The organism is Microbacterium sp. nov. GSS16, from assembly GCF_028198145.1.
Classification (GTDB): domain Bacteria; phylum Actinomycetota; class Actinomycetes; order Actinomycetales; family Microbacteriaceae; genus Microbacterium.
This window is the reverse complement of the sequence record NZ_CP116338.1, coordinates 1,423,395-1,480,147: the sequence shown is the minus strand read 5'-3', so window position 1 is coordinate 1,480,147 and position 56,753 is coordinate 1,423,395. Positions and strand designations below refer to the sequence as shown.

The 56,753-nt window shown below is 68.9% G+C and carries 53 protein-coding genes, 3 tRNA genes and 1 other RNA gene (1 of these 57 only partly in view); 21 read left to right on the top strand and 36 right to left on the bottom strand.

Annotated elements, in window-relative coordinates; all coding sequences use genetic code 11:
- The first annotated feature begins 317 nt into the window (after window positions 1-317).
- Together PGB26_RS06970 and PGB26_RS06965 are read left to right on the top strand one after the other, a co-directional pair.
- Complete coding sequence (locus PGB26_RS06970; protein WP_271636953.1) at window positions 318-452, top strand: hypothetical protein; 135 nt, start codon at window positions 318-320, stop codon at window positions 450-452.
- A gap of 129 nt (window positions 453-581) precedes the next feature.
- Window positions 582-848: a hypothetical protein gene (locus tag PGB26_RS06965; RefSeq protein ID WP_271636952.1), complete on the top strand. Its 267-nt coding sequence runs from the start codon at window positions 582-584 to the stop codon at window positions 846-848.
- Between the two features lie 189 nt (window positions 849-1,037).
- On the opposite strand, the gene PGB26_RS06960 is transcribed toward PGB26_RS06965, so the two are convergent.
- From PGB26_RS06960 to PGB26_RS06945, 4 genes are read right to left on the bottom strand one after another with little or no spacing between them, the layout of a single operon-like run.
- Complete coding sequence (locus PGB26_RS06960) at window positions 1,038-2,525, bottom strand: recombinase family protein (RefSeq protein ID WP_271636951.1); 1,488 nt, start codon at window positions 2,523-2,525, stop codon at window positions 1,038-1,040.
- 4 nt (window positions 2,526-2,529) lie between these two features.
- On the bottom strand, window positions 2,530-2,679 hold the full coding sequence (locus PGB26_RS06955; RefSeq protein ID WP_442922971.1) for a hypothetical protein: 150 nt from the start codon (window positions 2,677-2,679) through the stop codon (window positions 2,530-2,532).
- A 45-nt stretch (window positions 2,680-2,724) separates the two neighbouring features.
- The gene (locus tag PGB26_RS06950) at window positions 2,725-3,624 is read right to left on the bottom strand and encodes a type II secretion system F family protein (RefSeq protein WP_271636950.1); all 900 of its coding nucleotides are present in this window, start codon (window positions 3,622-3,624) and stop codon (window positions 2,725-2,727) included.
- Window positions 3,618-4,616, bottom strand: coding sequence for a TadA family conjugal transfer-associated ATPase (locus PGB26_RS06945; RefSeq protein ID WP_271636948.1), 999 nt, complete (start codon window positions 4,614-4,616; stop codon window positions 3,618-3,620). The genes PGB26_RS06950 and PGB26_RS06945 overlap by 7 nt, the downstream gene beginning before the upstream one ends.
- A 354-nt stretch (window positions 4,617-4,970) precedes the next feature.
- On the opposite strand from PGB26_RS06945, the gene acs reads away from it, so the two are divergent.
- Window positions 4,971-6,941, top strand: coding sequence for an acetate--CoA ligase (acs, locus tag PGB26_RS06940; protein WP_271636946.1), 1,971 nt, complete (start codon window positions 4,971-4,973; stop codon window positions 6,939-6,941).
- 45 nt (window positions 6,942-6,986) lie between these two features.
- On the opposite strand, the gene PGB26_RS06935 is transcribed toward acs, so the two are convergent.
- A complete protein-coding gene (locus tag PGB26_RS06935; protein WP_271636945.1) occupies window positions 6,987-7,604 on the bottom strand; it encodes a TetR family transcriptional regulator in 618 nt (205 codons plus the stop codon).
- A gap of 165 nt (window positions 7,605-7,769) precedes the next feature.
- Here PGB26_RS06935 and PGB26_RS06930 point away from each other — a divergent pair, with 165 nt between their 5' ends.
- Complete coding sequence (locus tag PGB26_RS06930) at window positions 7,770-9,575, top strand: hypothetical protein (protein WP_271636944.1); 1,806 nt, start codon at window positions 7,770-7,772, stop codon at window positions 9,573-9,575.
- A 66-nt stretch (window positions 9,576-9,641) separates the two neighbouring features.
- Here the strand turns inward: PGB26_RS06930 and PGB26_RS06925 are convergent, their stop codons facing one another.
- Both PGB26_RS06925 and PGB26_RS06920 read right to left on the bottom strand, forming a co-directional pair.
- Entirely contained in the window at window positions 9,642-10,100 is a 459-nt protein-coding gene (locus tag PGB26_RS06925) for a RidA family protein (protein WP_271636943.1), read from the bottom strand.
- Window positions 10,097-10,321: a hypothetical protein gene (locus tag PGB26_RS06920; RefSeq protein WP_071643745.1), complete on the bottom strand. Its 225-nt coding sequence runs from the start codon at window positions 10,319-10,321 to the stop codon at window positions 10,097-10,099. Before PGB26_RS06920 ends, PGB26_RS06925 begins: the two co-directional genes overlap by 4 nt.
- 84 nt (window positions 10,322-10,405) lie before the next feature.
- Between PGB26_RS06920 and PGB26_RS06915 the strand changes: the two genes are divergently transcribed.
- From PGB26_RS06915 to PGB26_RS06900, 4 genes are all read left to right on the top strand, one after another.
- Window positions 10,406-13,003, top strand: coding sequence for a transglycosylase domain-containing protein (locus PGB26_RS06915; protein WP_271636942.1), 2,598 nt, complete (start codon window positions 10,406-10,408; stop codon window positions 13,001-13,003).
- A 44-nt stretch (window positions 13,004-13,047) separates the two neighbouring features.
- Complete coding sequence (locus PGB26_RS06910; RefSeq protein WP_271639613.1) at window positions 13,048-13,938, top strand: metallophosphoesterase; 891 nt, start codon at window positions 13,048-13,050, stop codon at window positions 13,936-13,938.
- A gap of 68 nt (window positions 13,939-14,006) precedes the next feature.
- Window positions 14,007-14,080, top strand: a tRNA-Pro gene (locus tag PGB26_RS06905).
- Between the two features lie 128 nt (window positions 14,081-14,208).
- The gene (locus PGB26_RS06900; RefSeq protein ID WP_271636941.1) at window positions 14,209-14,982 is read left to right on the top strand and encodes an HAD-IIB family hydrolase; all 774 of its coding nucleotides are present in this window, start codon (window positions 14,209-14,211) and stop codon (window positions 14,980-14,982) included.
- Window positions 14,983-15,000: 18 nt separating this feature from the next.
- On the opposite strand, the gene PGB26_RS06895 is transcribed toward PGB26_RS06900, so the two are convergent.
- The 14 genes from PGB26_RS06895 to ffs form a co-directional block, all read right to left on the bottom strand.
- Window positions 15,001-15,621, bottom strand: a complete 621-nt coding sequence (locus tag PGB26_RS06895; RefSeq protein WP_271636940.1) for a thymidine kinase — start codon at window positions 15,619-15,621, stop codon at window positions 15,001-15,003.
- 10 nt (window positions 15,622-15,631) lie between these two features.
- Window positions 15,632-17,062, bottom strand: coding sequence for a malate:quinone oxidoreductase (locus tag PGB26_RS06890; RefSeq protein ID WP_271639612.1), 1,431 nt, complete (start codon window positions 17,060-17,062; stop codon window positions 15,632-15,634).
- A 171-nt stretch (window positions 17,063-17,233) separates the two neighbouring features.
- On the bottom strand, window positions 17,234-18,307 hold the full coding sequence (locus PGB26_RS06885; protein WP_271636939.1) for an aspartate-semialdehyde dehydrogenase: 1,074 nt from the start codon (window positions 18,305-18,307) through the stop codon (window positions 17,234-17,236).
- Between the two features lie 131 nt (window positions 18,308-18,438).
- Complete coding sequence (locus PGB26_RS06880) at window positions 18,439-19,725, bottom strand: aspartate kinase (protein WP_271636938.1); 1,287 nt, start codon at window positions 19,723-19,725, stop codon at window positions 18,439-18,441.
- Window positions 19,726-19,822: 97 nt separating this feature from the next.
- Window positions 19,823-20,887, bottom strand: a complete 1,065-nt coding sequence (locus PGB26_RS06875) for a DMT family transporter (protein WP_271636937.1) — start codon at window positions 20,885-20,887, stop codon at window positions 19,823-19,825.
- Window positions 20,884-21,477, bottom strand: coding sequence for a recombination mediator RecR (recR, locus tag PGB26_RS06870; RefSeq protein ID WP_271636936.1), 594 nt, complete (start codon window positions 21,475-21,477; stop codon window positions 20,884-20,886). The genes PGB26_RS06875 and recR overlap by 4 nt, the downstream gene beginning before the upstream one ends.
- On the bottom strand, window positions 21,477-24,059 hold the full coding sequence (locus PGB26_RS06865) for a DNA polymerase III subunit gamma and tau (protein WP_271636935.1): 2,583 nt from the start codon (window positions 24,057-24,059) through the stop codon (window positions 21,477-21,479). Before PGB26_RS06865 ends, recR begins: the two co-directional genes overlap by 1 nt.
- Window positions 24,060-24,157: 98 nt before the next feature.
- Window positions 24,158-26,650 (bottom strand): glycoside hydrolase family 65 protein, encoded by a 2,493-nt coding sequence (locus PGB26_RS06860; RefSeq protein ID WP_271636934.1) that lies wholly within the window; start codon window positions 26,648-26,650, stop codon window positions 24,158-24,160.
- Between the two features lie 26 nt (window positions 26,651-26,676).
- Window positions 26,677-27,417 carry an HAD family hydrolase gene (locus PGB26_RS06855; protein WP_271639585.1) on the bottom strand — a complete coding sequence of 247 codons (741 nt, stop codon included), beginning with the start codon at window positions 27,415-27,417 and terminating at the stop codon, window positions 26,677-26,679.
- A gap of 64 nt (window positions 27,418-27,481) precedes the next feature.
- Window positions 27,482-28,747: an acetate/propionate family kinase gene (locus tag PGB26_RS06850; RefSeq protein WP_271639584.1), complete on the bottom strand. Its 1,266-nt coding sequence runs from the start codon at window positions 28,745-28,747 to the stop codon at window positions 27,482-27,484.
- Window positions 28,744-30,849, bottom strand: a complete 2,106-nt coding sequence (gene pta, locus PGB26_RS06845; RefSeq protein ID WP_271639583.1) for a phosphate acetyltransferase — start codon at window positions 30,847-30,849, stop codon at window positions 28,744-28,746. The genes PGB26_RS06850 and pta overlap by 4 nt, the downstream gene beginning before the upstream one ends.
- Before the next feature lie 99 nt (window positions 30,850-30,948).
- Complete coding sequence (locus PGB26_RS06840) at window positions 30,949-31,596, bottom strand: hypothetical protein (RefSeq protein ID WP_271639582.1); 648 nt, start codon at window positions 31,594-31,596, stop codon at window positions 30,949-30,951.
- Window positions 31,593-32,210 carry a rhomboid family intramembrane serine protease gene (locus PGB26_RS06835; protein WP_271639581.1) on the bottom strand — a complete coding sequence of 206 codons (618 nt, stop codon included), beginning with the start codon at window positions 32,208-32,210 and terminating at the stop codon, window positions 31,593-31,595. The genes PGB26_RS06840 and PGB26_RS06835 overlap by 4 nt, the downstream gene beginning before the upstream one ends.
- Window positions 32,211-32,290: 80 nt before the next feature.
- Window positions 32,291-32,387: signal recognition particle sRNA small type (gene ffs, locus PGB26_RS06830), an RNA gene on the bottom strand.
- 169 nt (window positions 32,388-32,556) lie between these two features.
- Here ffs and PGB26_RS06825 point away from each other — a divergent pair.
- The 3 genes from PGB26_RS06825 to PGB26_RS06815 are packed head-to-tail and all read left to right on the top strand — an operon-like array spanning window position 32,557 to window position 36,917.
- The gene (locus PGB26_RS06825; protein WP_271639580.1) at window positions 32,557-33,531 is read left to right on the top strand and encodes an AAA family ATPase; all 975 of its coding nucleotides are present in this window, start codon (window positions 32,557-32,559) and stop codon (window positions 33,529-33,531) included.
- Window positions 33,532-33,538: 7 nt separating this feature from the next.
- Window positions 33,539-34,723, top strand: coding sequence for a DUF58 domain-containing protein (locus PGB26_RS06820; RefSeq protein ID WP_271639579.1), 1,185 nt, complete (start codon window positions 33,539-33,541; stop codon window positions 34,721-34,723).
- Complete coding sequence (locus PGB26_RS06815; protein WP_271639578.1) at window positions 34,716-36,917, top strand: transglutaminase TgpA family protein; 2,202 nt, start codon at window positions 34,716-34,718, stop codon at window positions 36,915-36,917. Before PGB26_RS06820 ends, PGB26_RS06815 begins: the two co-directional genes overlap by 8 nt.
- 5 nt (window positions 36,918-36,922) lie before the next feature.
- On the opposite strand, the gene trhO is transcribed toward PGB26_RS06815, so the two are convergent.
- From trhO to PGB26_RS06795, 4 genes are all read right to left on the bottom strand, one after another.
- Window positions 36,923-37,825 carry an oxygen-dependent tRNA uridine(34) hydroxylase TrhO gene (trhO, locus tag PGB26_RS06810; RefSeq protein WP_271639577.1) on the bottom strand — a complete coding sequence of 301 codons (903 nt, stop codon included), beginning with the start codon at window positions 37,823-37,825 and terminating at the stop codon, window positions 36,923-36,925.
- A 58-nt stretch (window positions 37,826-37,883) separates the two neighbouring features.
- A tRNA-Ser gene (locus tag PGB26_RS06805) sits at window positions 37,884-37,971 on the bottom strand.
- 61 nt (window positions 37,972-38,032) lie between these two features.
- The gene (locus PGB26_RS06800) at window positions 38,033-38,635 is read right to left on the bottom strand and encodes a GNAT family N-acetyltransferase (RefSeq protein ID WP_271639576.1); all 603 of its coding nucleotides are present in this window, start codon (window positions 38,633-38,635) and stop codon (window positions 38,033-38,035) included.
- Entirely contained in the window at window positions 38,610-39,275 is a 666-nt protein-coding gene (locus tag PGB26_RS06795) for a phosphatase PAP2 family protein (protein WP_271639575.1), read from the bottom strand. The genes PGB26_RS06800 and PGB26_RS06795 overlap by 26 nt, the downstream gene beginning before the upstream one ends.
- A gap of 38 nt (window positions 39,276-39,313) precedes the next feature.
- Between PGB26_RS06795 and PGB26_RS06790 the strand changes: the two genes are divergently transcribed.
- Window positions 39,314-39,646, top strand: coding sequence for a cupin domain-containing protein (locus tag PGB26_RS06790; RefSeq protein WP_271639574.1), 333 nt, complete (start codon window positions 39,314-39,316; stop codon window positions 39,644-39,646).
- 13 nt (window positions 39,647-39,659) lie between these two features.
- Here the strand turns inward: PGB26_RS06790 and PGB26_RS06785 are convergent, their stop codons facing one another.
- The 3 genes from PGB26_RS06785 to PGB26_RS06775 all read right to left on the bottom strand — a co-directional run bounded on the left by PGB26_RS06785 (window position 39,660) and on the right by PGB26_RS06775 (window position 43,391).
- The gene (locus tag PGB26_RS06785; RefSeq protein WP_271639573.1) at window positions 39,660-40,628 is read right to left on the bottom strand and encodes a carbohydrate ABC transporter permease; all 969 of its coding nucleotides are present in this window, start codon (window positions 40,626-40,628) and stop codon (window positions 39,660-39,662) included.
- The gene (locus tag PGB26_RS06780; RefSeq protein WP_271639572.1) at window positions 40,628-41,968 is read right to left on the bottom strand and encodes a carbohydrate ABC transporter permease; all 1,341 of its coding nucleotides are present in this window, start codon (window positions 41,966-41,968) and stop codon (window positions 40,628-40,630) included. Before PGB26_RS06780 ends, PGB26_RS06785 begins: the two co-directional genes overlap by 1 nt.
- A gap of 91 nt (window positions 41,969-42,059) precedes the next feature.
- Complete coding sequence (locus tag PGB26_RS06775; RefSeq protein WP_271639571.1) at window positions 42,060-43,391, bottom strand: ABC transporter substrate-binding protein; 1,332 nt, start codon at window positions 43,389-43,391, stop codon at window positions 42,060-42,062.
- 245 nt (window positions 43,392-43,636) lie between these two features.
- Here PGB26_RS06775 and PGB26_RS06770 point away from each other — a divergent pair, with 245 nt between their 5' ends.
- Window positions 43,637-44,644: a LacI family DNA-binding transcriptional regulator gene (locus tag PGB26_RS06770; RefSeq protein WP_271639570.1), complete on the top strand. Its 1,008-nt coding sequence runs from the start codon at window positions 43,637-43,639 to the stop codon at window positions 44,642-44,644.
- 100 nt (window positions 44,645-44,744) lie between these two features.
- Here the strand turns inward: PGB26_RS06770 and rplL are convergent, their stop codons facing one another.
- On the bottom strand, window positions 44,745-45,128 hold the full coding sequence (gene rplL / locus PGB26_RS06765) for a 50S ribosomal protein L7/L12 (RefSeq protein WP_204974404.1): 384 nt from the start codon (window positions 45,126-45,128) through the stop codon (window positions 44,745-44,747).
- Window positions 45,129-45,180: 52 nt separating this feature from the next.
- Window positions 45,181-45,669, bottom strand: a complete 489-nt coding sequence (gene rplJ / locus PGB26_RS06760) for a 50S ribosomal protein L10 (RefSeq protein ID WP_204974405.1) — start codon at window positions 45,667-45,669, stop codon at window positions 45,181-45,183.
- Window positions 45,670-45,999: 330 nt separating this feature from the next.
- On the opposite strand from rplJ, the gene PGB26_RS06755 reads away from it, so the two are divergent.
- The 5 genes from PGB26_RS06755 (at window position 46,000) to PGB26_RS06735 (ending at window position 49,481) form a co-directional block, all read left to right on the top strand.
- Window positions 46,000-46,293, top strand: a complete 294-nt coding sequence (locus tag PGB26_RS06755; RefSeq protein ID WP_271639567.1) for a hypothetical protein — start codon at window positions 46,000-46,002, stop codon at window positions 46,291-46,293.
- Window positions 46,293-47,420, top strand: a complete 1,128-nt coding sequence (locus PGB26_RS06750) for a hypothetical protein (protein WP_271639566.1) — start codon at window positions 46,293-46,295, stop codon at window positions 47,418-47,420. The genes PGB26_RS06755 and PGB26_RS06750 overlap by 1 nt, the downstream gene beginning before the upstream one ends.
- The gene (locus PGB26_RS06745; protein WP_271639565.1) at window positions 47,414-48,031 is read left to right on the top strand and encodes a hypothetical protein; all 618 of its coding nucleotides are present in this window, start codon (window positions 47,414-47,416) and stop codon (window positions 48,029-48,031) included. The genes PGB26_RS06750 and PGB26_RS06745 overlap by 7 nt, the downstream gene beginning before the upstream one ends.
- Before the next feature lie 4 nt (window positions 48,032-48,035).
- Window positions 48,036-48,698 carry a hypothetical protein gene (locus PGB26_RS06740; protein WP_271639564.1) on the top strand — a complete coding sequence of 221 codons (663 nt, stop codon included), beginning with the start codon at window positions 48,036-48,038 and terminating at the stop codon, window positions 48,696-48,698.
- 105 nt (window positions 48,699-48,803) lie between these two features.
- Complete coding sequence (locus PGB26_RS06735; protein WP_271639563.1) at window positions 48,804-49,481, top strand: YqaJ viral recombinase family protein; 678 nt, start codon at window positions 48,804-48,806, stop codon at window positions 49,479-49,481.
- Window positions 49,482-49,508: 27 nt separating this feature from the next.
- Here the strand turns inward: PGB26_RS06735 and PGB26_RS06730 are convergent, their stop codons facing one another.
- Window positions 49,509-50,393: a LysR family transcriptional regulator ArgP gene (locus PGB26_RS06730; protein WP_271639562.1), complete on the bottom strand. Its 885-nt coding sequence runs from the start codon at window positions 50,391-50,393 to the stop codon at window positions 49,509-49,511.
- Window positions 50,394-50,464: 71 nt separating this feature from the next.
- On the opposite strand from PGB26_RS06730, the gene PGB26_RS06725 reads away from it, so the two are divergent.
- The gene (locus PGB26_RS06725; protein WP_271639561.1) at window positions 50,465-51,127 is read left to right on the top strand and encodes a LysE/ArgO family amino acid transporter; all 663 of its coding nucleotides are present in this window, start codon (window positions 50,465-50,467) and stop codon (window positions 51,125-51,127) included.
- Between the two features lie 73 nt (window positions 51,128-51,200).
- On the opposite strand, the gene rplA is transcribed toward PGB26_RS06725, so the two are convergent.
- The 5 genes from rplA to PGB26_RS06700 form a co-directional block, all read right to left on the bottom strand.
- Window positions 51,201-51,890, bottom strand: a complete 690-nt coding sequence (rplA, locus tag PGB26_RS06720; RefSeq protein WP_271639560.1) for a 50S ribosomal protein L1 — start codon at window positions 51,888-51,890, stop codon at window positions 51,201-51,203.
- A gap of 11 nt (window positions 51,891-51,901) precedes the next feature.
- Window positions 51,902-52,333 (bottom strand): 50S ribosomal protein L11, encoded by a 432-nt coding sequence (gene rplK, locus PGB26_RS06715; protein ID WP_071643823.1) that lies wholly within the window; start codon window positions 52,331-52,333, stop codon window positions 51,902-51,904.
- Between the two features lie 200 nt (window positions 52,334-52,533).
- A complete protein-coding gene (gene nusG / locus PGB26_RS06710) occupies window positions 52,534-53,535 on the bottom strand; it encodes a transcription termination/antitermination protein NusG (protein ID WP_271639559.1) in 1,002 nt (333 codons plus the stop codon).
- A 57-nt stretch (window positions 53,536-53,592) separates the two neighbouring features.
- Window positions 53,593-53,862 (bottom strand): preprotein translocase subunit SecE, encoded by a 270-nt coding sequence (gene secE / locus PGB26_RS06705; protein ID WP_271639558.1) that lies wholly within the window; start codon window positions 53,860-53,862, stop codon window positions 53,593-53,595.
- A gap of 36 nt (window positions 53,863-53,898) precedes the next feature.
- Window positions 53,899-53,971 (bottom strand) — tRNA-Trp (locus PGB26_RS06700).
- Between the two features lie 198 nt (window positions 53,972-54,169).
- Here PGB26_RS06700 and PGB26_RS06695 point away from each other — a divergent pair.
- Entirely contained in the window at window positions 54,170-56,014 is a 1,845-nt protein-coding gene (locus tag PGB26_RS06695) for an HSP90 family protein (protein WP_271639557.1), read from the top strand.
- On the top strand, window positions 56,014-56,753 hold the 5' portion of the coding sequence (locus tag PGB26_RS06690) for a hypothetical protein (RefSeq protein WP_271639556.1). Its footprint extends 2,056 nt past the window's final position; the window shows 740 of its 2,796 coding nt (coding positions 1-740); its start codon is at window positions 56,014-56,016; its stop codon lies off the right edge, out of view. The genes PGB26_RS06695 and PGB26_RS06690 overlap by 1 nt, the downstream gene beginning before the upstream one ends.

Sequence of the window (56,753 nt, the reverse complement as noted above, 5' to 3'; positions counted from 1 at the left end):
TGAATCTGCCCGGAAATCCGCCTAAATCGTCCTGTGACGTGCGTTCGGGCACCCACTGGACAACTTCGACCTCTGCGACATGCTGAGCGCTCAGATCGCCACACAGCCAGCCGAATGTCGGAGGGCGCCAGTAGAGTGGGGGCACAAACAAGAGCCCCGATCCGACGGCCGGAGCGGAGCTCTTCATACGGGTCAGATCGGGGCCGAGTTGTCTATGGCAGGACTACTTGACTCTAGACGCTCCATAGCGGCTGCGCGAGTCGATTCACGTCGGTTCACGTGATCTGCCCTCCTTTTCAAGCAGGAAGGAGCGCCCCATGGCGAAGACATCGTCGCGGTCGTCGGGAAAACCCTCGAAGGCGCAGCTGAGCAAGGCGGGTCGCGTTCTCGCGACCGACTCGTCGGGCAAGGCCGCGAAGTCGAAGGCCGGCTCGACGCTCGGTAAGGACTAATCAAGCGCGGAGGGTCGGTGGTCTGATTGCCGGCCCTCCGTGTCAGCTCTTCTCCACGAGAACGCGTCTTCGAGGTTCGCTCCCACTGCGCCAGCACCCGATTTCGGGTGAGGAAGCAGGAATCACAGTATGGACTTCAAGTTCAACGAAGAAGGAATGCGCCGCGTCGCCGAAGAAGCGGTTGCCAACATGGCAGCGCAGCAGACTCAGGATCTGGAGCGGCTACGCCAGCAGTATGTCGGGCAACCGATCGCGGTTATCCGTCCGGCGCTGCGACAGCTCTTCGCGAGCTACGACGGGAACATCACCGAGCCGGACTTGTCCGAGTGGGCACAGCTGATATCCGATGGCACACGCATAGAAATGACGCCTGAGCCGATCGATTGGAGCCGCTGACAGCCATCGAGCCGGAGCACGAGCACCATCCGAACCGATAGCGCGGCGTGAGTCAGCGAGGAGAAGGACGAGCCTTGACAGCTCGTCCTTCTTTCTGGCCGCTGAGCCGCCTGCTTGCGGCTCTCGCTACCGCGCTGGTGTTACCGAGGCAGAGTTCGGTGTGCGGGTCGGCACCGACCGCGCGACGCGTCAGTCCCGCTTCCATCGGATGGTCACCGTCTTCTCCGCGGCATCGAGATTCGTGACACGTTTCCCGTGCCCGACAGGGTGAATCTTCACCGTCATGAGGTGCTCCACGAGCAATCGCTGGCGGGCGAGAGTACCGCCACTCCACCAAGCCCGAACGTCATCGATTTCCGCCAACTCAGCCAGAGGGTCTTCTCGGACCGCTCGCGCAATCGCCTCGCTGATCGACCGCATTTCATCGGCGATCTCGCGAAGGCTGTCGTCGGCTTCCAGGTCGGTCATGAGTCCGCGCGCAACGAAGCGTGCGATCGACTGCCTCCGCGTCTTCAGCCCTTCCCGGTTCGCGTGAAGAACGCCGACGTCCACTCCGTCCGCGCGGGGCGTCACCAGCTGTACGGCATCAACCTCAGACAAGCGGGCGATGCACACCTCGGACACGAAGTCGTCGATGATGTCTCCGTTGCGCATGAAGTGGCCCTGGACGCAGCGATATGCGTGGTAGCGGCGGGTCTGCGCTGCGCCGCTTCCGTCCGCCCGCGCTGTCGGATGGGTCTCCCCTCGGGCAGAGCGCACCGGGGCAGAACACACAGCACAAACTGCGAGCCCCGACAGTAGCCACTTCCGCGCCGTCCCGTTGTGATTTGGCTTCGTGCCGATCAGCCGGCTGCGAGCCGCCACCAGGTGATCGCGCTCGACGATCGCGCCCCATGACCCGGGCGTGCACGCTTCAAGGTCAATTGCGGTTGCGTCATACTCACCGCTGGGCTGCGCAGGCGCCAAGAGGGCCGCATACACCGGGTTCAACAGCACGCGTCGAACCGTGGACGAGCTCCATCTAGACCCCCTGCGCGTCAGCCGACCAGCTTCGCTGAGATCCCGGGCAATCTGTCCGAGAGGCGCTCCCGAGAGAAACTCACGGAAGATCTGTCGCACGTCTTCCGCCTCTGCGTCGTCGATTCGATAGCGGATACCCGTCGAATCACGTTCGATCTGAGGAACCCACCGATACCCGTGCGGCGGCTTGCCCGGAGTCGGGTGTCCGGCCGCTCTGCGCGTCGCTGCATATCGCGCCGCGCGCGCCCCCTTTATCTTCACCTCACGCTCCGCGAGAAGGACGAGCTGCTTGAGCATGAAGTCGTCATGCTCCGTGTCGATTGCCTCACGAATGACCACGACTCGGATGTCTCGACGCGGAGGACGGATGTCCAGAACGTCAACAAGGCTCCGAGTGATGCGCGAAGTCTCGGTCACGATGATCGTGTCGAACTCGTCCGAATCGAACGCCTTGAGCATGGCAGCCCACGCCGTCTTCGGGCCGCGCTCCTTAGAGGCGGAGGTGTCGTTATCCTGAAACTCACCAGCGATCTGCCACCCCCGTCGCTGGCACTCCGCTCGGCAGTCATCGAGTTGTTGACCGATGCCCTGCTCCTCGTCTACCGACTGACGTGCGTAGATGACCGGTCGCGGAACAGCGCTAATGGCAGAGGACATACGCTCATCCTGACAGAGTGTGCCCTGGGTCGACCACGGCGGCCATCGTCGTGATCGCGTATTCGGCGGTGGCCGCTCCGGTCTCGTCGGAGAACAGCTCGGCTGCGCGGCCTCGGGTCAGCGGAGGCAGCGGATCGGTGTGGAGTGCGGTCATGGTGTTCCTTCTCTCTCATGCGGGGCGGCTCTCGCCCCGGACGTCTCAGATGGGCAGTGGCGTGGACGCGAGCACGCTGAGCATGAGCGGTGCGACCCCGAGCAGCAGGAATGCGGGCAGCGTGCAGGCGCCGAGCGGCAGCAGCAGCTTCGACGAGAGCCGCGCGGCCCGCACGCGCCCTCGCACCCTCGATTCGTGCCGCTGCTGTGCGGCCGTCGCGCGCAGCAGCTCGCCGGCCGGCACCCCGGCGGAGCGCGACAGCTCCAGCACGGCGTCTGTGGCGCCGCGATCGCCCGACAGTGCGGCGGGGCTGTGCTCGACGAGCCGCAGCGCCCGCGGGATGCCGACGCCGCCGGCGAGTGCCACTGCGACCAGCTCGGCGTGCATGCCGGGGGTGCCGGCCGCCGGCTGCGCGGCCCGCACCATGCGTGCGGTCCACCAGCGCGCGACAAGCACGAGGGCCACACCGAGCACGACGCAGGCGACACCGAACGGATTGCTGACCAGTACGCCGATGGTGTCGAAGCCCAGCGCGAATCCCAGCAGCAGCCCGGCGAACGGCAGCCAGAGCAGCAGGCGGGCGGTGCCGGTGGGCTCGGCCAAGGCGACTCGCACGTCGTCCGCGGCGGCAGCGGCGTCCTGCAGCGATTCCGACAGCGCCCGCAGCACGTCCGCGAGCGGTGCGCCGACGGTCGTCGCGATCTCCCAGGCGGCGGCGACGTCCGACCATGCACCGCCCTCCGCGTCGATGGCGCCCACGAGCTCTGCCCCGGCGTCCGCTCGGGCGACGACGCGCCCCGCGACGATGTCGCCGGTGTCGGCGAGGTGCCGCCAGGCCGTGTGCGGTCGGGCACCGGCCTGCAGCAGCACGGCGAGGGTGCGCACGGCGGCCGCGGCCCGCGGCGGGTCGTTCGAGTCCGGATGCCGCTGCCGCCACCTCACCACGGCTGCACCTCCTCCATCGCCAGGCGGTCGTTCCGCAGCACGAATCGTCCGGCGTGCGCGATGCGCCGACGCCCATCCGCGTTGCGCTCCAGATGCAGCACGATCGTGAACGCGCTGACCACCTGGCGCGCCAACGCCGTGGCATCCATCCCCGCGAGGGCGCCGAGCGCCTCCATACGCGCCGGAACGTCCGCCAGACCAGAGGCGTGCAACGTGCCCGCGCCCCCGTCGTGACCGGTGTTGAGCGCGGTCAGCAGTTCCCGCACCTCCTCGCCGCGGCATTCGCCCACGACGAGTCTGTCGGGGCGCATGCGCAGCGACTCCCGCACGAGCATCGCGAGGGTGATGCATCCGGCGCCCTCGAGATTCGCCTGGCGCGCCTCGAGCGAGACGTGATGCGGGTGCCGGGGTCGCAGCTCGGCGACGTCCTCGATGGTCACGATGCGCTCGCCCGGACCCACCTCCGACAGCAGCGCAGCGAGCAGCGTTGTCTTGCCCGTGCCCGTCCCCCCGGTGATCAGCACGTTGGCCCGGTCGCGTACGAGCTGCGCCAGCCACGCCTGCTGGGCGTCGCTGAAGGTGCCGGTCGCGGCGAGCGCCGCGAGGTCGGCGCCGAGCACCCGCGGGATCCGCACCGACAGCGCGGTGCCGCTCACCGAGACGGGGGCGAGGACGGCATGCACGCGGATGCCCGAGGCGAGCCGCACGTCGACGCAGGGCGACTGGTCGTCGAGGTGCCGTCCGCCCGCCGCGACGAGGGTGACTGCGATGTCGCGCACCTCGCGCTCCGACGCGCGCCACGCCGGCACCCGCTCGGCGCCGCGACCGCGATCGACGTAGAGGCCGTCGGCGCCGTTGACGAAGATGTCCGTCACCTCGGCGTCACGCGCATAGTCGGCGAGCGCGCCGAGGTCCGGATCCGCATCGACGGGACGGTGAGCACCGTCGTGCGTGTCGGACGGCCGTGGTCGGAAGACGAACGGTTCGGGCATGCGACGACGTTAGGCTCGTCGCGTCGCGCGGCCAGGCCCGATTCCCAGGCGATGTGCACAACCGCCGCGACGAGAGCCCTGTGCAGTAGGAGCGCCGCCCCGTAGACGGACGGGCGGCACCTCACGGGGGGAATGAGGTGCCGCCCACGCGCTGGCCCGGAACGAGGGGGGCACCCGGGCGCGCTGAAGCCGTATACGAATCGGCTGAGGTCAGTGTATGCGTGGGCCGGCGCCACGGCAAACCGCTCTCACTACCGACTTTCGACAGTAGGCCTCTTCCGGCGGCGGGACTAAATTCGCCCTGTCACGGTCGTGTCCCTGCACGATCGCCCGACCGCGCAAAGGAGCGAGTGCATGAGCAGCCAGATCGACCACCTCCTCGACGAGGCCCGCAGATTCCCGCCGTCGGAGGAGTTCGTCGCCCAGTCGATCGACGACCCCGCCCTGTACGAGCGGGCTGCCGCCGACCGGGAGGCTTTCTGGGGCGAGCAGGCGCGGGAGAGCGTGCACTGGCACAAGCCGTTCACGCAGGTGCTCGACTGGTCGAACCCGCCGTTCGCGAAGTGGTTCGACGACGGCGAGCTCAACGTCGCCTACAACTGCCTCGACCGGCACGTGGAGGCCGGCAACGGCGACCGCGTCGCGATCCTGTGGGAGGGCGAGCCGGGCGATGAGCGCCGCATCACGTACGCCGAGCTCACCGACGAGGTCAGGCGCGCGGCGAACGTGCTGCAGGATCTCGGCGTCGGCCACGGCGACCGGGTGGCCATCTACCTCCCGATGATCCCCGAGGCCGTAGTCTCGATGCTCGCCGTCGCGCGCGTCGGCGCGATCCACTCGGTCGTCTTCGGCGGGTTCAGCGCCGACAGTCTGCGCTCGCGCATCGACGACGCCGGCGCGAAGCTCGTGATCACCGCGGACGGCGGCTATCGCAAGGGCAAGGTGTCGGCTCTCAAGCCCGCCGTCGACCAGGCGCTCAGCGACCGCAACGGTGAAGGCGAGCAGCAGACCGTCGAGCACGTGCTCGTCGTCAAGCGCGGCGAAAACGAGGTCGACTGGACCGACGAGCGCGACATCTGGTGGCACGACGTCGTGCCGCAGGCATCCCGCGATCACGAGGCTCAGCCATTCCCCGCCGAGAACCCGCTCTTCATCCTGTACACGTCGGGCACGACGGGGAAGCCGAAGGGCATCCTGCACACCTCGGGCGGGTACCTCGTGCAGGCCGCCTACACGCACAAGTACGTCTTCGACCTGCATCCCGAGACCGACGTCTTCTGGTGCACGGCCGACATCGGCTGGGTGACCGGACACAGCTACGTCACCTATGGTCCGCTCGCCAACGGCGCGACCCAGGTGCTTTTCGAGGGCACACCGGACTCGCCGCACCCCGGCCGCTGGTGGGAGCTGATCGAGAAGTACGGCGTGACCATCTTCTACACCGCGCCGACGGCGATCCGCTCGTTCATGAAGCTCGGCCGCCAGATCCCGCAGAAGTTCGACCTGTCGAGCCTGCGCCTGCTCGGCTCGGTGGGCGAGCCCATCAACCCGGAGGCGTGGATGTGGTACCGGGAGGTGATCGGCGGCGGCGCGGCCCCGATCGTCGACACCTGGTGGCAGACCGAGACGGGCGCCATCATGGTCTCCCCGCTGCCAGGCATCACCGCGACCAAGCCGGGCTCCGCGCAGGTTCCGATCCCCGGCATCTCCATCGACGTGGTCGACGACGAGGGCGTCGAGGTCGGGAACGGCAACGGCGGGCTGCTGGTCATCACCGAGCCGTGGCCGTCGATGCTGCGCGGCATCTGGGGCGACCCGGAACGGTTCAAGGAGACCTACTGGGAGAAGTTCCAGGACAAGGGCTACTACTTCGCGGGCGACGGTGCGCGTCTCGACGAAGACGGCGATCTGTGGCTGCTCGGTCGCGTCGACGACGTGATGAACGTGTCGGGTCACCGCCTGTCCACGACCGAGATCGAGTCATCGCTCGTCGCGCACGAAGCCACGGCCGAGGCCGCCGTAGTCGGCGCCTCGGATGAGACCACAGGTCAGGCGGTGGTCGCCTTCGTGATCATCAAGCAGAGCTACTTCGAGGCGCACTCCCCCGAGGGCCTCGCAACGCTGCTGCGCGGCTGGGTCGGCGAGCAGATCGGCCCGATCGCGCGCCCCCGCGACGTCTACATCGTGAACGAGCTGCCGAAGACGCGCTCGGGCAAGATCATGCGTCGTCTGCTGCGCGACGTCGCCGAGGGCCGCGAGGTCGGCGACACGACGACGCTCGCCGACACCATGGTGATGAGCACGATCACGAGTCAGGTGAAGTAGCGGCGGTCTCGAAGGCCCCGTCCCGCGATCCTCGGTGCGGGGCCTTCACCGTGCGGGTGCGCTCAGCGCCTGCATCCGCTCGCGTACCGTCCGGAACACTGCGGGGTCGAACGGGAAGTCCTCGCCGTCCTCAGCCACCAGCCGCATGACCTCGTCACCGAGCGTGATGGAGAAGTTCACGATCATCCGCGCCTCTGTGGCGTGATCGGCATCCACCAGGCGAGCCGATGCCGGATGCGCATCAAGCCAGTTCTCGATCACGTCCTGCAGACCTGCGCGGCTCGCCTCCGCTCCCCACGACACCGTCGTCGTCGTGCCCGGCTCCCGGGCGAACAGCGCGAACCGCTTGCGCAGGATTTCGTCGTCCCCCTGCCCGCGCACGGACTCCATCACAATCCGCGAGGCGGCGATCACAAGGTCGTCTCGGTTCGCCCTCAGGATGCGCTCGGTGAGTACCGGGTCGTAGACCAGAGCGGGCCCGAAGATTGCATGCTCGAGCGAGGGAAAGTAGTTGAAGAACGTGCTGCGCGAGACCATCGCCGTCTCGCATATGCGGTCGACCGTCACGGCTTGGACGCCTTCGTCGTAGGCGAGCCCGACCGCAGCCTCCTCCATGGCCCGACGCGCGACGCGCATCTTCTTCTCTCGGAGTCCTTCCGCCAACTCCACCTCCTCGATGTCCCTCCGAGACTACGCCATATTTACTGGGTTGCATCCAAGATTGGATTCAGTCCATAGTTAGCGTTGAAGCGATCAGAAGGGGTCGATATGCCACGCGCCACCAAGGAACGACATCGAGATCTGATCTCACCGCTACGCGTTGCAGGAGTGCTGTCCACTGTCACCGGAGTCATCCTCATGGGGCTGCCTGTGACCGCGAGCGCCGCGGAGCCCGAAGCAGAACACATACTCATCACGACGACGCTCTCCCACGGGGCGGCATCCTCACCGCTCGGCGGCGCTGCTGTGACCGTGCTCTCGACCGACGGCCTCGACCAGTTGATCGCCACCGGCACCACCTCGGCAGACGGGACCGTATCCCTCCGCGTGCCCGCGACGGACACCAGCTTCATCGCCGAGGCATCCTGGCCCGGCAGTGTCGGCGACCTCGTCGACTCGACTGTGAGGACGGAGTTCAATCCCACTCTGGGCGATCCCGTCACTATCGCACTGGAGGGTTCGTTCGGTGCGATCCGCGGTGCGGTGACCGCAACCGCGGATGCCTACCCTCTCGCCGATCTCTCGGGCTCGAGCGTCACCATCCTCAGCGGGGGGACGGCAGTGCAGCGCGTCGCCGTCGCCGCCGACGGCACCTTCCGATCCGGCTCGCTGCCGACGACATCCACCGACGATTACCGCATCTCGTTCGAGCCGGCACCGGGCCTCACGCTCGCGGATGCCCAGCCGTCGACCAACCCCGCCTTCGCGCTTCCTCGGGGCAACGAGAGCCCCAGCCTCACCGATGTGACCCGCTCGTTCGCGCTCATTTCAGACAGCGCGACGCCGACGCCTACCCCGACACCGACACCGACACCGACACCGACACCGACGCCGACACCGACGGACGCCCAGTCCCCGTCGCCATCCCCGACGACTCCGACTCCGACTCCGACTCCGACTCCGACCGGACCCTCTTTCGATCCGGTTCAGCAAGTCCACATCGCGTTCTATCAGCGCCCTGACGACACTGATCTCGCGGACGTTCTCAGCGGCATATCCGAGTCCGAACTTGCCACTCTGCTCGACGCAGCAGCAGGCGCGCCGAACAGCACGTTCCCTCTTTACAACGGCTCGGGGCAGGCGCTCGGTCTTGCGCAGCAGCCGACTCCGGACAAAGCGGCCGCCGCATCCCGGTTGCTGTCGCCGGTGATCTCCAGCCTGCCGGGCGTGACCGTGAACCAGCTCTCGCTCACTGCGTTCGATCTCGAAGGGGCTCTGCTCGCTGCCCAGGATCAGCGTGCCCAGCTGCTCGACCAGGAGCTGGGCTCTCAGGTCACGGATGTGCAAGGACGCAACGCCCGCATAGCCGTGCTCAATGCGGCAGTCTCGGCCTTGCATGCGTACGTCGCCGCGCCGACTGATGAATCGCTGGCGGCCGCGATCGCAGCCGCAGGCATCGCCGTGGAGTCGCACGCTCTCCTTTCAGCCACCTCGGACTCCGCCGAGGCGAGAACGGCCGCGGCTGCGCTCGTCACATCGCTGCGTCGCGAACTCGACACCCTCACCAACGCTCAGCAGATGAACATGCTGCGGCTGGCCGGCCTGACCGACAAGCGCAATGAAGCGGTCGGCGTGATGTCCTCGTTCCTCCAGAAGATGCAGAACTCGCGGTCATCGATCATCGGCAGTATGCGATCGACTCCGGTATCGATCGGCACTGTCCAGTGGGACAGCACAGCCATCACCGGCGACTTCGACCTCGCCGGGGTCGCCGACGGCGAGCATCACCTCATCGTCAGCTTCGACAAGATCGGCCTCACCGTGATCGCCGCGGTGACCGTGCAGCGCAACGAACTGGCCGCGACCGGCGGCGACTCGAGTGCGGCGCTCTGGGCCGGGTCAGCGCTGCTCGTGCTTGGAGCGGGGGCGCTGCTCAGCTCATCTCTCCGGGCGCGGCGCCGCGCGCGCGTCTGATCCGGCGACAAGTACGGAGGCCGCCGGCGCCAGGGGCGCGGGCGGCCTTCGTATGCGATGCCCGGCTCAAGCGAGGATGAAGGTGACCTCGACCTCGACAGGGGTGTCGAGCGGCAGGCTCGCCACCCCGACAGCCGCGCGGGCGTGCTTCCCCGCGTCACCGAAGATCTCGCCGAGCACCTCGCTGGCGCCGTTGACGACGGCCGGCTGACCGGTGAAGGCGGGGTCGGATGCCACGAAGCCCCCCACCCGCAGCACGCCGGCGATCCGGTCGACGCCTCCCGCTGCCTGAGCGGCGGCCGCCAGCGCGTTCAGCGCGCACGTGCGGGCGTAGCTGTGGGCATCCACCGCATCGATCTCTGCGCCGACCTTCCCGGTCGCCGGCAGCGCGCCGTCGACGAAGGGCAGCTGCCCCGATGTGTAGACGAGACCACCGTGCACCACGGCCGGGACGTACGCGGCGACGGGAGCGGCGACGGCGGGCAGCTCGATGCCGAGCTCTGTCAGACGCGCGGAGACGCTCACTGCTGAGCTCCGTCGAACTGACGGGATGCCTCGGCCGCGGCGGCGAGGCCGGCGTTGGCTGTCGAGTCCTGCGTGATCGGGCGCTTCAGGTAGGCGACCAGGCCGCCCTCCGGGCCCTGGACGACCTGCACGAGCTCCCAGCCCTGCTTGCCCCAGTTGTTGAGGATCGCCGCCGTGTTGTGGATCAGCAGCGGCGTGGTCAGATACTCCCACGTGATCATGGCACTCCTGTGCGTCGGCGACGTACGGCACGGGATGCCGAAGCGTCGAGGCTCTTATTCAGGGAATTCCCTTAACATCAGCGTATGCCTCAAAAGAAACGCACGCTGTCTGGTGTGCTCGGCGGTCTGCTCGGCCTGGTGGGTCTGAGCGCGGTCGCCGGGGTGCTGGTCACCGCAGCCGTCACCCCCGCCATCGCCGTCGCCGGAGTGACGGGGTCGCAGGCACTGACGATCTTCGACAACCTGCCGAACAGCCTGACACCCAACCCTCCCATGGAGCCGACCGAGTTCTATGGAACCGGCGAGGACGGTCAGCCCTTCCAGCTGGCGAAGTTCTTCGACCAGAACCGGGTGCCCGTGACGTTCGAGCAGGTGTCGCCGTTGCTGTACGACGCGATCCTCTCGAGCGAGGACAAGAACTTCTACGAGCACGGCGGCGTCAACCTCCTCCAGACCATGAAGGCCGCGGTCGAGAACTTCACGGGCTCGTCTTCTCGAGGCGCGTCGACGATCACCCAGCAGTATGTGAAGAACGCTCTGATCCAGGAGTGCGAGCAGGGCGTCAGCCCGGGCGACGAGGACTACGACGGCAAGATCCGGCAGTGCTTCGAAGGTGCCGCGCAGTCGAAGGGCGCCGAGGGCATCGAGCGCAAACTGCAGGAGATGCGCTACGCGGTGCAGATCGAGAAGGACTACTCGAAGAACGAGATCCTGCTGGGATACCTGAACGTGTCGAATTTCGGCGGCACCACCTACGGTATCGAGGCTGCGGCCAACCGCTATTTCGGCACGAGCGCGGCGAACGTGACGCTCGTGCAGGCGGCAACGCTGGCGGGCATGGTTCAGGAGCCCAACCTGCTGCGCATCGACCGCCCGGAGGAGGGCACGTGGACCGATAAGGACGGCGTCGCGCACAACAATGCTGCGGACGGCTACGCGACGACGCGCGACCGCCGTGACTACGTTCTCGGTCAGATGCTGAAGAACGGACAGATCACCGAGGAGCAGCACGCTGCCGCCGTCGAGGCGCCGATCGAGCCGAATCTCACGCAGACCACGCAAGGCTGTGCAGCTGCGGGCGCCAATGCGTATTTCTGTCAGTATGTGAAGTCGGTCGTCGAGTCGGACGAGGCATTCGGCGCCACGCCCGAGAAGCGCGTCGAGAACATGCGACGCGGCGGCATGCAGATCTACACCTCGCTCGACATGCGGGTGCAGGGTCCCGCGGTGCAGGCCGTGCGCGAGAGAGTGCCTGCCGCGATGCCGGGCATTCTCGTCGGCGGCGCCGGCGTCTCGATCGAAGCGTCCACCGGCCGCATCCTCGCAATCGCGCAGAACACGGAGTTCAGCGAGTCGTCGAATGCGAGCCTCGCCAACGGGCAGTCCTCGCAGGTGTTCGCCGCCGATAAGAAGCACAACGGCTCCACGAACGGCTTCGAGACCGGATCGACGTGGAAGCTCTTCACGCTGCTGGAGTGGCTCGAGCGCGGGCATTCGGTCAACGAGGTGCTCGACGGGCGCTATCCGGTCTTGGGCAAGTTCGCGCAGTGCGGCGGCACCTACACCCTCACGCGAGAGAATTCGTCGGAGAACTTCGGAGGAGGACGGGGATCGGTCAGCAGCGTGCGCAGCTTCACCGCGGCCTCGCTGAACACCGGCTTCTTGGCCATGGCTCAGAAGCTCGACCTGTGCGACATCAACAAGATGGCGAAGCGGCTCGGCGTGCACTACGGCAACATGGGAGATGTCACCACTGACGGCGCCGCGGTCAACGACCCGTTCCCCACCGTGCTCGGCTCGAAGTCCGTCGCCCCGATTCAGATGGCGGGCGCCTACGCCACCGTCGCCAACAAGGGCATCTTCTGCGAACCTCGCGTGATCGACAAGATCGTCGCCCAGGACGGCAAGGAGATCCCCCTCCCGAAGACCAGCTGCACGCAGGTGATTTCCCCTGAGGTGGCGGCGACCGCCGCATACGCGCTGCGGGGCGTGATGGAGGGCGGCACCGGCTCCGGCGCCAAGCCCAACGACGGGATCCAGGTCATCGGCAAGACCGGTACTGCTGAGAAGTCGCACACGATGCTGGTGGAGTCGAGCACCAAGGTCACGACAGCGGTGTGGGTCGGAAACGCCGACGGCCGCGAAGACCTGAAGAACTTCCGTGCGCACGGGACACGGCTCAACGACATCCGCTATCCGCTCGCAAGGGACATCCAGCGCGCGGCGAACGCGGTGTACGGCGGCGACCGGTTCCCCGAGCCCGACCGCAGTCTGACCCGCACGGTCCCGAAGGATCTGCCCGACGTGGTCGGCAAGTCTGTCGAGGAAGCCACTCAGATTCTGGACGCGGCAGGATTCAGCGTGCAGGTCGGAGAGCCCGTCGACAGTCAGATCGGTGCCGGCCTCGTCGCAGAGCAGACTCCTGGCGCCGGCCGGGTGGCCAGTGGCACCACGGTGACGCTGCGACCGAGCACGGGCAATCAGCCCGCGGCGCAGGCGACGGTGCCGAAGGTGACGGGCGCGAAGTTCAACCAGGCCAAGACCGCGCTCGAAGGCGCCGGTTTCGGCGTCTCGGCAGACGGATGCAAGAACGGGTCGACCGTGAACGGCCAGAATCCTCCCGCCGACACGGCCGCGCCCGCCGGCACCGTCATCACGCTCACGTGCGCGGGTGACGGGTGAGCCGTCGCACTGCCGCACACCCGGCCCTCATCGCGCTCGGCGCGATGGGGGCCGTCGGCGCCGGCGCCGCAGTCTGGGGAATCGGCATCGAGCGCTACCTGTTCACCGTGCGTGAAGCCAGTGCAGCCGCTCTGGCACCGGGCAGCGCACCTGTTCGCGTGCTGCACATCTCCGACGCGCACATGGCACCCTGGCAGCGCCGCAAGCAGCAGTGGCTCGCGTCGCTGGCAGAGCTCGGTCCCGACCTGATCGTGAACACGGGCGACAACCTAGGGCACACGGAAGGGCTGACCGGAATCCGGCGCGCGTTCGCCCCGTTCGCCGGCATCCCCGGTGTCTTCGTGCACGGGTCGAACGATGTGCAGGCGCCCGCACCGCGCAATCCGCTGAACTACTTCCGGGGCCCTTCCCGTGTGCATCACAAGCCGCAGCCGCTCGACACCGCAGCGATGGATGCGTTCTTCATCGACGAGCTCGGCTGGGTCGATCTGAACAACACGGCCGCGCGGATGGACGTCGCCGGCAACAGCATCGATCTCTTCGGCGTCGACGACCCCCACCGCGGGTGGGACGATTTCGGCGCGGTCACCGCCGCGATCTCATCGACGGACGCCGCCCCCACCACGGCCACCTCACGCATCGCCGTCGCCCACGCGCCGTACCGGCGTGTGCTCGACAGGTTCGTCGATCTGGGCGCCGACGCGCTGTTCGCCGGTCACACCCACGGCGGGCAGGTGTGTCTGCCCGGCTTCGGCGCGTTGGTGGCGAACTGCGACATCCCGCTGAAGCAGGCGAAGGGTCTGAGCAGTTGGTCGCACCGCGGTCGCACGGTGCCGCTGAACGTCTCGGCAGGGTGCGGTCATTCGATCTACGCCCCGGTGCGGTTCGCCTGTCGCCCGGAGGCGACCCTGCTGACGCTGACCGCCCGGCTCTGACGCGCCCGGACCCACCGGCGGATTCGTCGTTGCACCGTCGGCCATGTAGACTTGAACGGTTGCAATCACGGGGTGTGGCGCAGCTTGGTAGCGCGCTTCGTTCGGGACGAAGAGGCCGCAGGTTCAAATCCTGTCACCCCGACAGCATGCAGAAAGGGACCCGCCGAAGGTGGGTCCCTTTCTGCATGCTCGAGAGTGTCAGTGGGCCCCACGGCGCAGGAGGCTCCGCGCGCCGCCGTTGCACAGGGGACTCGAATAAGCTGGTTCATCATGACGCACCCCCGCCTGGTCGCCTTCGACCTCGATGACACCCTCGCGCCCTCGAAGGGCGAGATCGATGACCGCATCGCCCACCTGCTTCGCGAGCTGCTGCGGCGTGTGGATGTCGCGATCATCTCCGGCGGCAACGAGCAGCAGTTCCGCACCCAGGTGATCGCCCGCCTCAGCGAACTGCATCCCGACGAGTACTCGCGTCTGCACCTGCTGCCGACCTGCGGTACGCGCTACCTCCGTCACGACGGCTCGACCTTCACGGCCGTGTACGCGCACGATCTGAGCGACGACGAGAAGACCGCCGCTCTCACCGCCCTGCGCGAGGAGGCCGAGCGGCTCGGCCTGTGGGAGGCGGAGCCGTGGGGTGACATCCTCGAGGACCGTGGCTCGCAGATCACCTTCTCGGCGCTCGGTCAGCGCGCTCCGCGCGACGCCAAGCACGCGTGGGACCCGAGCGGCGAGCGGCGAGCGGCGCTTCGTGACGCGGTGGCACCGCGTTTGCCCGGTCTCGAGGTGCGCTCGGGAGGTTCGACGTCGATCGACATCACTCGCGCCGGCATCGACAAGGCGTACGGCATGCAGAAGCTCGTCGAGCACACCGGCCTCCGCCTCGATGAGATGCTCTTCTACGGCGACCGCCTCGACGAGGGCGGCAACGACTATCCGGTGCGGGCGATCGGCGTGCGTTCCATCGCGGTCGAGGGCTGGCAGGACACCGCTGACAAGCTCGACGCCCTGATCGCCACCCTGCCCGATCCGGTCGCCCGCTGAGCGGCGACCGGCCGATCGTCAGTCGAGGACGCCGCCGGATTCGTCGAGGTAGCAGTTTCCGCACAGCGACTCGTACGCCACCTCGGCGCCGTCGATCGCGACCTGGTCGCCGGCGAACACGAAGCGGCCGTCGACCATGCGGCCGTTGAAGACCGCTTTGCGGCCGCACCGGCAGATGGTCTTGAGCTCCTCGAGCGAGTGGGCGATCGCGAGCAGACGAGCCGAGCCCGGGAAGGCGTGGGTGCGGAAGTCGTTGCGGATGCCGTACGCCATCACCGGGATGCCGTCGAGCACGGCGATGCGGAAGAGGTCGTCGATCTGCTCTGGCGTCAGGAACTGCGCCTCGTCGACCAGCAAGCACGCCACGTCATGCGGCTCGGCCGAGTGCTTGCCCTCTTCGAGCACGCGCTCGCGCACGCTGGTGAACAGCGCACGGGCCTCGTCGTGCGGTCCGATGAGGAAGTCGACGTCGCGCGTCATGCCGAGTCTGCTCTCGATCTGCGACGCGCCCTTCGTGTCGATCGCGGGCTTGGCCAGCAGCACTCGCTGACCACGCTCCTCGTAGTTGAAGGCGGCTTGCAGCAGGGCGGTGGACTTGCCCGAGTTCATCGCGCCGTAGCGGAAGTACAGCTTCGCCACGGTCGGGTCGTCAGGCCGAGAGGGACAGAACGGATGCGGTCGCGCTCATCGACTTCTCCGCGGCGTCCGCGTCGTCGTTGAGCCGGCGGCCCATCGTCGGGATGAGATCCTTCAGCTTCGGCTCCCAGCCGGCGTACTGCTCGGGGAAGCAGCGCTTGAGCAGTCCGAGCATGATCGGCACCGCGGTCGATGCCCCGGGCGAGGCACCGAGCAGCCCCGCGATGGTGCCGTCCTCGGCCGCTACGACCTCGGTGCCGAACTGCAGGATGCCGCCCTTCTGCGGGTCCTTCTTCATCACCTGGGCGCGCTGCCCTGCCTGGATCAGTTCCCAGTCCTCATCGCGTGCGGTCGGCACGAACGTGCGCAGGTTGTCGACCTTCTTGCCGTGGCTCTTGACCAGCTCACTGATCAGATACGTGATGAGATCGGGGTTGGCGAACGCGACGCGGAGCATCGGCCACAGGTTGTGCGGGCGCACCTGGGTGATGATGTCGAGCATCGAGCCGTGCTTGAGGAACTTCGGACTGAAGGTCGCGAAGGGCCCGAACATCAGCGACTTCTCCCCGTCGACGACGCGGGTGTCGAGGTGGGGCACCGACATCGGCGGGGCACCGATCGCGGCCTGCGAGTAGACCTTCGCCTGATGCTGCGAGACGAGCGCCGGATCGGTCGTCTTCAGCCACTGACCGCCGATCGGGAAGACGCCGTATCCCTTGATCTCAGGGATTCCGCTCTTCTGCAGCAGCTTGAGCGCCCAGCCGCCGGCGCCGACGAAGACGAAGCGCGCCTTGACCTGACCCGGAGTGCGGCCGATGACGTGACGGTACTTGACGAGCCAGCTGCCGTCGCTCTGGCGCTTGAGGCTGCGCACCTCGTGGTCGGTGCGCACCTGCACGCCCGACTTGGCCAGGTGATCGAAGAGCTGGTGGGTGAGCGAGCCGAAGTCGACGTCGGTGCCCGAGGGCACTCTGGTCGCCGCGAACGGCTCACCCTTGCGACGCTTCTGCATGAGCAACGGGGCCCACTTGTTGATGACGCGCGAATCCTCGCTGTACTCGATGCCCTCGAAGAGGGGCTGATCCTTCAGCACCTCGTAGCGCGCCTTGAGGAACGCGACATCCTTCTCGCCCCGCACGAAGGTCATGTGCGGCACCGAGTTGATGAACGTCGACGGACCATCGAGGGTGCCGCGCTCGACCAGCGTCGACCAGAACTCACGGCTCTGCTGGAACTGCTCGTTGATCGAGATCGCCTTGGCGGGATCGAGCGAGCCGTCCTTGCCCTGCGGCATGTAGTTCAGTTCGCACAGAGCGGCGTGACCGGTGCCGGCGTTGTTCCACGGGTTCGAGCTCTCCTGAGCGACGCCACCGAGTCGCTCGTAGGCGACGATCTTCCAGTCCGGCTGCAGCTCGTGCAGCAGGGTACCCAGCGTGGCGGACATGATGCCCCCACCGATCAGAACGACATCGACGGTTTCGGTCACCAGAACAGTCTAGTCGTCCGTGGCGGTGCGGCTTTCCGGCCGCGGAGCGCCACCGACGCGGCCGCCGGCGACCCCGTCGATCCCCTCCGGCACACCAGGAAGACCGACCAGGGCGCCTCGGAGCGTGCGTCAGACCGCCGCGGGCTCGAGGCGCCTGGTGAGCTCTTCGGCGATCTGCACGGCGTTGAGCGCGGCGCCCTTGCGCAGATTGTCGTTGCTGATGAACAGCACCAGGCCCTTCCCCTCGGGGGCGGACTGGTCGGCGCGGATGCGACCGACGAAGCTCGGGTCCTTGCCGGCGGCCTGCAGCGGCGTCGGCACCTCGTCGAGCACCACGCCGGGGGCGGATGCCAGCACTTCACGCGCACGATCCGGCGTGATGTCGTGCGCGAACTCGGCATGGATCGACAGCGAGTGCCCGGTGAAGACGGGCACGCGCACGCAGGTGCCGGCGACGCGCAGGTCCGGAAGGCCGAGGATCTTGCGGCTCTCGTTGCGGAGCTTCTTCTCCTCATCGGTCTCGTTGTCGCCGTCGTCGACGACCGAGCCCGCGAGTGGGATGACATCGAACGCGATCGGCGCGACGTACTTCTGCGGCGCGGGGAAGTCGACCGCCGATCCGTCGTGCACGAGCCGCAGGGTGTCGCCCTGCGCGAGGACTCCCTCGACCTGGCCGAGCAGCTCCTCCGCACCGGCGATGCCCGAGCCGGACACAGCCTGGTAGGTGCTTACGATCAGCCGCTCGAGACCGGCCTCGGCGTGCAGCGCCTTCAGCACGGGCATGGCCGCCATGGTGGTGCAGTTCGGGTTGGCGATGATGCCCTTGGGGCGCTCGTCGATGGCATCCGGGTTCACCTCGCTCACCACGAGCGGAACCTCGGGATCCATCCGCCAGGCGCTGGAGTTGTCGACGACCACCGCTCCCGCTGCGGCGAACTTCGCGGCATACGCGCGGCTCGCGGTCGCGCCCGCGGAGAACAGGGCGATGTCGATGCCCGAGGCATCCGCCGTCTCGACGTCCTCGACGATCACGTCGACGCCGCCGAAGTCGATGGCAGTGCCGGCCGACCGGGCGGAGGCGAACAGGCGCAGCTCGCGGACCGGGAAGGAGCGCTCGATGAGGATGTCGCGCATCACGGTGCCGACCTGGCCGGTCGCGCCGACGATGGCGATCGAGAATCCGGAATCGGAGATACGGGTCATGGGGGATCCTTGGCGTGCAGGCGATGCGCCAGGCTCAGCCCCGGGGTGCGGACGCTGCGCCTGGCACCGATGTCAGGGTTGCGGTGAGTCTATCCCGTCGCCGTCGAGTGCGGGTCCGGGATTTCAGAGGGTCAGCGGCCGGTGCCCGCGTGCACGACAGCTTCGATCTCGCTGTCGAGACCGTATGCGCTGTGCACCGTGCGCGCCGCCTCGGCGACGTCGTCGCCGCGGAGCACCACCGAGATGCGGATCTCCGACGTGGAGATCATCTCGATGTTGATGCCGCCGGCGCTGAGCGCCTCGAAGAGGATCGCCGAGACGCCGGAGTGGGTGCGCATCCCGGCGCCCACGACCGAGAGCTTGCCGATCTGATCGTCGTGCAGCAGGTTCTCGAAGCCCACCTCGCGCTGCTCGGCGGCGAGCGCCTTGAGTGTCGTCGCCGCATCTGCCTTGGGCAGCGTGAAGGAGATGTCGGTGCGACCGGTGGATGCCGCGGAGACGTTCTGCACGATCATGTCGACGTTCGCCCCGGCCTTCGAGACAATCTTGAAGATCTCGGCTGCCTTGCCCGGCACATCGGGCACACCGGCGACGGTGATCTTGGCCTGGCTGAGGTCGGTGGCGACTCCGGCGACGATCGGTTCTTCCATGGCTTCTCCCTCGATGGCGCGCGGGTTCTTCATGCCCTCGCCCAGAACGTACGTGCCCTCCGACGACGAGAAGGTCGAGCGGGCGTGGATGAGCACGCCGTGACGGCGGGCGTACTCGACGGCGCGGATGTAGAGCACCTTCGCGCCGTTGGCGGCGAGCTCGAGCATCTCCTCGCTGGAGACCTGCTCGAGCTTGCGAGCGCGCGGAATGACTCGCGGGTCCGCGGTGAAGATGCCGTCGACGTCGCTGTAGATCTCGCAGACGTCGGCGTTGAGCGCGGCGGCCAGGGCGACGGCGGTGGTGTCGGATCCGCCGCGCCCTAGCGTGGTGATGTCGCGGGTGTCGCGGTTGAATCCCTGGAAGCCGGCGACGATGACGATCGCGCCCTCGTCGAGCGCCTCACGGAGGCGAACGGGGGTGACATCCACGATGCGCGCCTTGCCGTGGTGCGAGTCGGTGATCATGCCGGCCTGGCTGCCCGTGAACGATCGCGCCTCGAAGCCCATCGAGTGGATCGCCATGGCGAGCAGCGCCATCGAGATGCGCTCACCGCTCGACAGCAGCATGTCGAGTTCCCGCGGTGCCGGGATGGGCGCCACCTCGTGCGCGAGGTCAAGCATCTCGTCAGTCGTGTCGCCCATGGCGCTGACGGCGACGACGACGTCGTGACCGGCACGACGGGTGTCGACGATGCGCTTGGCGACGCGCTTGATGCTCTCCGCGTCGGCGACGGACGAACCGCCGTACTTCTGCACGATCAGGGCCACGATCACTCCCGGGGACGAAGGGCGGATCCGCCCAGGCACATTCTACAAATCACCCTCATGCCGCCTCACACATGTGACGCGTGCACGGGACGCGGCGTCAGCTGCGGCCGCCGGAGTCGGGCCGGTCGCCGGAATCGGATCCGTCGCCGGCGCCCGGCCGTTCAGCGAGGTCGGGCCGGTCGCCGGAGTCGGGGCGCGGGTCCGAGACGATCACCTCCGCGGTCTCGGTCGTGGTGATCGGTCCCGTGGTCAGATCGGGAGCGGATGCCCGCGGCCGAAGGCGTCCGCCGGTCGCCGCGAGCCAGCATCCGATCAGCACGACCGGGAAGCCGATCAGCAGGCCGGGCGTGAGCGGCTCGGCGAGCACGATCGCACCGAGCACGATGGCGACGATCGGATTGACGTAGGTGAACAGCGGGGCGCGCACCGGACCGACCTCGCGGATCAGTGCGAAGAAGGCGACGAAGGCGAGCGCCGTGCAGACGATGCCGAGCAGCAGCAGCGACACCGTGGCGCGGACGGTGGGCACCTCGTGCTGCGTGAGCAGCGCGGCTGGAAGGTATCCGATCCCGATGGCGAACAGCGCGAGCGTGATGGTGCCGAGCGACGGCACGTCCTTCAGCTTGAGGGCGATGATGAACGGCGCGACCGCGTAGAGCACCGCGGTCAGCAGGATCTCCCCGATCGCGAACGCGCTGCTCGGGCCGTGCGGGAAGAGGCCGGGGCCGGCGACGACCACCGCGACGCCGGCGAAGCCGAGCAGCAGGCCGCCGAGCCGGGCCGGCGCGAGAGCGGATCGGTCTCCTCGCAGCAGCGCGATGATGACGGCGAACAGCGGAACGGTCGAAACGAGCAGGCCGGTCAGACCGGACGGCAGCTGCGTCTCGGCATGGCTGAGCAGCAGGAAGGGCCCCGCCATCTCGACCAGACCGAAGGCGAGCACCCAGGGCCAGTGCCGCCAGGCCGCGGCGAGCGCGCCGGCACGCAGCGCGAAGGGCAACAGGATGATGCCGCCGAGCAGCGTGCGACCGGCGACCACCGCCGGCGGCGAGAACGAGTGCACCGCCTCTTTGATGAAGAGGTAGGTGATGCCCCAGACGAGCGCCATGATCGCGAACAGGATCCAGCCGCGGCGAGTGAATCCTGCGTGCTGCGCGCTCATAGCCGGCGACGACCCTCGAAGGCCCGCCCCAGCGTCACCTCGTCGGCGTATTCGAGGTCACCGCCGACGGGCAAGCCGGATGCCAGTCGTGACACGGTGATCGACATGCTGGTCAGCAGGCGGCTCAGGTAGCTGGCGGTCGCCTCGCCCTCGAGATTGGGATTCGTGGCGAGGATCACCTCCTGCACGGTGCCGTCGGCCAGCCGCGCCATCAGCTGCGCGATCCGCAGGTCGTCGGGACCGATGCCGGCTATCGGGCTGATCGCGCCGCCGAGCACGTGGTACAGACCGCGGAACTCGCGGGTGCGCTCGATGGCGGCGACGTCCTTGGCGTCCTCCACGACGCAGATCAGCTCCGGGTTGCGGCGGGGGTCGCGGCAGATGGCGCAGCGATCCTGCTCGGAGACGTTGCCGCACACCTCGCAGAAGCGCACTCGCGCACGCACTTCGGTGAGCAGCTCGGAGAGCCGCGCGACGTCGAACGACGGCGTCTGCAGGATGTGGAACGCGATGCGCTGCGCGGACTTCGGCCCGATGCCGGGGAGGCGGCCGAACTCGTCGATCAGCTCCTGGACGATTCCGTCGTACATCAGTTGAACCTCGAGGGCGGCTGGTAGGGCTCTTCACGCAGGAACTTCGCCCCGAGCACCTGCCTGATCACAGCCTCGCCGCGACGCTCGACGCCGTCGGAGGCCTGGGGACGATTCGCGGGCGGGGGCACCTCACGAAGAGACGGGCGAGCGGGCGCCTGCGCAGGATCAGCCGCGCGTGCCGCAGGTGTCGCGGGCGTCGCAGCCTGGCGACGTGGTTCGTCGTATTCGGGGTCGTACGGCGGCTCGTCGTCGAAAGGCGGGTAATCGTCCTGCGGCGGAGGCGCGTCGATGTCGCCGTCGTGCGGGGGCCGCGGGGCCGACCCGGCCGCCTCGACCTCGCCCGGTTCGTCGTCGACCGGGAACTGCGGCTGCGGAGCGCTCGACGCGGTCGCCGGTGCGCTCGGGCTCGGGCTCGGGCTCGGCGAGCGATGCTCCGCCTCCTCGACCGCGGCGGGGGCCACGGCCACCGGAGCAGATGATGGGATCGGAGCGACGGCCCAGTCGGTGACCGCCGCCGACGCGGGGCGGGTCGCGTTCGACGCTGGCCCCCCGGTGCCCGGTCGCGGCGGCACCGCGGCGCCGCCTGCCCCGCCGAGATTCTGCGGGCCGCTCATCGGATTCGCCCAGCCGGAGGCCGGGGCGTCATCATCTCGCGCGGGTGCGGCGCCCGAGCCCGATCCGGAAGAGGCGGGTCCGGTCGACGCCGCCCCCGACCCTGCGGGGCCTGATCCTGCGGGCGCGGTGGGCGCGGCTGCTCCCCCGCCGCCGGGTGGCAGCGGGGCCGGACGGTACTTGACCGTCACACCCAGCTCCTGCTCGATGGCCGCGCGAAGGTGGTCGGACGTGCTCCTGCCGGGTGTGGTGCCCTTGAACCGGGGCACATCGCTCGGGCTCGAGAACCCGAGCGTGAGCACCTCGCTGCGCGCGTCGAACGCGAGAGGCTGGATGCCCGTCACGATCAGCCATGAGGGCCGGCTGATGGACTCGAGGCGGGTGAGCACGGCCGGCCAGGCTGCGGCGATGCGCTCGAATGTCACCGGTCCACTCGGCGCGGGAGCAGCCGTCTCCGCAGCGGTGTCAGCCGCACCCTCGGACGCGTTCTCGATCCTCGGCGTCGCGGTGCCGGATGCCGGATCACCCGCCGCATGGGCGGGCTGCGGTGCGGCGACCGCACGATCTGTCATGGGAGCCGAGCCGGAGGGGGCGGCGTGCGTCGAGTCGGGCTCGACGGGGACCGACCCGGTGAGGTTCTCGACGATCACCGGCGACACGCTGGGCGCATCGGCGGACGACGCGGCCTGCCCTGCCACCGGCTTCTGCGCGGGCGCGCTCTGCGCAACGTGAGTCTGCGCGGCAGGGTTCTGCACCGGCGCCTGCCGCGCGAGCATGCTCTGCGGGGCGGGAGTCTGCGCAGGCGCGCCTTGCGCCCGCGCCGCCTGCGCAGATGCACTCTGCGGCGCCACGGTGCCGGCATCCTGCGACGAACCGGCGAGCACACGCGCGACCATCAGCTCGAGGTGCAGCCGCGGCGACGTCGCGCCGCTCATGTCGTCGAGCGCCTGGCTGACCAGGTCAGCGGTGCGAGACAGGCGCGCCGCGCCGAAAGAAGCCGCCTGCCCCTGCATGCGCTCCATCTCGTCGGCGGGGATGCCGCGCAGCACCGCCGACGCACCGTCTCCCACCGCCTCGATCACGATGAGGTCGCGGAGGCGCTCGAGCAGGTCATCCACGAAACGGCGCGGGTCCTGCCCCGTCTGCACGACGCGATCGACCGCGGGGAACGCCGCCGCCGCGTCGCCGGCGGCGAGCGCGTCGACGATCTCATCGAGCAGCGCGGCGTGCGTGTAGCCGAGCAGCGCGACGGCGCGCTCGTAGGTCACGTTCCCCTCATCCGACCCTGCGATCAGCTGATCGAGCAGCGAGAGCGTGTCGCGCGGCGATCCGCCGCCCGCCCGCACGACGAGCGTGAGCACGCCAGGCTCGACCTGCACACCCTCCTCGCCGCAGAGCTTCTCGACGTACTCCAGCATCGCCGCCGGCGGCACCAGCCGGAACGGGTAGTGGTGCGTGCGCGAGCGGATCGTGCCGAGCACCTTCTCGGGCTCGGTGGTCGCGAAGATGAACTTCACGTGAGCGGGCGGCTCCTCGACCAGCTTCAGCAGGGCGTTGAAGCCCTGCGGGGTGACCATGTGCGCCTCATCGAGGATGAAGATCTTGAACCGGTCGCGGCTGGGAGCGAAGGTCGCGCGCTCGCGCAGATCGCGCGCGTCATCGACGCCGTTGTGGCTCGCGGCGTCGATCTCGACCACGTCGAGCGAGCCGCCGCCCGCGCGAGACAGCTCGACGCAGCTCGGGCATACGCCGCACGGCGTGTCGGTCGGGCCCTCGGCGCAGTTCAGGCACCGTGCGAGGATGCGCGCCGAGGTGGTCTTACCGCAGCCGCGCGGACCCGAGAACAGATACGCGTGACCGACACGGTCGCCGCGCAGGGCGGTCATGAGCGGATCGGTCACCTGGGACTGCCCGATCATCTCGCCGAAGGTCTCGGGCCGGTAGCGGCGGTACAGGGCTGTCGTCACTCGACCAGCCTACGGCGTGCCGCCGACATCAGCCCTCCCGGTCCGATCCCCCTGTGGGCGGCGCGGAGGGGGGAGGGCGCGAAGGCGCCGAACGGAGGTCAGGCCTCGAACGCGTCGATGATGGGGATGGTCGTCGTGGTCACCGGGAGCGAGACCGACAGACGGGTGCCGTCGTCGCGGCGGGCATCCTCGATGCCGCGCAGCGTCGGCCGCCCCGGCCGCACCGGGCCCTGGCCCGCGAGCAGCACCGACGCGGGCTCCCCGACCGCCGCGCGATGCGCCGCGCCGCGCACGGTGAACTCGACGGCATCGCCGTCGCGCACCTCGAGGTCGAGCTGGTTGCGCGTGATGGTGACCTGCAGCTGCGAGCCACGCCATTGCAGCGGGTACGACAGCTCGGGCCAGTCGAGCGGCAGACGGGGGTCGAAGCTCAGCTCGCCGTCGTGATCGCGCATGCCGCCGAAGCCGCTGACGAGCGCGGTCCAGATCCCGCCCGCCGACGCGACGTGCACCCCGTCGGAGGCATTGTTGTGCAGGTCAGCCAGGTCGACGTACAGCGCCTGCTCGAAGTACTCGCGGGCGAGATCCTGATAGCCCACCTCGGCCGCCATGATCGACTGGACGACCGCCGACAGGGTCGAATCGCCCGTGGTCAGCGGGTCGTAGTAGTCGAAGTCGGCCAGCTTCTCCTCTTGGGTGAAGTGGTTGCCCTGAAGGAACAGCGCCAGCACCACATCGGCCTGCTTGAGCACCTGGAAGCGGTAGATCACCAGTGGGTGGTAGTGCAGCAGCAGCGGACGCATCTCGGCCGGCGTCCCCTCGAGGTCCCACACCTCGCGCTCCAGGAAGAACGCGTCCTGCGGGTGGATGCCTAGCGCCTCGCTGTACGGGATGTGGATCGCCTCGGCCGCGCGCATCCAGGCATCCCGCTCACCGTCGTCGAGACCGGTGCGCTCGACCAGCGCCGCGTACGCGGCAGGGGCGTTCACGGCCATCTCGCCGACGATGCGCGCCGCGAAGCGCAGGTTGTAGCGGGCCATCACGTTCGTGAACAGGTTGTCGTTGACGACCGTGGTGTACTCGTCCGGCCCGGTCACCCCGTGGATGTGGAACGTCGAGTCGCCGTTCGTGCCGCGCCAGAAGCCGAGCGTCGCCCACAGGCGCGCGGTCTCGACGGCGATGTCGGCGCCCTCCCGGCGCAGGAAGTCGAGATCGCCGGTGGCGCGCACGTACTTGCCCAGCGCGAAGCTGACGTCGGCGTTGATGTGGTACTGCGCCGTGCCGGCGGCGTAGTACGCCGAGGCCTCTTCGCCGTTGATCGTGCGCCACGGGAACAGCGCACCCGCCTCGTTCAGCTGAGCGGCGCGCCGGCGGGCGGCCGGAAGCATCATCACCCGCGAGCGCAGCGCGTTCTTGGCCCACTGCGGCGAGGTGTAGGTGAGGAAGGGCAGCACGTAGATCTCGGTGTCCCAGAAGTAGTGTCCGCTGTAGCCAGAGCCGGTCAGGCCCTTCGCAGCCACGCCGTTGCCATCGGCCCTCGAGGCGGCCTGCGCGAGCTGGAACAGGCACCAGCGGGTGGCCTGCTGCAGGTCGTCATGGCCGGCGATGCGCACGTCGGAGCGCTCCCAGAACGCGTCGAGCCACGCGCGCTGCGCGGCGAACAGGGCATCCACCCCCTCCACCCCGACACGGTCGAGGGAACGGCGGCAGCGGTCCACGAGCTCGCGGGGCGGGACGCCGCGCGAGCTGTGGTAGCTGACGATCTTGTCGATCCGGACCGGCACCCCGGCCTTCGCCTGGATCCGGAACACGTTCTTCGCGATATCGGGCTCGACGAGCGTGCGCGCGCTGTACTCGTTCTCGGTCTCGATGAGGTGATCGGCGACGACGGCGACCGTCATCCCCGAGTCGGAGACCCGGTACGACAGAGCCGAGCGCAGCCCGTCCTGCCAGTACTCCACCGGCTGCAGCACGCGCTCGGTGATCCTGTTGCTCTTGCGCGGATCGAAGCCGGCCCCGCCGTCGCCCTTCCGCGCCATCGGATCGCCGGCGTAGATCCCCGCGCCATCCTGCCGGTTGATCATCTGGCAGCTGACCGTGACCGGCGCATCGGCGTTCTCGACCGTCAGCTCGAGACGGAGCACGGCGAGGTGGCGCTCTTCGAAGCTGACCATCCGCTCGTCGCGCATGCGCACGCGCTTGCCCGACGGCGTCACCCAGACGACGTCACGCTGCAGCACCCCGGTGCGCATGTCGAGCGCTCGCGAGTACTCGTGCACCTCCATCTCGTCGAATGAGAGCGGCTCGTCGTCGATGTAGACGCGCATGATCTTGGCGTCAGGCGCGTTGACGATCGTCTGCCCGACCTCCGCGAACCCGTACGCCTGCTCGGCGTGGCGGATCGGCCAGGTCTCGTGCAGGCCGTTGATGAAGGTGCCGTGCTCGTGCGCCCCGCGCCCCTCGATGTGGTTGCCGCGCAGCCCCAGGTAGCCGTTTCCGACGGTGAAGACGGTCTCCGACACCCCCTCCTCGTCGTAGCGGGTCTCGATGAGACGCCAGGGGTCGACGGGGTAGCGGTCGCGATCGATCATGCTCTCTCCGAAAGCGTGTGAGGGGGTCAGTTCTGCGCGTCGTCGAGCAGACGGGCAAGATCATCGACGATACAGGTCGCACCCGCCGCGCGCAGAGCCGCGGCGCCCGCGCCGCGGTCGACGCCGACCACGTCCCCATATCCTGCGGCGGCCGCCGAGGAGACGCCGGACACGGCATCCTCGACGGCGATGGCCGCGGCGGGGTCGACCCCGAGCATCCGGGCGCCGTCGAGGAACATGTCGGGCGCGGGCTTGGATGCGAGGTGGTCGCGCTCGGCGACGAGCCCGTCGACGACGACGCGGAAGAAATCGCGGATGCCGGCGCTCGCGAGCACCTCCTCCGCGTTCTTCGAGCTCGACACGACCCCCATCGGCACACCGGCGTCGCGCAGGCTCTCGAGCAGCGCGAGCGAACCCGGATACGGGGCGATCCCCTCGCTGCGCAGCACGGCGATGAACGCGTCGTTCTTGCGGTTGCCTACGCCGCACACCGTCTCGGCCGCGGGCGGGTCGGTCACCTCTCCCCAGGGCAGCTCGACGTTGCGGCTGCGCAGCAGGCTGGCGACCCCGTCGTAGCGCTTCTTGCCGTCGACGTACGCGAAGTAGTCGTCATCGGTGTAGGCCGGCTCGATTCCCCAGCGCGCGAACACCTCGTCGAAGACCTTCTGCCAGGCGCGCATGTGCACCTCGGCGGTCGGCGTGAGCACACCGTCGAGGTCGAAGAGCACGCCGGTGGTGCGATGCAGATCGGGGAGAGCGTCAGACATGGAACCTCCTTGGTCGGACGGGCTCGTCCAGCCTAGTGAGAGAGCGGATGCCGCGAGCACGGCCTCAGATGACGGCCAGGGTCTGGCGGGCGATCTCGAGCTCCTCATCGGTGGGGACGACGAGCACCTCCACTGCCGAGTCGTCCGAGGAGATGCGACGGATGCCGCGTCCGCGGGTCCCGTTGCGCTCCGCGTCGAGCTTCACGCCGAGGAATCCGAACGTGGCCAGCGCGTCGGCACGCACGTCGACGGCGTTCTCGCCGACGCCGGCGGTGAAGACGATGACATCGACCCCGCCCAGCTGCGCGACGTACGCGCCCAGGTAGGCGCGCAGGCGGTGCACGTACACGTCGTAGGCCAGCGTCGCCGCTTCCTCGCCTGCCGCGCGTCCGGCGAGGATGTCGCGCATGTCGCTGCGTCCGGCGAGACCCAGCAGGCCGCTGCGCTTGTTGAGCAGCTCGTCCAGCTCGTCCGTGTCGAGTCCGGCCCGGCGGGACAGGTGGAACAGCGCTGCCGGGTCGATGTCGCCCGTGCGGGTGCCCATCACAAGGCCCTCGAGCGGGGTGAAGCCCATCGAGGTCTCGACCGAGCGGCCGCCGTCGACGGCCGTCATGGATGCCCCGTTGCCGAGGTGGAGCACGATCTGACGCAGCCGCGCGAGGTCGCGCCCGAGGAACGACGCGGCGGCCTCGGAGACGTACTTGTGGCTGGTGCCGTGGAACCCGTACCGGCGGATGCGGTGCTCGCGCGCGACGGCTGCATCGAGCGCGTAGGTGTACGCCGCGGGAGAGAGGGTCTGGTGGAACGCGGTGTCGAACACCGCCACGTGGGGCACGTCGCGGAACGCCGCGCGCGCGGCCCTGATACCGGCCAGGTTCGCCTGGTTGTGCAGCGGCGCGAGGACGCTGAGGTCTTCGATGTTGATCTCGACGAGCGAGGTGATCACCGTCGGCTCGAAGAACCGCGCTCCCCCGTGCACGACACGATGGCCGACCGCCATCGGCGGGTGGTCTGCGAGGTCTGGCCCGTGCTCGGCGAACTGGGCGAGCATGACGGCGAACGCCTCGTGATGATCCGCGATGGGCCGCTCCTCCGAATGGCGCACGTCGAGGATCGTCGGGACCGGCTCACCTGGTTCGGCGACGACGCGCGCCGTATGGCTGACGATGCCCGCGTCCTGACCGATGCGCTCGATGAGTCCACTGCCCAGCTCGACCTCGCGAGACGGATCGATGAGGCTGTACTTCAGCGATGAGGAGCCGCTGTTGATGACGAGCACGGATCCCCGGGACGCCCCGTCCCGTGCTGCGCGTGCGGCGGCAGTGCTCATGCCCGATCTCCCTGCGCCTGGATCGCCGTGATCGCGACCGTGTTCACGATGTCGTCGACGAGAGCGCCGCGCGACAGATCGTTGATCGGCTTGTTGAGGCCCTGCAGCACCGGGCCGATCGCGACGGCGCCGGCTGAGCGCTGCACAGCCTTGTACGTGTTGTTGCCGGTGTTGAGGTCGGGGAAGATGAACACCGTGGCGCGTCCGGCGACCTCCGAGCCCGGCAGCTTGGCCTTGGCCACGGCCGCATCGGCGGCGGCGTCGTACTGGATGGGACCTTCGACCGGCAGCGAGGGCTCGCGCTCGCGCACCAGCGCGGTCGCCGCGCGCACCTTCTCGACGTCGGCGCCCGAGCCGGACTCGCCCGTCGAGTACGACAGCATCGCGACACGCGGATCTATGCCGAAGCGCCGCGCGGTCGCCGCGGACGAGATCGCGATGTCCGCCAGCTGGGCGCTCGTGGGATCCGGGATCACCGCGCAGTCGCCGTACACGAGCACCCGGTCGGCGAGCGCCATCAGGAAGACGCTCGAGACGACCTCGACACCGGGCTTGGTCTTGATGATCTCGAAGGAGGGACGGATGGTGTGCGCCGTGGTGTGAGCCGCTCCTGAGACCATCCCGTCGGCGAGTCCGAGGTGCACCATCATGGTTCCGAAGTACGACACGTCGGTGACGGTGTCTGCGGCCTGCTGCTGCGTGACGCCCTTGTGCGCGCGCAGGCGCGCGTACTCTTCGGCGAAGCGCTGCACGAGCGTCGGGTCGGTCGGGCTGAGCACCTGCGCGGCCGAGATGTCGAGTCCGAGCGCTCCCGCGCGGGCGCGGATGCTCGCCTCGTCGCCGAGGATGGTGAGATCGGCCACCTCACGCGCGAGGAGGATGGATGCAGCCCGCAGAATCCGGTCGTCGGATCCCTCGGGGAGGACGATCCGCTTGCGCTCGCTGCGCGCCCGCTCGATCAGCCCGTACTGGAACATCAGCGGGGTGACGACCGTCGACTCGGCGAGCCCCATCTGGTCGGTCAGCTCCGAGATGTCGACGTGCTTCTGGAACAGCTCGAGCGCCGTCTGGTAGCGCTGCGCGGACTCGGGGCTCATCCGGCCGCGTGAGCCCATGATGCGCACCGCCGTGTCGAAGGTGCCGAGGTCGGTTGCGATGATCGGCACGAGCAGCTCGAATCCGTCGATGAGCTGCAGGATCTGCTCGGGCAGCTCGAACGGCCCGTTCAGCACGATGCCGGCGAGGTCGGGGAACGTGCCGGAGGCCGCGGCGAGCACCGTGGCGAGCAGCGTCTCGCTGCGGTCGGCTGCGATCACGACCACCGATCCCTCGGTCAGGCGCGGCAGCACGTTGACCATCGACATCCCGGCGATCACGATGCTGTACGCCTCGCGCTCGAGCAGATCGTCACCGCCGCGCACGAGCCGCCCGTCGACGGCGTGCATGATCCCCCGCATCGACGGCGCGACCAGTGAGCGCTCCTCGGGAATGGCCCATACCGGTGTGCGGGCGTCTTCGACCAGATCGATGATCTCGGCGAGCTGGTCGGGCTCGGCGCGGTTGACGACGAGGGCGAACAGCTCGGCGCGCTCGGCGGTGAGCTCGGCGATCGCGAGAGCGGCGAGCTGCTGCACCTGAGCGGGCGTGCGGGCGGTGGTGGTGCCCAGCTGCTCGGCCTGGTTCTGGCTGTCGCGACCCGAGAGCACGAGCATCACCGGGACGCCGAGGTTGGCGGCGATCCTGGCGTTGTAGCCGAGTTCGGCCGGTCCTGCCACGTCGGTGTAGTCGCTGCCGACGACGATGACCGCGTCGCACTGCGCTTCGACGGCCTTGAAGCGGGCGACGATCGTGCCGAGAGCGGCGTCGGGGTCGTGGCGCACATCGTCGTAGGTGACGCCGACGCAGTCGTCGTGCTCGAGGTGCACGCCGTCATGCGCCAGCAGCAGCTCGAGCACGGCGTCGCGCTCCTCGGCTGAGCGGATGATCGGGCGGAAGACGCCGACGCGCGGCGAGACGCGCATCACCGCGTCGAGCACGCCGAGCGCGATCGTCGACTTGCCCGTGTGTCCTTCGGCAGACGTGATGTAGATGCTGCGTGCCACGTGACCAGCCTAGTGACCCCCGGCCCTGAGCCCACCTGGGTCCCTGAGCCTGTCGAAGGGCCCTCAGCCCGTCTGGGCCCCTGAGCCCGTCTGCGTCCCTCAGCCCGTCTGGGCCCCTGAGCCTGTCGAAGGGCACGGCCCGGACAGCGCATCCACCACGGCGGCCGCGTCGTCTGCGAATCGGGCGTAGTGCTCGGGGTCGGAGTTGATCTGCACCCGGTTGATGGCCCTCGACGGCTCGAGGCTCTGCCAGTCGGGCACGCGTCTCAGGCGCGTGAAGAACATCGACGAGGCGGTGACCGGATCCATCCGCTCGGCGACGCTTCCCCACCACTCCTGCTGCTGGAACAGTCCGATGCTCGTCGTGCGGCTGCCGTCGGGGTTGACGACCCCCGAGGTCTCCCAGTCGCCGTGATCGAGGTTGCGCAGCGAGCTCTCGCCCATCGCCGCCATCACGCCGACGATCTGACCGTCGCGTGCGAACCCGAGCTCGCGCGCCGTGCGCACGACCGTCGCGGCGTTCTCGAGCTGCTCGCCGCGCCATCCGTTCACTCCGAAGGCGGGGTACGCCTCCGGCTGATCGAGGCAGTAGCCCTCGGCGCGGGGTGCGGTGATGAGGGCGATCAGGGCCAGCACCCCGGATGCCACGAGCGCGACTGCGGCGGTGACCGCGGCGACCCTGATCCGCTGCCGACGCCGTGCCCGCGCCCTCGACCCGGCCGCCCGGCGGCCGCGGCGAGCGCTCACGATCGCACGCGGGGGCGCGGGGCGCGCGCGGGGCGTCGCGCGGCCAGCGCGGCGATGCCGCCGCCGACAGCCCCGAACAGGTGCGCCTGCCACGACACCCCTGCACCGGCGCCGAAGATGCCGGTGAGCACCGTGGTGCCGTACAGCACGATGACGATGAGTGCTATCGCGGCGTAGGCGATGCGGTGCGACACACGGCCGGGGGCGAATACGCGCAGCACGGTGTATCCGAAGTATCCGAACACGAGCACGGATGCGCCGACGGTGAGCGTGCCCGGGGCGTTGAGCAGCCAGGTGCCCGCCCCGCCCACCACGGCGATGATCCCCGTCACGGCCCAGAAGCGTCTCGCGCCCTCCACCGCCACCAGACAGCCGAGAACGAGCAGCGGCAGCGAATTGCTGATCAGATGCGCCCAGCCGGCGTGCAGCAGCGGACCGAGGACGAGCCCGGGAAGACTCGCGGGATCCCAGGAGCGCAGTCCCCATCCGGTGAACGACCCCGGCAGCACGGCATCGAGCAGCTGGATCGCCCACATCACCGCGAGCAGCGCCGCCGGCGCGAGAAAGCGACCAGCTGAAGAGGGGCGCGGGGCGGGAGCGGCGGGAGCGGTCACAGGTCGATCCTCGCAGGGCATCCGGTGAGAGAGCCGAGGATCCGGCCGAAGCCGACGCCCCCAGGGCATCGCTCGAGGAAAGAGAAGACTCTCCGCGCACCCGACAGAGCCCGGTTGCCCTTGCTACGTTTCCGTCCTGGGGGAATTGGCCTGGATGCCGTCACGCGGAGAGCCGTCCATCAGTCTACCCGAACGTCGGCCGATGCTCGGACAGCACGGCCTCATGCCTAGGCTCGCATCGATGCACGATCGTCGCGCGACCGGGCATGCGCGCTCCGAGGCTGCGTCCGCACCCTCGGACGGCGTTACGATCATCACACGCACCGCCGCGCACGAGAGGGCCCGCATGCACGAGAACGCATCGCTGACTGCTGAGCAGTTCACCCAGCACACATCGCGCATCGTCGCCTCGGTCTCGTCGGTCATCGACGGCAAGGCGGATGCCGTGCGCAACGCTCTCGTCTGCCTGCTGGCCGAGGGGCATCTGCTCATCGAGGACGTGCCGGGCGTGGGCAAGACGATGCTCGCGCGCGCACTGGCCGCCAGCGTGGACGCGACCGTGCGCCGCATCCAGTTCACCCCCGACCTGCTGCCCGGCGACGTCACCGGCGTGGCGGTGTACGACCCGGTGGAGCGGGAGTTCGAGTTCAAGCGCGGGGCGATCTTCGCGCACATCGTCATCGCCGACGAGATCAACCGCGCCTCACCGAAGACCCAGTCGGCGCTGCTCGAGGCGATGGAGGAGCATCAGGTCACCGTCGACGGTGCCACTCATCCGCTGCCGAACCCTTTCCTCGTGGTGGCCACGCAGAACCCGCTCGAGATGGAGGGCACCTACCCGCTGCCCGAGGCGCAGCGCGACCGGTTCATGATGCGCATCTCGATGGGGTATCCGGATGCCGCGGCCGAGACGCTCATGCTGCGCCAGCGCGACACCGCCAACCCGCTCTCGGCGATCGCCCCCGTCGCGGACGCCGCGACGGTGCGCGGGCTGATCGCCTGGGCGCGCCGCGTGCACGTCGCCGAGTCGCTCGAGGAGTACGCCGTCGCGCTGGCGCAGGCCACGCGGCAGGATCCGAGTCTGCATCTGGGGGCGAGCCCCAGGGCGACCCTGCAGCTGGTGCGTGCCGCCAAGGTCGTGGCCGCACTCGACGGCCGCGAATACGTCGTGCCCGACGATCTGGCCGACCTGGTGATCCCCGTCTTCGCGCACCGCCTGCTGGCCGCGCGCGGAGTGCACCGCGCGGGTGCGCAGCCGGTCGAGGCGGCTCTGCGCCAGATCGTGTCGCGGGTGCCGGTGCCGTTCGCCGCACGCGTCTGAGCACCCCATGCGCACCCGTCCGCTCACCGCGCGAGGAGCAGCGTGCCTGCTGCTGGGGGTGATGCTGTGCATCGCCGCGAGCGTGCTCGCCGCCCGCGCCCTGCTGTACGTCGGCGTGCTGCTCATCGTGCTGCCGCTCATCGCGCTGGCCGTCGTGCGCACACCGCGGCGGCGCGGCGAGGTGTGGCGGCAGATCTCCACCGATCTGCTCGCCGTGGGCGAGACGTCGAAGGTCACCGTGCGCTTCGAGCTGTACGCTCCCGGCATCCCGCACGGGCGCTGGGCCGACACGCTCCCCGAGGCCGTGCGCGGCGATGCATCCGGCGAGTATCCCGGCGAGACGCGGCTGCTGCACTACGAGCTCGAGGGGGTGCGCCGGGGCACGGCGACCCTCGGCCCGCTGCTGCTGCGCACTGTCGATCCGTTCGGTCTCGCGCAGCGCGTGCAGGCTTTCGGCGACACGCGGATGATCACGGTCGTGCCGCAGGTGCTCGCGCTCGCCCCGCTGCCGACCAAGGTCGGAGCCGCGGGCGGCGCCGCGCAGACCCGCTCGACGCGGCTGGGGCAGGGAGCCGACAACTTGATTCCGCGCGCGTACCTCTCGGGCGATTCCCGGCGGCGCATCCACTGGCGTGCCACCGCGCACCGCGGAACGCTGATGGTGCGCCAGGAGGAGGAAGAGGCGAGTCCGGATGCCGTCGTGGTGCTCGACCGCGCGGCGTCGCGCTGGACGCACCGCGGCGATGCGGTCGATCCGGACTTCGAGGCGGCGGTATCGCTGTGCGCATCGGTCGCGCTGCGCTTCGTGCAGGACGGCTACAGCGTCGACGTCTTCGACAGCGCGGGGTCGCTGCTGGGCGCTCTGCGAGGCCACGAGGACGACCGCGACGGTCTGATGGTGGCGTTGGCGACCGTGACGCCGCGGGGCGAGGCACGGGATCTGCGCGCCATCGTGGGCGGCACGCCACCGGGCCCTCTGGTGCTGATCACCGGGATCATCGATGCGGAGGACGCGGCGCACCTGAGCACCGCGGGCGCCTCGGCGCCGATGCTGATAGCCGCGGGCGCGCGTCCCGAGGCCGTGACCGTCGCCGCCGACCGGGGCTGGAACGTCGCCGCGCTGCACGCGTCGGCGGACCCGGCGGATGCGTGGGAGGCCGCCATGCCCCGAGTGAAGGCGCCCCGTGGCTGAGCCCACCGACACGCCACCCGCACCCGCGATCGCCCGGCCGGGGATCGCCGGGCCCGGCGTGCTCGCCGCGGTGTCCACCCTCGTCGCGATGTGGCCGTACACCGGGGTGATCGCCCCGGGAGCGTGGACGTTCGCGGTCGTGATGACCATCGCCGCGACCGCCGCGTCTGGGATGGTGGGAAGGCTCCTGTTCCGAAGACTGCGCGAGGGCATCCGGTCTCTGACTGCTCTGCTGCTGCAGCTGATCGCGCTCGCCCTGGTGCTCACCAGCCTGCTGGCGAGCGAGGCGGCCGAGTTCGGGATCGTGCCCACCGCCGCGAGCGTCGAACTGACCGGGCTGCGCCTGCAGCGCGCGGTGGACGAGATAGCGAACGGCGTCGCCCCGATCGACTCGACGGTCTCTATGGCCACGGCGATGGGCCTGGCGTTCGCCCTGGTCGCCCTGCTCGTCGACCACCTGCTGGCGCACCGGCTGGTCGTGCTCACCGCGCTGTTCACATCGATCGTCGGCACGGTGCCCTCGCTGGTGACCTTCGGCTCGGTCGATTCGGTGTGGTTCGTGGTGCAGGCGGTCATGATCCTGGTCGTGCTGCGCTTCGGCGCCCGTCACGATCGCGGCGGGACCCGCCACTCGCCGTTCGTCGCCGCCGGGCTCATCGGCGCAGCGGCGATCGCAGCCACCCTTCTCGTCTCCCCCGCTCTGCCGCTGAGCGTCGCCGCCGGCGGGAACGGGCAGGTGTCGACGGTGAACGCCGATCTGCGCCTGGGCGACGATCTGCGTCGCCCGAATGAGTCCAGGGCGCTGACGATCGTCACCTCGGCCGCGGCGCCGCCGTACCTGCGACTGGCGACACTGTCGAGGTTCGACGGCGAGGTGTGGCGTCCTGACCGCTCCGACCGGAACCCCGTGGAAGACGGTTTCGGCGCGCGCCCGTGGACCGATGACATAGAGACGGTCGAGCATGAGGTCTCGATCCGGGTCGTCGGGATCTCGAGCTCACGGCTGCCCGTGCCATACGCCGCCGAAGAGATCAGCGGACTGCCGCGCGGATGGCAGGCGATGCCGCTGAACCGCACCGTGATCAGCGCGACGCAGGATGCCGCAGGCGCCGACTACACCGTGCAGATGGCCACCCCCGCACCGAGCCTCGAGCAGATCCGGGCCAGTTCCGCCGGCGGCACAGAGCTCGTCTCGATGCCCGCCGACGATCTCCCCGAGAGCATCGGCGAGCTCGCACGAGAGGTCACGAGCGGCGCCGACACCGATTACGACCGGCTGCTCGCTCTGCAGAGCTGGTTCCGCTCGGAGTTCGAGTACTCCCTCGACGCCCCCGTCGAAGACGGCTTCGACGGCACGGGCGCCGATGCCGTGGCGACCTTCCTCGACGTGCGCAGCGGGTACTGCATCCACTTCGCCGGCGCCTTCGCCCTGATGGCGCAGACGCTCGACATGCCCGTGCGCATCGTCGTCGGCTACCTGCCGGGAACAGCGACCGATGAGAAACGGGGCGAGCAGCGCGTGTACTCCGTCACGAGCGACAAGCTGCACTCGTGGCCCGAGGTGCACTTCCGCGGCATCGGCTGGGTGCCGTTCGAGCCGACCGCGACGCTCGGGACGCCGACCGACTTCGTCCCCGGGGCCGCAGCGGGCGGTGACGGCGACGCGGAGGTGCCGACCGCGTCCGCCGCACCGACGGCGGCGCCGTCGGTCGCCCCCACGGGCGGGCCCGACCGGAGCGACGAAGACCCCGGGGCCGGCGCCGACGGTGCGCTGCGGCAGCTCGACCCGACGCCGGTGCTGCTGATCGTCGCCGGCATCCTGATGGTGCTGCTGCTGCCGGGCATCGCTCGCGCGCTGCGCCGGATGCGGCGGATGCGCGCGGCGGCGGCAGGCGACGCCATCGCGGCGTGGCGGGAGGTCGCCGACACCATGGCCGATCTGCGGCTGCCGCTGCATGCGGCCGAGACCGCGCGCGTCCGCGCGCAGTCCCTCGTCGCGTCGCGCGGCGTGGACGCTGCCGCGCTCAGCGACCTGGTGGCTGCCGTCGAGCGCCGCAGCTACGCCGAGGGCGCCCCCGCGGGCGGGGAGCTCGATGCGTCGCTGCGCCGGGTGATCGGCGACCTGGAGGTCAGCGTCGGCGGACGGCGCCGACTGCTCGCCCGGCTGCTGCCCGCATCTCTGCTGCGACGGTGAACGGGTCAGGAGATGAACGCCGGCGCGTGCTCCGCACACGGCACGGCGTCGCAGTCGGCGCAGACGACGAACTGGCGACGACACGACCTGTCCGGGCAGTTCGCGGTGCGGCTGGTCGCCGCGCCGCACCCGGCGCACGTGCCGATGACGGCGGCGTGGTCGCTGAAGTCGACGGATCCGCGCTTGTCGAAGACGTAGAGCGAACCCTCCCACAGGCCATCGTCGCCGAACCTCTCGCCATAGCGGACGATGCCGCCGTCGAGCTGATACACCTCGCCGAAACCGCGCGAGACCATCAGGCTCGACAGCACCTCGCAGCGGATCCCGCCGGTGCAGTAGGTGACGACCGGTCTGCCCTTGAGGTCGTCGTAGGCTCCCTCGTCGAGCAGGCGGACGAAGTCGCGAGTGGTGTCGGTGTCGGGCACGACCGCGTTCCTGAACCTGCCGATCTCGGCCTCGAGCGCGTTGCGACCGTCGAAGAAGACGACCTCGTCGCCGCGCTCGGCGACCAGCGCGTGCAGCTGCTCGGGGTCGAGTCTGGCACCGCCGCCCACCACTCCGCGCTGATCGACCCGCAGCTCGTCGGGTGCGCCGAACGAGACGATCTCGCCGCGCACCTTCACGCTCAGCTTGGGGAAGTCGGTGCTGAAGCCGTCGGCGTCGATCGCCGTGCCCTCGCTCCACTTGACGTCGGCGTCGGCGAACGCCGGATGCTCGCGGAAGCGGCGAACCCATTTCTTCACCGCGGGCAGATCGCCCCCCAGAGTGCCGTTTATGCCGTGCTCGGAGATGATGATGCGTCCGCGCAGCGCGAGAGACTCGCAGAGGTCGCGCTGCCAGAGGCGGATCGCCTGCGGGTCCGCCAGGGGCGCGAACGCGTAGAACAGCACGATCTTCGGAGTGGGCACCAGGAGATTCTACGGAAAAGCCCCGACGGCCCGCACTTCGTGCGGACCCTCGGGGCTCTGGCGGTGACGGCGGGATTCGAACCCGCGGTTGCTTGCACAACACACGCTTTCCAAGCGTGCTCCTTCGGCCGCTCGGACACGTCACCAGGAAACAACCTGTCCATCCTATCCGATCGCGCGCGCCGCTTCGGACCAGCGTGGAACCGATCAGTCGAAGCGCACGCCGTACATGGTGGTGTCGGAGGCCGACTCCAGCCTGTGCATGCCGAGACGCTCATAGAAGGCGCCGGCCCCCGTGTTGGCGGGGTTCATGCCGAGGTGCAGCCCGGGCACTCCCCGGTTCTTCAGCTCGGCGAAGAGGGTCTCGATCAGCCGGCGTCCGAGCCCCTGACCCTGCGTCTCGGGCAGCAGGTCGATGTGGAGGTGGGCAGGGTACTCCGCTGCGTGCTTCTCGTTGCCGGGGGCGCGACGGCTGGCGTAGCCGATGATCCCGTCCTCCCGGGTGGGCTCGGCGGCACCCGAGAGCGGGTACGAGCCCTGCCTCGACGGCCACCACTCCTCACGGAACCACCGCTCGAACGCATCCGTGTCGTCGGTCGCGACGATGTACCCGACGGTGCGGCCGTCGGCCGACTCGACGACCCAGGCGAGGTCCGGATGCCGCACCACGTACGGCACGGCGAAGACATCGCCCCACAGGCGGTCGTCGGCGAAGATGCCGGTCGCGTCGCCCCCGGCATCCGCCGTCTTCACGCAGATGTCGTAGAGCGCGTCGCGATCGGCATCACGGTACGGACGGATCCTCGTCACGGTGGCTCCTCGTCATGGGTGCTGTGGTCGGCGTCCAGCCTAGCGACGCCCAGCTCAGCACGAACGCCCCCACGAGCAGCGCGGCGGACGCACCGACCAGGGCTCCGCCGAGGGTGTCTGTGATCCAGTGCACGGCCAGGAGCGTGCGCGAGAGCGCCATCGCCACGACCCACGCCGCTCCCACGATCGCCACCCACACGCGCGGGAAGACGAGCCAGAGGACCATGGCGATGGTCGCGGCGTTGGAGGTATGCCCGGAGGGGAATGATCCGAAGTCCGAAGTGACCAGCATGTCGTCCGGGCGCGCTCTGGCGAAGATCTCCTTGAGCAGCTGAGTGAGCCCGGCACTCACCACGAACGCGATCGCCGCGAAGACCGCTCCCCGCCATCGGCGCAGCAGCACGAGCAGCAGCACGACCAGCAGCGGCACGAGCATGATGGCCACCCATCCCCCACCGATCCAGTTCAGCAGATAGGCGGCCGACAGCATCCACTCCTGACGCACCTGCGACATGAGGTCGTTCCAGAACACGTCGAGCCCGATGGTCGCACCTCGAGGAAGCAGAACGACGAGCACTCCGAGAAGCGCGGCCAGGGTGAGTGTCGCGCTTCCGGCGATCAGCAGCGTTCGTCTTCTCATCAGCCCATTCTGCCCCGAGAGCGCGCTAATCTTCGGCTATGAGCGCCGATCCCTTCATGCTTCTCGGCGGTTCGGCCGCCGATCTCGTCCACGCGCATGCCGTCGAACCCGGCCGGGTGCGCCCGCACCGCGTGCTCGACGGCGACGGGTTCAAGATCCGGATGCTGACGATGGACGCCGGCACGACCATGCGCGAGCATCGCGCGCCCGTGCCGATCCTCGTGCAGGTCGTCGCGGGTGCCATCCGGTTCCGGGTGGCGGAGACGGAGCACGTGCTCTCCCCCGGCGGTACGATCACCGTCACCGCCGGGGTGCTGCACGAGCTCGAGGCCGAGCAGCCGTCGCACGTCCTGCTGGTGCTGCTCGGCTGAGACCGCCTGGCGATCAGCCCTTCGTCGCGCCGGCCAGCAGGCCGCGCACGAAGAACCGCTGCAGGGCGAAGAACACGATCAGCGGCACGATGATCGAGATGAACGTTCCGGCCGACTGCAGGAACCAGCGGTTGCCCCAGGTGCCGGACAGCGAGTTCAGCGCCTGGGTGATCGGCAGCGCGCCGGGCGACGCGAAGATCGTCGCGACCAGCAGGTCGTTCCACACCCAGAGGAACTGGAAGATGCCGAACGAGGCGACGGCGGGCATCGCCAGGGGCAGGATGATCCGGAAGAACACCTGTCCGTGACCCGCCCCGTCGACGCGTGCGGCCTCGACGATGTCACCCGGGATCTCGGCGATGAAGTTGTGCAGCATGAACGTCGCGAGCGGCAGAGCGAAGATCGCGTGCGCGATCCACACGCGAGCGAAGCTGAACTCGACGTCGTTGAGCGTGAGCCCGGGGAAGACCATCACGTCGTTGATGGTGAGCCCCTCCGAGAACAGGCTCAGCAGCGGCACGAGGGCCATCTGCAACGGCACGATCTGCAGCGCGAAGACGAACACGAACAGCAGGTTGCGGCCCTTGAAGTCGATCCAGGCGAACGCATAGGCCGCGAGCGCGGCGATCACGATCGGGAACACGGTCGCGGGGATGGTGATCGCCAGCGAGTTGATGAACGCCGTGGCGAGCGTGGTCGACGTGCCGCCGGCCGTGAGCGCCTCCGCGTAGTTCTCGAGCGTGAACTCGGGGTTGGTGAAGGCGGTCCACCACCCGGTGGACTGGGTGTCGGCGCCAGGGCGGAACGAGGTGACGAAGAGACCGAAGGTCGGGATGGTCCAGAACACCGCGATGATCACCGCGGCGATCGTGGCGCCCTTCGACGTCAGCTTCTTATGGGCGATCGCCTCGTTGCGGCGAGTGTCGCGGGCGACCTGCCGCTTGGTGCGCGTGTCGCGGACGACGGCTTCTGTGACGGTCATCAGCGGATCTCCCTCTGCTTGGTCAGCGACCGGGCGTTGTAGATGATCAGGGGCAGCACGAAGATGAACAGCACCACGGCGAGTGCCGACGAGTGCCCGTAGCTCTGGAAGCGCTGCTGCTGGTTGACCATCTCGAAGCCGAGCACGGTGGTGTTGTCACGACCGCCGGTCATGACGGCGACGATGTCGTAGACCTTCAGCGACATGATCGTGATCGTCGTGAGCACGACGATCAGCGAGGAGCGGATGCCGGGAACGGTGACGTTCCAGAACCGCTGCCAGGCGTTCGTGCCGTCGAGCTCGGCGGCCTCGAGCTGCTCGGCAGGGACGGCCTTGATCGCGGCCGAGAGGATCACCATCGCAAAGCCGGTCTGCGTCCAGATGAACACGATCAGCAGCATGAACGTGTTGATCAGCGGCTCGACGGCCAGCCAGTTCACCGGGTCGCCGCCGAACATCGTGACGATCGCGTTCAGCAGGCCGAGCTGGTCGCCCTGCCGGTAGTCGTACATGAACTTCCAGATGATGCCCGCGCCGACGAACGAGATGGCGACCGGCATGAAGACCAGGACCTTCAGCACCTTCTCACCGCGGGCGCGGTCGATGAAGACCGCGTAGGCGAGTCCGAAGGCCACCGAGATCGTGGGGGCCAGAAGCGCCCAGATCAGGGTGTTGATCACCGACCACGTTCCGACCGGGTTGGTGAACACCCAGATGTAGTTCTCGAGCCCCACGAACTCCTCGCCCCTCTTGTCGAAGAACGACTTCACGAAGGTCGCGATCGCGGGGTAGATCAGGCCGAGCAGCAGCATGATCGCCGCGGGGGCCATGAACAGGACGAGCTGGAAGAGGTAGCCCGCGCCCTGGCGCGAACGGTAGTCGGCGAAGAACAGCAGGGCGCCCGAGAGCAGCGCGATCGCGACGACGTAGAGCACCGCGTTCGAGTAGGGGCGCAGCAGCAGCAGCGCCAGCACGGGGATGACGAGGCACGCCACCAGCCGCATGATGAAGTACCCCTTGCCGGGACGCGGCGCGAACTCGATCAGCACGAGCACGATGCCCACGACGAGCCCGAAGACGAGCAGCACCGCGGGGATCTGGACGAGCGGGTGCAGTCCGCCCAGCCAGAGGAAGAAGTTGTTCAGCGAGACCGGGCCGAGGGCGATGCGGGCCGGGTCTTCGACCGGTGCCGAGATGATGAGCAGGAACAGCACCGCGGCGATGGCGACGAAACCTGCGACGACCGCGATCCGCGTGAGTCGACGCCCCTTGGCATCCACCCCATGCGTGGTCTTCGGCAGCTCCGCCGTGTCTTTGTCGTCGACTGTCAGCAGTGACATGGGATCCCCTTCTGAGTAAGGATGCGGGGTCGGGCATCGCTGCCCGACCCCGCTTCGACCAGCGGACTTGCGCTCAGACCGGCGCGACCGACTAGTTCTCGTAACCTGCCTGGATGTCGCTCAGCACCTGCTCGGTGTCCTTGCCGTCCACCCAGTCGACCATGCCCTTCCAGAACGAGCCCGAGCCGACCGTCGACGGCATGAGGTCGGACGCGTCGAAGCGGAAGACGGTGGAGTCATCCTGCAGGATGCCCATGGCCTCCTGAAGGAACTCGCTGCTCGCGAGGCTCGCGTCGGCGTTCTTGTTCGCCGAGATCACGCCGCCCAGCTCGACGCGTGCGTCAGCGAACTCGGGCGATGCCATGAACTCGAGCACCTTCACCGTCGCGGCGTCGTCGTTGAAGGCCGCGACGAACTCGCCGCCACCCTCGACCTGCAGCTCGCCCTCGGTGATGCCGGGGGTGATGAAGGCGTAGACGTCGCCCTCCGGGCCGACCTCGGGGGTCTCACCGGCGGCGTTCTTCACATCGAGGAAGTTGGCCGAGAGGAACGAGGCCTGGTGCGTCAGCGCGCAGCTGCCGTCGGCGACCTTGGCCGCGACGTCGGCGAACGCGGTCGAGTTGATGCTCTTGACCTCACCGAAGCCGGCGTTCACGTAGTCGGGGTTGAGGATGATCGAGCCGACGGCGTCGAACGCCTCCTTGATCTCCGGGTCGGTGAACTTCACATCTCCCGCCACCCAGTCGTCGTAGACCTCAGGACCGGACTGACGAAGGACGAGGTCCTCGATCCAGTCGGTGCCAGGCCAGCCGGAGGCTTCACCCGAGGCGAATCCGGCACACCAGGGCGCCTGTCCCGACTTCTCCTTGATGGTGTCGGTGAGGGCGATCAGCTCGTCCCAGGTCTTGGGGATCTCGACGCCCCACTCCTTGAACTTCGCGGGCGAGTACCAGATGTAGCCCTTCAGATTCGCGAGCATCGGCGCCGCGTAGAACGTGTCGTCGAACGTGCCGTAGGCCTTCCAGTCCTTCGACCAGTTCTCGTCCACGGCCTTCGAGACGCTCTCGGGCGCCTCGGCGACCTTGCCGGTCTCGACGAGGGTCTTGAGCAGGCCCGGCTGCGGGACGATGGCGATGTCGGGTGCGTCGCCACCGGCCACCTTGGTGACGATGTTGCCCTCGAAGCTCTTGTCGCCGGTGTACTCGACCTTGATCCCGGTGTCCTTCTCGAAGGCTGCGAAGCTCTCGTTGAGGTCGTCGGCCTCGGTTCCGGTGATGCCACCGGAGATGCGGACCGTCTTGCCTTCCACGTTGCCGTCGTCGCCGCCTCCCGATGAAGCCTCCGCGCATCCGGTCAGCGCAAGTGCGGTCGCGCCGACCAGGGCGAGGGGAGCAAGCAGGCGGTATCGCTGTGACAGAGCCATGTGTTTTCTCCTCTTCCAGGGTGTTCCGGCCCTCGGTCGGCGGAGAGCCCGCAGCGTTGAGGAACCGATTCCAGGACAACCTACTTGCCCTGAGCGCCCCGGCACAATGCCACGCTGAGCTGATGACAGAACCGTTGTGCAGACGTGATCACTCGTTTGGGAGCGCTCCCAAAGCATAGCGCGTGGAACCGGTTCCTTCTATGCCCGGCCGCCGGTATTCTGACGTGGCCGACTCGAGGAGCCCCATGAGCACGATCGCCGACGTCGCCGCACGAGCCGGCGTGTCCAAGGCCACGGCCAGCCGTGCGCTGAGCGGCGGCGGATACGTCTCGGCCGGTACGCGTGAGCGGGTGCGGGATGCCGCGCGCGAGCTGCACTACGTCGCCCACTCCTCGGCGACCACTCTCGCCACCGGGCGGTCGCTGTCGGTCGGCGTGATCATGCCTGCCCTGGACCGCTGGTTCTTCGCGGAGCTGCTCTCGGGCATCCAGGAGGGGCTGCTGGATGCCGGGCAGGACCTGGTGCTCTACGGAACACGGGACGGCTCGGACGAGCGCGCGCGCCTCTTCTCGGATGTGCTCCCCCGCCGCCGACTCGACGGGATCATCGCCGTGGGCATCCAGCCGAGCACCCACGAGCTGTCGCGGCTGGTGCGGGTCGGGTCGCCGCTGGTGAGCGTCGGGGCCTATCACGAGGAGAACAGCTCGGTCTCGATCGACGACGAGGCCGCCGCGCGCATCGCGACGGAGCACCTCATCGACCTCGGACACCGCGACATCGCGTTCCTCGGCGGCCGTGTGGATGCCGCAGACCACGCCTACGGCGACGAGCGGCGCCTGCGCGGCTACCGGGCGGCCATGACCGCCGCATCGCTGCAGTCGGCCGTGCGGCACGCGCCCGGCGACTCGACGACGCCTGGCGGCTACGAAGCGGGCGTGCGCATGCTGGGCGACCGCCAGAGCCGCCCGACCGCGTTCGTCGCGGTGTGCGATGAAGCCGCGATCGGCGGCATCATCGCCGCCAGACGTCTCGGGCTCTCTGTGCCGGCGGAACTGAGCGTGGTAGGCATCGACGACCACGCGCACGCCGAGATGTTCTCGCTGACGACTGTGCGACAGCAGCCCCGGATGCAGGGGCTCGCCGCGGTCGAGCTGCTGCTGCGCAGGATGGATGCCCCCGACGCGCCGGCCGAGCAGCTCGCCGTGCCGTCGGACCTTGTCGTGCGCTCGTCGACCGCGGTGCCGCGCCCCTGACCCGGCGTCGGCGCGGGCCGGCGGCGGCAGGTGCTGCTCGCCGGCATGCAGGAAGGCCCCCGGCGCGAGCCGAGGGCCTTCTGTACGCGGTGAGGCGTGATTACTTGAGGGTGACCGTGGCGCCGGCGGCCTCCAGGGCCTCCTTCGCCTTCTCGGCGGTCTCCTTGTTGGCGCCCTCGAGGACGGCCTTCGGAGCACCGTCGACGACGGCCTTGGCCTCGCCGAGGCCCAGCGAGGTGAGCTCACGGACGGTCTTGATGACCTGGATCTTCTTGTCGCCGGCAGCCTCGAGGATGACGTCGAACGAGTCCTTCTCCTCCTCGGCCTCAGCAGCGCCAGCGCCACCGGCTGCGCCGGCAACGGCGACCGGAGCGGCCGCGGTGACGTCGAACTTCTCCTCGAACGCCTTCACGAAATCGCTGAGCTCGACGAGGGTGAGGCCTGCGAACTGCTCCAGCAGCTCCTCAGTGGAAAGCTTCGCCATGATGTTTTCTCCTAGATAAAGGTGTGGTTTGGGTGGGGAGATCGCCGGACGCTCACGCGGCCTCTGCGGTCTCCAGCTTTTCGCGAAGCGCGTCGATGGTGGCGGCAGCCTTGCCCATCGTCGCCTTCATCATGCCCGCTGCCTTCGCCAGCAGAACCTCACGGCTCTCGAGCGAGGCGTACTTGTTGACCTCGTCGGCGTCGAGGGCCTTGCCCTCGAAGACGCCGCCCTTGATCACGAGAAGCGGGTTGGCCTTGGCGAAGTCACGCAGAGCCTTGGCAGTGGCGACGAAGTCACCGTGCACGAACGCCACAGCCGAGGGACCCTTGAGGTCCTCGTCGAGCGACGTGATCCCCGCGTTGTTCGCGGCGATCTTGGTCAGCGTGTTCTTCACCACGGCGTACTCCGCGTCCTGACGGATGTTGCCGCGCAGCTCCTTGAGCTGGGCAACCGTCAGACCGCGGTACTCGGTCAGCAGGACGGCGTTCGAGTTCTCGAAAGACTTCGTGAGCTCGGCAACCGTTGCATCCTTCTGCGCCATGGTCACTCCTTACGTGTACGGACGCCACGCGGATGCGGGACGTCGACCTCGACCGCCCCACGACATGAGAAAAGCCCCGGCGCAAGCGCACGGAGCTTCGAGAAGTATTCGCACACCTGCGCGGGCCCCTGCTGAGCAGTGCTTCGATCGTCACGTTCGCACACGACGATGACCGGCGGTCTTCGGTTATGACTCACTCTACGGCATCCGCGCATCTCCCCCAAATCGGTGCACGCGGGCAGTTCTCCCCATCGACGGGTCCGATCGCCTTCGCTAGCGTGAACAGGCGACACGCACCCGCGAGGGGCACGGGCCGAGAGAGGACACATCGTGGCAGACGTCAGCCTGGATTACACCGCCATGGAAGCCAGCATCCGCGCCTACAAGAGCATGCGATCGATGCTCGACGGAGCCACGAGCGCACTCGGCTCGGCGTCGAGCGGCGCTGTGCCGCAGGATGAGCTGCGCGAGCGACTGCACGAGCTGCACGATGCGTGGGGCGGCGGGCTCGACAAACTCGCCCGCTTCTCGGAAGACGCGCACGGGGGGCTCAGCTCGGTTCTCGAGGCGTTCCGCAGCTTCGACGCGGAGGTCGCGGCCAACATGGATGAGGGGAAGCGGTGATGAGCGCGTTCCCCGCACTCGGATTCGACCCGGCCCCCGGGGATCTGTCTCTGCTCGAAGGCTTCGTCGACAATCTCAGCTCCGGCGCCGATGGCGTGGACGATGCGCTCACTGTGCTGGATGGCGCGGATGAGACGACGTGGACCGGTCTCGCCGCCGACGCGTTCCGTGCGAACCAGTCCGAGGAGTTCCGTCCCCGGCTCGTCGACTCAGGACGCGCCTTGCGCTCGTCCCACACGACGCTGTCGACCTGGGTGAGCGAGCTGGCCGAGTTCCAGCGCCGGGCGCGGGTCCTGGAAGACGACGCCGCCGAGGCGCGCGCTGCGGTGAACCGGAGCGAAGGCGCCCGTGAGGACGCCGACTCCAGCGCCGACGGCGCCACGCCGGATCCGGACGCCGTCCGCGACGCCGAGCGTGCCCTCTCGCTGGCCCAGGGCGATCTGGCGTCGATCCTCGCGGAAGCCCGCCGCCTGCAGGAGGCTGTGTCGCAGCGCGCCGCAGAGATCGCGCGCCTGCTCGAATCCGCACGCGACGAGATCGGCCAGTATGCGGGCAACTGGTTCTCCAACACCTGGGACGACGCGGTGGATCTCGCCGACAAGTTCATGGAGTACGTCGTCCCGATTCTCGAGGACATCCTCCGAGCTGCGCTGCCGATCATCAGCCTGCTGTCGTTCGTGTTCCCCGCGCTCGCGCCGATCGCGCTGGGCATCTCCGTCGCCCTGGTCGTCATCGACGGCCTGCAGGCCCTGACGGGCCGCGGCACCTGGGGCGATTTCGCCGTCGGGGTGGCCGGACTGGCACTGGGATTCGCCGCGTCGGGCCTGAGCGGTGTGCTCGGGAACGGCGCCAGTGTGCTGCGGATCAACATTCCCACGATCGGACCTGGCCTCGCCACGGCCGGGGGCGGGGCTATGACCGGCGGCGTGGTGACGGTCGCGTCGCTGTCCATCAGCACGGGCGCGCTCGCCGGCAACACCTACTGGGCGGCGACGACCGCGAACGACATGTACTCCGGTGGCAAGGACTTCCTCGAGAGCATCAGCGGCCCATGGACGAATCTCGTCGAACGCGGAAGGAACCTGGTTGCGGGCGAAGGACCGCGCACGGATGAGGAGCGATGGTGACGACGCACACCAGTGCCCCCGAGCACGATGTCGTATGGCAGCGCCTCCCACAGGGTTGGATCGAGCTGCGGGCGTTCGGCGATCAGACGCCGGCGCAGTGGTGGCAGCGCTACCTCGCATCCGGAGAAGGGTGGCTGACGGAGGAGGCACGCGACGCTCTCACCGCCGGGTTTCACCGCGGCGTGGCCATGTTCTCGGGTTCGTCGTTCGACTTCGCAGGCATGCACCTCGACGTGGGCGACCGTCCCGCCGTATGGTTCCTGTCGACTCAGGTCGTGCGCGCCGCGGAGGACGTCGTGCGCGATGCCGATCGCTCGCTCGCCTATCTGGCCGTGGCCAAGCTGGGTGCGGCAGGCTCGAGCACGTCGTTCACGGCATCCGACGGGCGCACCGGGCTGATCGCCTTCGGCACCGTCGGCACGCCGACGCAGGGCATCGTCGCAGTGGGAGAGCTGTCGCTCCCCGGCGATCGCGGCATCGCTCTGGTGACCGGGATGACCTCCGATCCTCACCGTCATCAGGATCTGCTGATCCGGGTGGCGTACGCGCTCGACACCACGCTGCTGCTGCCCCCTGGGCAGACCCCGCCTGAACCCGAGGCGACAGAATAGGGCCATGGCGTTCCACCTCATCCGCGCAGAGTCCCGCCCCTATCTGAGCCCCGAGCCAGAGGCTGCGGGAGAGCGTTCCAGGGCCCAGCGCGCCGTGGAGGTGCTGGGAGCCGACTACCTGCGCTGGTCCCGCATCGGGTTCGGGCTGCTCGCGTTCGTCGGCTCTGTCGTCGGCGCGTCGGGCTCGAGTGCCGTCATCGACGCCTTCAGCGGCGACAGGTCGCCGGTGGTCAGCGCGTTCGCCGGCGTCACCGGTCTCGCTCTTCTCGCCGTGCTCGGCCTGAGCCTGTGGATGCTGATCGCACTGGGCCTCTCCGGTCGTCGGCTCGTCCGATCGCTCGCGGCGTGGCTGGCGGGCCCTTACCGCTCCGGCCGGCTCGCGCCGTCGTGGGCCGGCTGGCTGCACACACGACTTCTCATGTTCCGGCCTGGCGCCTTCGTCCGCATCGCCGCCGCCTCGTGCGCGGCACTGTTCGGGGCGTACGCGACCTACGCGTTCTTCGAGACCGTCGCGGCGCCCTCAGCCAACGTCGTGATGTACGGACTCTGGGCGGTCATCGGGTTCGTCTCGTCCGTCGTGCTGTTCTCCGGCAGCATCCGGCTGATCAGCGGCCGCGCCGAGGCCGACCGAGTATGGCGCACCGTGCGCGACACCGCATTGCGCTGACGCGTCGCGATTCGGTGTCGTCCGCGTCCTCCTCGCGATCGGGCCGGCTGGCGTGCACGGCGTGTGGGGCCCGACGGACCACCGCGCCGCGGGTACTCTCGTAAGGTGACTCCCGAACTCCAAGCGCGCATGCTCGCGGATTCTCGCGACCGGGTCGCCTGGCTTCGCGCGCGGGCCCGCGGGATCACCGCCACCGACGTGGCCGGTCTCTCCGGGGAGGCGTCGATCGCGCGCGCTGCGGATGCCAAGCTCGGCGCCGGCCCTCGGTTCGGCGGCAACGCGTACACCGATCACGGACGCCGTCGGGAACCGGAGATCGCGGCGTGGGTGGCGGCGACCCACGGCATCCTGCCCTCGTCGGCCCTGTTCCACGCGGAGATCGAGAAGCGCCACCTTGCGACGCCGGACGGCATCTGCGTGGACGGCGACGGGCGCGTGCTGCTCGCCGAGATCAAGACCACGAACAAGTCGTGGCGGACCATCCCCCGCACCTACCTGCGGCAGGTCTGGTGGCAGCAGCACGTGCTCGGCGCCGAGCGCACGCTGTTCGTGTGGGAGGAGCATGACGACTTCAATCCGATCCACGACGAGCCGCGCTCCGTGTGGATCGACCGCGACGAGAAGGAGATCGGTCAGCTCATCGCCCTTGCGACGCGCTTGATCGACGAGCTCTACCGTCGCACCACGGGTCAGGCGCCGCCGACCCGCGCGCCGCTTGCTCCGAGCCGCCGCTCGGCGCTTCGCGAGCGCGACATGTTCCGCGCTCTGGCCCTCTCGGAGTGACCGCGGCGCTGACGCTGTCCGCGCCGCTCAGAGCGGAGCGAGCACCAGGGCGGCCTCTGCCGCCACCTCCGCGGCGATCGCGTCGAGCAGCGGGGAGCGCAGGTTCCACTGCTGCCAGTACAGCGGCACCCGGATGCGCGGCTCGCCCAGCTCGACAAGCCCGTCGGTCACGTGCGGCGCGGGGATCAGCCCCCAGCCGAGTCCGAGCCGAACCGCCTCGGAGAAGTCGTGCGACGCCGGCACGTAGTGTCTCGGCACCTGCCACGGATCCACCTCTCTCGCCCGCAGCCACCCCTGCTGCAGGGTGTCGCGCCGGTCGAAGTCGACGAACGGCGCGCGAGCCAGCGTCTCGGCGGTGACGCCATCCGCGAACCAGTCCTCGATGTAGGCGGCGGTCGCCATCGCACGGTACTCGAGCACGCCGAGCGGCGTGACTGCGCTGCCGCCCACCGGCTCGGCTTCGCTCGTGACGGCCGCCATCACCTCACCTGACTCGAGCATGCGGGCCGTGTAGTCCTGGTCGTCGCGGTGCAGATCGACGTCGATCGGATGCCGGCGCGCCACGCGTGCGAGCGGAGCGAGGAACCACGTCGCCATGGAGTCGGCGTTCACGGCCAGCGGGATGCGCACCCGAGGCGAGTCGGGCGCGGCGTCACCGAGGCCGAACGCCGTCACGGCGTCGTGCTCGAGCAGCGCGACCTGCCTGGCCAGCCGCACGAGCGCCTCACCCGCCTCGGTCGCGCGGACCGGACGCGAGCGCACCACCACGGTTCTGCCGATCTGCTGTTCGATCGACTTGATGCGCTGGCTGATCGCGGACTGCGTGAGGTGCATCCGCCGCGCGGCGGCCTCGAAACTTCCCTCGTCGACCACCATGGCGACGGTGGCTGCCAGCTGGGCATCGATCTTCACATAAGTGATGCTAATGCTCGTGCAGCCATCTTCGCTGGCTCTGATCCACTCCGGCGCCCTAGCTTTGACTCGTGCTCACCTTCGTCGCCGGCCTCGGCCTGATGTACTCCCTGATCATCGCCGTCGGCGCGCAGAACGTGTTCGTCCTGCGCCAGGGGCTTCGTCGTGAGCACGTCCTCCCGGTGGTGCTCATCTGCGCGGCATCCGATGCGGCGCTGGTTCTGGTGGGCACCGCGGGACTCGGCTTCCTGATCGCGGAGCTGCCCTGGCTCATCGTCGCCGCCCGCTGGCTGGGCGGGCTGTCGCTCGTCGTGTACGGCGTCCTCGCCGCGCGGCGCGCATGGCGAGCAGAGGGCGAGGCCCTGGTGGCGGACGCGCCACCAGCATCCGGATCGCCCTCCGCGGCCGGCGGCGGCACCCCGACCGCGACCCGCACCCGTCTGGCGCCGGTGCTCATCGCGACCCTCGCCTTCACGTTCCTCAACCCGAACGTCTACCTCGACACCGTGCTGCTCATCGGGTCGATCGCCGCGACGCATGGCGAAGCGCGGTGGCTCTTCGCCGCCGGGGCGATCCTGGGCAGCGTCACGTGGTTCTTCGCCCTCGGGTTCGGCGCCAGGCACCTGGGCAGCTGGCTGCGCACGCCCCGCGCATGGCGGATGCTCGACACGGTGATCGCCGCGCTGCTCGTGCTCATGGGCATCCTGCTGGTGCTGCCCGTCTTCACCGGCTGAGACGCGGAAGACCCCCGCCGGAGAACCGGCGAGGGTCTTGCGTCGGCGGGCTCAGCGGCCCGCCCGATCAGCGTCAGATGGCGTTGACGTCCAGCGGGATGCCGGGGCCGAACGTGGTCGACACGGCACCCTTCTGGATGTAGCGGCCCTTCGAGCTCGACGGCTTGAGGCGGACGATCTCCTCGAGCGCTGCGCCGATGTTCTCGTTCAGCTGCTCAGCGGTGAACGATGCCTTGCCGACGATGAAGTGCACGTTGGCGTGCTTGTCGACGCGGAACTCGATCTTTCCGCCCTTGATCTCCTCGACGGCCTTGGCCGGGTTGGGGGTCACGGTGCCGGTCTTGGGGTTCGGCATCAGGCCGCGGGGGCCGAGCACCTTACCCAGACGACCGACCTGGCCCATGAGCTCAGGGGTCGAGACCGCGGCGTCGAAGTCGGTCCAGCCGCCGGCGACCTTCTCGATGAGCTCGGCGCCGCCGACCTCGTCTGCGCCTGCGGCGATGGCGGCCTCAGCGGCTGCACCGTTCGCGAACACGATGACGCGGGCGGTCTTGCCGGTGCCGTGCGGGAGCATGACGGTGCCGCGCACCATCTGGTCTGCCTTGCGGGGGTCGACCGCGAGCTTCAGCGCGACCTCGACGGTCGAGTCGAACTTCGCCGACCCGGTCTCCTTCGCGAGGGCGACGGCCTCGGTCGGGGTGTAGAAGCGGTCTTCCTCGATCTTCGCGAGTGCCGCCTGGTATGCCTTGGACTTGGTAGCCATTGTTATCTCCCTCAGCCCTCGACCGTGATGCCCATCGAGCGCGCAGTGCCCTCGATGATCTTCGATGCGGCGTCGATGTCGTTCGCGTTCAGGTCGGCCTGCTTCTGCTCGGCGATCTGACGGACCTGGTCCTTGGTGATCTTGCCGACCTTGACGGTGTGCGGGGTGGCCGAGGCCTTCGCCACGCCTGCGGCCTTCTTGATCAGCTCGGCTGCCGGCGGGGTCTTCAGGACGAACGTGAAGCTGCGGTCCTCGTAGACGGTGATCTCCACGGGGATGACGTTGCCGCGCTGCGACTCGGTCGCGGCGTTGTACGCCTTGCAGAACTCCATGATGTTCACGCCGTGCTGACCGAGCGCGGGGCCGATCGGCGGCGCCGGGTTGGCTGCACCGGCGTTGATCTGAAGCTTGATCAGGCCGGTCACCTTCTTCTTGGGTGCCATGATTTTCCTTTCATCGAGCGGATGCCCAGGGCATCCCTCTCCCGCTTCCCCGGCATCTCCGGGGCGCGGTGTCCCTCGACAGGCTCAGGAGCCCGTCGAAGAAGTGCACAAACCACAACATTCTACCGTACGCAGAGCGCCCCGCCGGACCAGCCGGCGGGGCGCTCTGCTCGACGGGCTCAGCGGCCCATTCGAAGATGTCAGAGCATCTTGGTGACCTGCTCGAACGACAGCTCCACCGGGGTCTCGCGCTCGAAGAGCGAGACGAGGACGGTGAGCTTGCCGCTGGCGGCGTTGATCTCGCTGATCGTTCCGGGAAGACCCGCGAACGAGCCCTCCTTGATGGTGATGGTTTCGCCGACCTCGAAGTCGACCTCGGCCGCCATCGGACGGGCGACGGCGACGCCGCCCTTGGCTGCGATGGACTTCGCGGTGGGGACGTCCTTCACCTCGACAAGCGACTTCAGCATGTTGAACGCTTCTTCGAAGCGCAGCGGGGTGGGGTTGTGGGCGTTGCCCACGAAGCCGGTCACACCCGGCGTGTGGCGCACGACCGACCAGGTGTCCTCGTTGAGCTCCATGCGCACCAGCACGTAGCCGGGGATGCGCACGCGGTTGACCATCTTCCGCTGGCCGTTCTTGATCTCGACGACGTCCTCCATCGGGACCTCGATCTGGTAGATGTCGTCCTCGACCTCGAGCGTCGACTTGCGCTGTTCGATGTTGGCCTTCACCTTGCGCTCGAAGCCGGCGTAGGAGTGGATGACGTACCACTTGCCCGGCAGCATCCGCAGGTCCATGCGGAACGCCTCGTACGGGTCCTCCTCGACGGCGCTGTCAGCCTCGTCGACCTCGGTTCCGTCGTACGGAGTGACCTCGTCGGCGGCAGCCGACTCGGCCTCGGCGGACTCCTCCGCCACAGCGTCGTTGAGGACCTCGGCGGCTGCTTCAGACTCAGCCGCTTCGTCCAGGTTCAGAGCGTCGTTCACGATCGCGTCCGCCTCCGGGTCTTGGATCTCGATGTCGTCGGTGTCGTCGTACTCCGCGCCGTTCTCACCCTCGATGTGCAGAGCGGTGTGCTCGGCCGCCGAGGACGACTGCTCCTGTTCGGCGAGGACGTTGCCCTCCTGGGCCTCGTCCTCTTCGCTGGACTGCTCAGCGGCGGTCGCCCAGTCGGCGTCGTCGGAATACTTGTCAGACACTCTGCTTCTTTCCAATCGCTGCGATGGCCCGTGGACGGGGCCGTCGAAGTGGGTTGATCAGCTCAGCGGAACTCCGAAGACGTAGTGCGCTCCCGTTCCGAAGACCCAGTCGAGTCCGTAGACCAGTCCCATGACGATCAGCACGAAGACGAACACCACGGTGGTGAACTTGGCGAGTTCCTTGCGGGTCGGCGTGACGACCTTGCGAAGTTCGCTGATGACCTGGCGGAAGAACAGGGCGATGCGTCCGAAGAAGCCGAGCTTGCTGTCGCGCAGGGCGTAGGTGCCCGAGGCGGCGATGTCGCCGCGAACGTCGTCCTGGTCCATGCACGTACCTTTCGTGAGCCAGCATGCGCTGACGCGCAGGGCGGACAGGAATCGAACCTGCAACCTGCGGTTTTGGAGACCGCTGCTCTGCCAATTGAGCTACCGCCCTAGAGACCGGTCGGCCTCTGGGTCCGCCTCCCCGCCGCGACCCTGGGGCACGGTGAAGGATGCAGACAACTGCCCCTCAAGTGTACGGCATCCGGAACCGTCGGCCGAACCGGCCTCGACGCCCGCGTGAGTCGCGAGCGTCGGGCAGACTGGATGCAGCCGGTCCCGACCGGTGCAGGCAGGCGACGAGAGGGGCGCAGTGGGCGCGGATGTGCAGCAGTTCCAGGTGGATCTTCGCGGAGTCGTCGATCTGCTGAGCCGGCACATCTACTCCGGCCCGCGCGTGTACCTGCGCGAGCTGCTGCAGAACGCGCGGGATGCCATCGCCGCCCGCTCCGAGGTGGACGGCGGCGGCACCGGCATCCGGATCACGCCGCTCGCCGACGACGGAGGCGAGTTCGTGCTGCGTGACGACGGGGTGGGCCTGACCGCGACCGAGGTCGCCGATCTGCTCGCGACCGTGGGCCGCAGCTCCAAGCGCGACATCTTCGACATGCCCCGCAGCGACTATCTCGGGCAGTTCGGCATCGGGCTGCTGAGCTGCTTCATGGTCTCGGATCGCATCGTGATCCGCTCACGCAGTGCGCGCGGCGGCGCGGGCGTGGAGTGGACGGGCAGCTCCGACGGCACGTTCCAGGTCGTCGAACTCGAAGAGGAGGTGCCGATCGGCACCAGCGTGCACCTGACCCCGCGATTCGAGCACGCCGATCTGCTGCGCCCCGCCGCGGTCGCGCAGCTCGCGCGGGACTTCGGCGAGTTCCTGCCGGTGCGGGTCACGATCGGGATGCCGGGTGGCGATGTCGACGTGACCCGCCCCGCGCCGTTCCTCGGCGAGGGTGACGCGGACGAGGCTCTCGCCTACGGTCGCGACCTGATCGGCGCGACCCCGATGGACGTCATCGAGATCTCGGAGCCTGCCACCGGCACCCGCGGCCTCGCCTACGTGCTCCCGTTCGCACCGCCGCCCAATCTGCGCCAGGCGACGCGCACCTATCTCGGCCGGATGCTGCTCGCCGAGCGCTCTGCGGAGGTTCTGCCCGACTGGGCGTTCTTCGTGCGCGCCGTCGTCGACTCGACAGGTCTCTCCCCCACGGCCAGCCGCGAGTCGCTGGTCGAGGATGCCGCCCTCGAGCTCGTCCGCGAGCAGCTGGGTGCGGGCATCCGCCGCTGGGTGCTCGAGCTGGGGCTCACCGCCCCGCACCTGCTCACCCAGTTCGTCGCGGTTCATGAGCTCGGTCTGAAGTCGCTCGTGCGCCATGACGAGGAGCTCGCCCGCTTCATCACGCGCTGGCTGACCGTCGAGACCGCCCACGGCAGCGTTCGCATCGGCGATCTCGTCGAGCGGCACCGCCACATCCGCTATGCGCGCACGGTGGACGAGTTCCGCCAGGTGGCGGGCATCATCCCGGCATCCGAGGTGCTGGTCAACGGCGGCTATCTGTACGACGCTGATCTCATCGCCGACCTGCCCACGCTGTTCCCCGATGTCACGGTCGAGCAGATCGACGTCACAGGTGAGCTCGAGCGACTCGATCCGCCCCCGCTCGACGACCGGGAGGCGGCGATCACGCTGGAGGCGCGAGCGGGAGCGGTGCTCGCCGGATCGGGATGCGCGGTGACCGTGCGCGCGATCGACCGCGCAGACCTCACCGGACTGTACGTCGCCGATCCGCGCGTGCTGCGCGCGATCGATCGCGGCCGCACGAAGGGCATCGCCGGCGGACTGTGGGGCGGCGTGCTGTCGAGGGTCGACGACACGGTCGGCGGTGCGAGCGACGACGACATGCGCGCGCGGCTGTGCCTGAACTGGTCGAATCGGGTGGTGCGCACCCTCGTCGGGGTCGACGACGACGCGGTGTTCGTGCGCACGGTGCAGCTGCTGTACATCCAGGCGCTGCTCGCCGGTCACCACCCGCTGTCCGACGCGGATCGAGCCTTGATGACCACGGCGCTGACCGACCTCGTCGCGCTGTCGGCCGGGGTGCGCGACGACTTCCCCTTCGACGGACTCGACCTGCCGGGTCCTCTCACCGAGGAGCCCTGATGACCGACCCGACGACGCGATTCCAGCAGCTGCTCGACGAGATCGACAGCACACCCTGGGGCAGGCACGAGCAGGCCCTCATCGCCGAGGCCGTGGCCCTCGCACAGGAGATCGGCGACGAGCAGCTCGAGTACCAGGCGCGCATGCGCCAGACGGCCTCGGCGAACATGGGCGGCCTGACCGACGTGATGCTGAACTCGTTCGCGTGGTGCCTCGCGCACCATGACGACGATCCGCAGCGGTTCCCACTCGACATCGACAACGGCGCCGCCGACCTGATGTGGCAGTTCAAGTGGATGGCCGCCACGCTGCGCGCCTCACCGGCCTTCTCGAGCGAGCAGATCGCCGCCGTGCTCGACGATATGGAGGCGCACTACCGTCGCGCCGGGATCGGCATGAGCGGGGTGCTGACCGCCCGCTTCGAGGATGCCTGGGCGTCGGGCCGGATCGAAGACGCCGAACGACTGCGCGGCCTGCTCGAGACGACTCCGCGGGACGACTACAGCCACTGCGATGCGTGCGGACGCAGCCAGAACGCCGGGTTCTTCGCCGCCACCGATCGCGACGAGCAGGCGATCCGCTTGGTCGAGGAGATGATCGAGGGCGGCTTCTCGTGCGGCGAGGAGCCCGAGCACGCCCTGTCGCGCGTGCTGCTGCCGTATCTGCGCACCGGCCGTCTCGACGAGGCCAGGGCGGCGCATCTGCGCAGCTACCGGCTCGCGAAGGACAATCCCGACAA

Coding starts and splice junctions, on each gene's coding strand:
- secE (WP_271639558.1), bottom strand. CDS start 53,862: ATGGACCAGGACGACGTTCGCGGCGACATCGCCGCCTCGGGCACCTAC.
- PGB26_RS06780 (WP_271639572.1), bottom strand. CDS start 41,968: ATGTCACTGCTGACAGTCGACGACAAAGACACGGCGGAGCTGCCGAAG.
- PGB26_RS06770 (WP_271639570.1), top strand. CDS start 43,637: ATGAGCACGATCGCCGACGTCGCCGCACGAGCCGGCGTGTCCAAGGCC.
- PGB26_RS06795 (WP_271639575.1), bottom strand. CDS start 39,275: ATGAGAAGACGAACGCTGCTGATCGCCGGAAGCGCGACACTCACCCTG.
- PGB26_RS06860 (WP_271636934.1), bottom strand. CDS start 26,650: ATGATCGATCGCGACCGCTACCCCGTCGACCCCTGGCGTCTCATCGAG.
- PGB26_RS06920 (WP_071643745.1), bottom strand. CDS start 10,321: ATGATCACGTGGGAGTATCTGACCACGCCGCTGCTGATCCACAACACG.
- PGB26_RS06820 (WP_271639579.1), top strand. CDS start 33,539: ATGCGCACCCGTCCGCTCACCGCGCGAGGAGCAGCGTGCCTGCTGCTG.
- PGB26_RS06960 (WP_271636951.1), bottom strand. CDS start 2,525: ATGTCCTCTGCCATTAGCGCTGTTCCGCGACCGGTCATCTACGCACGT.
- PGB26_RS06850 (WP_271639584.1), bottom strand. CDS start 28,747: ATGAGCACTGCCGCCGCACGCGCAGCACGGGACGGGGCGTCCCGGGGA.
- PGB26_RS06970 (WP_271636953.1), top strand. CDS start 318: ATGGCGAAGACATCGTCGCGGTCGTCGGGAAAACCCTCGAAGGCGCAG.
- PGB26_RS06915 (WP_271636942.1), top strand. CDS start 10,406: ATGCCTCAAAAGAAACGCACGCTGTCTGGTGTGCTCGGCGGTCTGCTC.
- PGB26_RS06855 (WP_271639585.1), bottom strand. CDS start 27,417: ATGTCTGACGCTCTCCCCGATCTGCATCGCACCACCGGCGTGCTCTTC.
- rplA (WP_271639560.1), bottom strand. CDS start 51,890: ATGGCTACCAAGTCCAAGGCATACCAGGCGGCACTCGCGAAGATCGAG.
- PGB26_RS06885 (WP_271636939.1), bottom strand. CDS start 18,307: ATGACCCGTATCTCCGATTCCGGATTCTCGATCGCCATCGTCGGCGCG.
- PGB26_RS06825 (WP_271639580.1), top strand. CDS start 32,557: ATGCACGAGAACGCATCGCTGACTGCTGAGCAGTTCACCCAGCACACA.
- PGB26_RS06745 (WP_271639565.1), top strand. CDS start 47,414: ATGGTGACGACGCACACCAGTGCCCCCGAGCACGATGTCGTATGGCAG.
- PGB26_RS06775 (WP_271639571.1), bottom strand. CDS start 43,391: ATGGCTCTGTCACAGCGATACCGCCTGCTTGCTCCCCTCGCCCTGGTC.
- PGB26_RS06875 (WP_271636937.1), bottom strand. CDS start 20,887: ATGAGCGCGCAGCACGCAGGATTCACTCGCCGCGGCTGGATCCTGTTC.
- PGB26_RS06910 (WP_271639613.1), top strand. CDS start 13,048: ATGGGGGCCGTCGGCGCCGGCGCCGCAGTCTGGGGAATCGGCATCGAG.
- PGB26_RS06965 (WP_271636952.1), top strand. CDS start 582: ATGGACTTCAAGTTCAACGAAGAAGGAATGCGCCGCGTCGCCGAAGAA.
- PGB26_RS06900 (WP_271636941.1), top strand. CDS start 14,209: ATGACGCACCCCCGCCTGGTCGCCTTCGACCTCGATGACACCCTCGCG.
- PGB26_RS06945 (WP_271636948.1), bottom strand. CDS start 4,616: ATGCCCGAACCGTTCGTCTTCCGACCACGGCCGTCCGACACGCACGAC.
- PGB26_RS06890 (WP_271639612.1), bottom strand. CDS start 17,062: ATGTCCGCCACGCTGGGTACCCTGCTGCACGAGCTGCAGCCGGACTGG.
- acs (WP_271636946.1), top strand. CDS start 4,971: ATGAGCAGCCAGATCGACCACCTCCTCGACGAGGCCCGCAGATTCCCG.
- rplJ (WP_204974405.1), bottom strand. CDS start 45,669: ATGGCGCAGAAGGATGCAACGGTTGCCGAGCTCACGAAGTCTTTCGAG.
- PGB26_RS06955 (WP_442922971.1), bottom strand. CDS start 2,679: ATGACCGCACTCCACACCGATCCGCTGCCTCCGCTGACCCGAGGCCGC.
- PGB26_RS06785 (WP_271639573.1), bottom strand. CDS start 40,628: ATGACCGTCACAGAAGCCGTCGTCCGCGACACGCGCACCAAGCGGCAG.
- PGB26_RS06790 (WP_271639574.1), top strand. CDS start 39,314: ATGAGCGCCGATCCCTTCATGCTTCTCGGCGGTTCGGCCGCCGATCTC.
- PGB26_RS06740 (WP_271639564.1), top strand. CDS start 48,036: ATGGCGTTCCACCTCATCCGCGCAGAGTCCCGCCCCTATCTGAGCCCC.
- rplK (WP_071643823.1), bottom strand. CDS start 52,333: ATGGCACCCAAGAAGAAGGTGACCGGCCTGATCAAGCTTCAGATCAAC.
- rplL (WP_204974404.1), bottom strand. CDS start 45,128: ATGGCGAAGCTTTCCACTGAGGAGCTGCTGGAGCAGTTCGCAGGCCTC.
- recR (WP_271636936.1), bottom strand. CDS start 21,477: ATGTACGACGGAATCGTCCAGGAGCTGATCGACGAGTTCGGCCGCCTC.
- PGB26_RS06750 (WP_271639566.1), top strand. CDS start 46,293: ATGAGCGCGTTCCCCGCACTCGGATTCGACCCGGCCCCCGGGGATCTG.